Origin of the sequence: Streptomyces sp. NPDC029044, assembly GCF_040637495.1 — a bacterium.
Lineage (GTDB): Bacteria > Actinomycetota > Actinomycetes > Streptomycetales > Streptomycetaceae > Streptomyces.
The window spans coordinates 112,845-169,415 of sequence record NZ_JBEZWN010000010.1 but is presented as its reverse complement, the minus strand read 5'-3'; the positions used below and the strand labels follow the sequence as shown (position 1 = coordinate 169,415).

Sequence of the window (56,571 nt, the reverse complement as noted above, 5' to 3'; positions counted from 1 at the left end):
TGGGGCGGCAAGGCCGGCATCGACGCGACGAAGAAGTGGCCCGAGGAGGGCTACACCCGCGACGGCGGCTGGCCGGACATGGTCGAGTCGGACCCGGAGACGGCGGCGAAGGTGGACCGCCGCTGGAAGGAGTACGGGCTGTGACCTCCGCTTCCGCCGCCATCCCCCAGCCGGGACGCACCAAGGCGTTCCTGCGGCTGGTGATGATCGAGCACTCGGTCTTCGCGCTGCCCTTCGCCTACATCGCCGCGCTCACCGCGATGTTCCAGTGGGACAAGAACATCCACTGGGGCAAGCTGCTGCTCGTCACCGTCTGCATGGTGGGGCTGCGCACGTTCGCGATGGCGGTCAACCGGATCATCGACCGGGAGATCGACGCCCGCAATCCGCGCACGGCGCAGCGTGAGCTGGTGACGGGCGCCATGTCGGTGAAGCACGCCTGGACGGGCGCGCTGATCGCCCTCGCCGTCTTCCTCGGCGCGGCCGCCCTGCTCAACCCGCTGTGCCTGGCGCTGGCCCCCATCGCGGTGATCCCGATGGTGGTCTACCCGTACGGCAAGCGGTTCACGAACTTCCCGCAGGCCATCCTCGGACTCGCCCAGGCCATGGGCCCGGTCGGCGGCTGGCTGGCGATCACCGGCTCCTGGTCCTGGGACGCGGTGATCCTCGGTCTCGCCGTCGGGATCTGGATCGGCGGCTTCGACCTGATCTACGCGTGCCAGGACGTGGAGACCGACCGCGAGATCGGCGTCATGTCCGTCCCGGCGCGGTTCGGCATCCCGTCGGCGATCTGGGGCGCCCGTGTCTGCCACGCCCTCACCACGGCCCTGTTCGTCTGGTACGGCCTCGCCACCGACGCCGGCGCCTTCTTCTGGCTGGGCCTGCTGATCGTCGCCGGCGCCTTCCTCTACGAGCACTCGATCGTGCGCCCCCACGACCTCTCCCGGGTGAACCGCGCCTTCTTCAGCGTCAACGGCTTCATCGGCATCGCGCTGTTCGGGTGCGCGCTGCTGGATCTGCTGGTGCGGGGGCTGACCGTCTGATCAGCGGTCGCGGCTCACTTCGTGAAGGAGCCCGCGCCGAAGACGATGAACCCGTCCTCGGCGCGGCAGGCGGGGTCGATGCCGGAGGCGCGCGCCCTCTCGTCGTCGGCCTTCCAGTAGCTGCCGCCGGCGTGGACGGTGTCGCCTTCCAGGACGGTTCCGAAGCCAGGCACCCGCACGCCCCGTTTGCCGCCGTTCAGGACCGGCTCGGCGCCCTTGGGCCAGACCGGCGTGGCGGTGAACGCCTCTTCCGCACGTTTGCCGCTCACCACGAGACACTTGCTGTCCGCCTTGTAGGCGAGGCGCCCGCTCACGGCCATCCCCGGAGACACCGCCAGATCGTGAACGATGATCTTCGGGTCGGAATCGACGAAAGACAGCTTTTCGTCACTGGGGATGGAAACCCGCTCTGTGCTTTCGGTGGCTGATTTCACCGGTTCCGCACTCCCGCCGGAGCTGCCGCAGGCCGAAATGGCCAGCACGCCCACGGAAAGGAAGAGAACGGCCTTCATCGACTTCATCAGGGCAACCTTTTCACGCACATGATCGGGACGGGTTATGACTCCCCGTCCCGATCATCTCATTCGTCAACTACCGCGTCCACACGTCGTATCCGCGGTTCTGGAAGAGGTATGCCGGAGTGAACAGGCACCGCTGCGTACCGCCGTCATTGACGAGTCCGGTGTGAATGCCGTAGGCGGTTCCGCCGTAGTACCAGGGGCCGCCGCTGTCGCCGGGCTTGCAGGCGCTTCCCTTCATGACGACCATGTGCTTGAGATTTCCGACCGTCACATTGCGGTACTTGACGGTGCTGCACGTCTTCCCCGACGTTCTGCCGAACTTGCAGATCGAGGTGCCCACGGCCGGCATGGCGCCGCGCGAGTCCGCATACCGGGCGCTGTTGGTCTTCTGGTAGAAGGTCCGGGTGCTGGCCTTGTTGCCCTTGGTGGTGTAGCCGAGATCGCCGTTTCCGCCCTGGTGGCTCCAGACCGTCTTGACGCCGGTGGAGCCGCCGTGGGTGCTGTGGTTGGAGTACGTCTGGGAGGCGCCCTCCGTGCAGTGCCCGGCCGTGCCGAGCCGCTTGGTGTTGCTGGATATCGCCTTCAGGTTGAACCCGGCCGTACAGCCGACGGACAGATAGCCGCCTCCCCGGATGTATCCGTCCTGCTTCTCGTAGGAGGCGTTGTCCACCACCTTCACCGTGACCCGGATCCCGTCGGTGTCGACGGTGGAGGCGACGCGCTCACGCAGCGCGGCCGAACGCGCGGCACTCTTCGGGGCCGCCGGGTCCAGTTGGACCTGGACCGTGACCTCGCCCGCCCTGACGTCGTAGTAGCTGATCGCCTGGTCGACGTCCCGCTGGGTGAGGGCGTCCGTGTGGGCGCTCTCCTGGGCCGCTGCGAGTTCGGCCTCGGAGAAGCCCCGGTTGCTGACCACCTCGGCGGCGGCCGGCAGCCCGTCGGCGAGCTTCAACGCCTCGGCGGGAGCCTCACCCTTGAAGGCGAACCATGCGCCCTCCGCGGTCTTCTCCGCGCCGGCGAACTCACCCGGGTAGGACGTCTCCAGCTTTTCGGCGATCTCGGTGAACTGATCCTGCCATCCGTGCTGGTCGATGGCGGCCGCGAGCGGAATTTCGCCCTCCGCCGCCATGGCCTGGATGTCCTCCAGCTCTCCCGCGGTCAGGTCGTCCACCATGACGTCCGGCGTGTCCACCGGTCCGTCGGGCTGGCTTTCCGGCGCGGGTTCCGTGGCGGACGCGGCCTTGGCGAGATAGGAATCCAAAGCCTTGTCCAGGGATATCCCCTGCTCTTCCGCGGTCTGCTTGATTCCGTCGAGGACGGGCCGGTCAACGCCCGTACCGCTCTCGGAGTTCAAGAAGACCGACTGCTCCGGCGCGCTCCCGGATTCCGCCGCCATGGCCTGCGGAACGAGGACGAGCGAACCCGTCAGCGCCGAAACCGCGGCGACGACAGCGAGACGACGCCGGTTTTCCCCCATGTTCTGACGCAACTACTTCCCCCTGGTTCAGTTGTCACGTGATCGCAACGAAGCAATTTTTGCCACTTTGCGATTACTTGACGTGAACCTATCACGAACATCCGTCCGATTAGGGGATTTTTTTCGGACATGCAATTTCGGTCACGGCATCGGTCTGACGGACCCCGGAGTCTCAACCGGGCGGCGGAACACGTACGCCGCCGCCACCCCCGCCAGCAGGCCCAGCAGGTGGCCCTGCCAGCTGACGCCCGTCTGCGTCGGGGCCAGGCCCGCCAGGATCGAGCCGCCCCAGACCGCGGCGACCAGGACGCCCGCCAGGACGCCCCAGGGACGGCGCTCGACGAAGCCGCTGACCAGAAGGAAGCCGAAGAGGCCGAAGATCACGCCGGAGGCGCCCGCGGTGTTGGTGCGGTCCGGGGCTATGAGCCAGACGCCCAGGCCGTCGACGACGATGATCAGCGCGCAGACGAGCAGGAACCGGCGCAGGCCGGCGAGCGCGGCGAGGAAGCCCAGGAGCAGCAGCGGCACGGTGTTCGCCGCCAGATGGGCGAAGCCGAAGTGGATGAAGGACGAGGGGACGACATCGACCAGCTCGGACGGATCACGCGGGCTGACGCCGAAGCCGTCCAGCGCGTGGCCCGTCGCCACGTCGACCACTTCCAGCAGCCACAGCAGCGCGACCCAGGCGAGCATCAGCTTGCCCGCGGCCAGCGCACGGTCGCTGTTCGACCACCCGGCGCGCGTATCCGACATGGCGACCCCCAGTGCTCGCTCGTCCCCTCCGTGCAACGGCCCGCACCCCTTGGCCGGTTCCCACCCTGCGGCGCCGGATAGGCTCGGTGTTGTGAACCCAGTCAAGCCAGGCGAGATGCCGCGTACGCCTTGGATCGTAGGGGTGTCCGGGGCTTCCGGCACCCCGTATGCCGCTGCCGTGCTGCGGGCTCTTCTGGACGCCGGCGAGAGCGTCGATCTCGTGGTGTCCCGGGCGTCCCGGCTGACCCTGCTGGACGAGACCGGGATCTCCTTCCGGGACGCCCACTGGCAGGCCGACCTGCGGGAATGGCTGTCCCGGGGCGCCGACGGCAAGCCGGACACCTTCGCCGTCGACATCGGCGCCGTACGGCACTGGAGCGCCGGCGACCTGGCCGCCGGGCCCTCCTCGGGGTCGTACCCCACCAAGGGCATGCTCATCGTGCCCGCCTCGACGGCGAGCGTGGCCGGGGTCGCGCTCGGCCTGTCGAAGGACCTGCTCCAGCGGGCGGCGAGCGTCACCCTCAAGGAGGGGCGCAAGCTGATCGTGGCCGTGCGCGAGACCCCGCTGAACGGCCAGACCCTGCGCCACCTGGTCACCCTCGACGACGCGGGTGCGACGGTCGTGCCCGCCTCACCCGCCTTCTACGCGGGCGCGACACACATCCAGGACCTGGTGGACTTCGTCGCCGGACGCGTACTCGACGCTGCGGGCGTGCCGCACCGGCTCTACCGCCGTTGGCAAGGTGAACTCGGCGGCGGAGCGCACCGCGACGGCTGAGCAGCACCCGAACCTCATCGGACTCAACGACAACTTCAGCGGAAGGCTTCGATCGCAATGGACGCGGTGGACAGGCAGCTCATCCAGGCCCTGAGGGAGAACGGCCGGGCCTCCTACGCGGAGCTGGGACGCCTCGTCGGACTGTCGGGACCCAGTGTCACCGACCGCATCAACCGGCTGGAGGCCGCCGGGGTCATCACCGGCTACCGGGCCACCGTCGACGCCGCCTCGCTCGGCCTCGGCGTCACCGCCCTGATCGGCATCTCACTGTCCGACGCCACCGACCACGAGGACGTGGCGCAGCGGCTGAAGGACCTCTCGGAGATCGAGGACTGCTGGTTCATCGCGGGCGACGACTCGTACATGCTCAAGGTGCGGGCGGCGGACGTCGACGGTCTGGAGAAGATGATCCGGCGGCTCAGCGGGATCGAGGGCGTCTCCCGCACGCGGACGACGATCGTGCTCTCCACGAAGTGGGAGAACCGGGTCGGGGAGCTGCCCGAAGAGGAGTAGAGCGGTAGCCGTACGGTTGGGACGTCGTCGTAGAAAGGTGTGGGCATGGATCTCGGGCTCAAGCGCGAGCTGGAGGAGAAGGTCAGGGCGGGTGTCCGCCTGACCCGTGAGGACGGCATCGCGCTGTACGAGTCGGACGACCTGGCCTGGCTCGGCGGCCTCGCGCACGAGGTGCGCACCCGCAAGAACGGCGACGTCGTGCACTTCAACGTCAACCGGCACCTCAACATGACGAACGTGTGCACGGCCTCCTGCGCGTACTGCTCCTTCCAGCGCAAGCCGGGGGAGAAGGACGCGTACACGATGCGCATCGAGGAGGCCGTGAAGCTCGCGAAGGCGATGGAGTCGGAGAACCTCACCGAGCTGCACATCGTCAACGGGCTGCACCCGAACCTGCCGTGGCGGTACTACCCGCGGTCGCTGCGGGAGCTGAAGGCGGCGCTGCCGGACGTGTCGCTGAAGGCGTTCACGGCCACGGAGATCCACCACTTCGAGACCATCTCGGGGATGAGCGCCTCGGAGATCCTCGACGAGCTGATCGACGCCGGCCTGGAGTCCCTCACCGGTGGTGGCGCCGAGATCTTCGACTGGGAGGTCCGGCAGCACATCGTGGACCACCGCACCCACTGGGAGGACTGGTCCCGGATCCACCGGCTCGCGCACGAGAAGGGCCTGAAGACCCCGTGCACGATGCTGTACGGGCACATCGAGGAGCCGCGGCACCGCGTGGACCACGTGCTGCGGCTGCGTGAGCTCCAGGACGAGACCGGTGGCTTCCAGGTCTTCATCCCGCTGCGGTACCAGCACGACTTCGTCGACATGCAGGACGGCAAGGTGCGCAATCGCCTCCAGGCGCGGACGCAGATGGCGACGGGGGCGGAGGCGCTGAAGACCTTCGCGGTGTCGCGGCTGCTGTTCGACAACGTGCCGCACGTGAAGGTGTTCTGGGTGATGCACGGGGTGCAGACGGCTCAGCTCGCGCTTCAGCACGGTGCGGACGACATGGACGGGTCGGTCGTCGAGTACAAGATCACGCATGACGCGGACAACTACGGGACGCCGAACAAGCTGACGCGTGAGGATCTGCTCGATCTGATCCGGGATGCCGGGTTCCGGCCGGTGGAGCGGAACACCAGGTACGAGATCATCCGTGAGTACGAGGGTCCTGACCCGGAGCGTCGCGAATCGCCGCAGCCCATGCGGGTGTGATTGCGGCTTTCGGTGCGTGGGGGCTGGTCGCGCAGTTCCCCGCGCCCCTGGGTGGGGTACTCGCAGGGCATGGTCAGGACCTCGGCACCTGAGGATGCCTATACCGCTGAGCCCTTTCTTCCCGGTCGCGGCGGGCTCACCGCCCTGCGGCGGGCCGCCGCGGACTGTCGGGGATGTCCCCTGCACCGGGACGCCACCCAGACGGTGTTCGGGGCCGGTGACACGGACGCCCGGGTCATGCTCCTGGGGGAGCAGCCCGGGGACCAGGAGGACCGGCAGGGGAAGCCGTTCGTCGGGCCCGCCGGGAAGCTGCTGGACCGGGCCCTGGAGGAGGCCGGCATCGACCCCTCCGAGGCCTATGTCACCAACGCCGTGAAGCACTTCAAGTTCACGCAGGCCGAGCCCCGCAAGCGGCGGATCCACAAGGCTCCCAGCCTGCGGGAGATGACCGCGTGCGGGCCCTGGCTGGCCGCGGAGCTCGCGGTCGTGGAGCCGGAGCTGATCGTCGTGCTGGGGGCCACCGCCGGGAAGGCGCTGCTGGGGTCCTCGTTCCGGGTCACGCAGGTGCGCGGGACGGTGCTGGAGGAGGAGATCCACGGACGGCCGGAGCGGCTGGTGCCGACCGTGCATCCCTCCTCGGTGCTGCGGTCGGACGACCGGGAGGCGGCGTACCGGGGACTGGTGTCGGACCTGAAAGTGGCGGCCGACGCCCTGGCGTAATAGCTACCATTCCGACATGCCCCTTACCCTCACGCTCGAACCCGCCGTCACCCCCGAGCTGCGTGACGGTCTGCTCGATCTGTGGACCGATGTCTCCAACGCCGGAGGGGCCGTCGGGTACGTGCCACCGGTGACGCGGGAGGAGATCCGCCCCGCGCTGGTGCAGCACTTCGCCGCGATGGCGGACGGCCGGGTCAAGCTCCTCGTCGGGCACGACGAGGAGGGGCGGGTCGCGGCCACCGCCTTCCTGACCTTCAACACACACCACCTGATGACGCACTGGCTGTGGCTGTACACGGTGATGGTGCACCCGAGGCACCAGGGCAAGGGCTGGGGCCGGGAGCTGCTGCGCGCCGCCGCGGACACGGCCCGTGTGATGGACGGGATCGAGGCGATCCGGCTGACCTGCCGCGGCGGACTCGGCCTTGAGCGGTTCTACGAGGCCTGCGGCTACAAGGAGGTCGGGCGGATCCCCGGGGCGATCCGGGTGGCACCGGGGGACGACCGCGAGGACGTCATCATGCTGCTGCCCCTCGTCTGACCGTTACTAAAGACTGAGCGGGAGTGAGTCCTGTTGCCAGGGCTCATGCTCAGCCGGACATCCCGAACGGTGTTGGGTGTCCTGGTTGCCCGCTTTCGCTTCGCGTCCGGCGTGCACGGATCGTGTCCGTGGTCCGGGAATGCGGGGGCGGGGTTCCTCACGCCCCGGGATCCCAGACCTGGCCTGGACGGTCCGATGCCCCTGCTCATCGCTCCGGTGAGCAGGGGGCGGTGCCGTCCGTCGCCTGATCGGGTGCCCCAGGGCGCGCCTGCCGATCGCCACGGCGGCCGCGTCGTGGCGGGTGGGTTTGCGGTGTGGGCTGGTGAGGGGTTTGTGCCAGTGCTGGGCGCCCCAGCGGCTGGTGTAGGCGGGGTCGACGGCGACGATGGTGATGCCGAGTTCGGCCGCCATCGACACCAGCCGGGCCCGCAGCCGGGCGGTGGGCATGCCGGAGATCAGCTTGCGGAAGCCTTTGCGGCGGCCGTGCTTCTCGCGGGTCTTCTCCGCGGTGAAGGCGAGGTCTTCGACCGCGATCGCAAGGCCATGCCGCCTGGCGAAGTGCAGCAGGCGGATCAGGGCGTGGCGGAGTTGGGCGTCGCGATGGGCGGCGGTGCCGGACAGGTCGTAGTCGAAGCGGAGGGGCTGGCCGACGGGGTTGCCGTGTGGGTCCAGGCGCCAGGCGGCCAGGTGGTCGGCGTTGGTGTCGACGCCGACCAGCCCGCGGGTGCGGGCCGTGGCCAGGGGCACGGTCTTGACCGGGGAATTCGTCCAGGACGCGGTCAGGTACCAGCGCCCGCGGATGGTGTCTTCGTGGATGCGGTAGGCGACGGCCCGGTTGGCCTGGATGCGGTCGGCCCACTGCGCACCGCGATGCGCGAACGCCACCGTCGAGGCGAGCACATACCGGCCGTGCGGGGCGTTCGCCAGATACGCCAACGGCGCGGGAAGCTTGATCGAAACCTCGCCGTCTGGCGTGACGCGGATCGTCTCGTTGCCGAACCGCTTCCCCGACTCGCCATCAGCCGTAAGGAACCGGCGCCCGGCCCGCCACCGCGCACGCCACTGCTCCTCGCTCAGCTGCGCGGTCTCCAGGTGATGGCGAGTGTTCAGCAGCCGCTTCCCGCCCCGCACCACACCCACGCGCCCGGCCTCCCAGTCCGACCGCGCCGCGTCGAGCCTGTCGGTCAGCACGTGCAGGCGGCGCGTTTTGGCAAACCACTCCCGCCTGCTGCGGTAGCCGCCCGGAGCCCGTCCGCGGCCCGCCTGGCCGACCGGCAGGGACAGCCGGTGCGCGATCGTGCGCACCCCCGCATCCAGGCTCTGGATGTGTGCGAGCTGACCACGTCGGGCCAGCGCCCACTGATCATGGGAGGCCTTCGTGATGCTGCCCGCCCAACGGGAGGACGACTCCACCGTCAGGGCCCGCTTGCGCTCGGCCCACAGCTCGGCGTCGTGCTCCAAGCCGGCCACGCAACGCGCCTTCAGATCCCGCGAGGCCACCGTGCCCAGATGGTCACCCACCAGGCGCAGCACGCGTTCGTCCTCGGCACTCAGGTGCTTGAGCCGGTCACGGACCGCGATCCCGGAAGGGCCGGGCACCACGAACGGCGCTCCGATCTTGCGCAGGCCGCTCAAACCCCTCACCCCCGTCCCGCGCCGGTTGACCCATCCCTCAGCGCGTTCAACGACCCCCATCCGAGAAGGTCACGCATTCGACAGGGGAACTGTCGTTCACGCGCAGGAGGTCGCACCGTCCGCAGCCCGGACACTCACTCATGCGCACCTGAACACGCCTATGCACAGTCAGCCGCCAGCAGTTCACAACCCCCGTGCAAGATCGGCCCCTCGGCGTGCTTCACTGGACGGTGCCCCTTTGGGTGCGTTCCGACCGTTCGAACCGGAAGAGTGGATTGAGATGCTCCGCTACACGCTGATGCGCCTCGGAATCTTCGTGGGCTGCCTCGTGGTCGTCTGGGGCGCCGTCTACTCCGGGATCGCCCCGCGCGGGCTCGGCAGCAGCAACGGCTTGTGGATCGTGGCCCTCGCCCTGATCGTCTCCGCGCCGATCAGTCTGGTCGTGCTGCGCAAGGAGCGGGACCGGGCGTCGGTCCAGGTCGCGCAGCGGGTCGACCGGATGAAGGCCAACCTGGACGCGAACCGCAGCCAGGAGGACGTGGCCGACGACACCGCCAGGGCCCAGGGGCAGACCTCGTAAGGTCCCTCACACGCGTTCCGGCGCCCCGTTTCCGTACATGCTCGGAAACGGGGCGCTTTGCGTTGTATGGGTGTGTGTGCGTCGTCACCTGTCAAAGCCAGGCTTTGGGGTGCCTAAAGTTCAGGTGTTAAGGTCGTTGTATGAAGTCAGCAGTCGCGCCCCACTCGCCTCTGAGCGCTCCGCTCGTGGCGCGGCTGCACGTGGATCTCTGTCGGTGCGCGTCCGCTTTCTGTCGTCCCTGACGTAACGCAACCCCCGTCGTCTCCCACGTCAGTTCCCCCTCGCGTCCCCCAACGGAGTCAGTCCGTGTCCTCACGTCTGAAATTCTTCAAGGTGCCCTTCTGGGCCCAGATACTCGCCGGTCTCGTCCTGGGTGTGTTCCTCGGCTGGCTCGCCCGCAACCAGGATCTTTCCTGGCTGGTCACGACCCTGGAGAAGGTCGGCGACACCTTCATCGGCCTGCTGAAGCTGGCCGTCGCCCCGCTCGTCTTCTTCGCGATCCTGGTCTCGATCACCAACCTGCGGAAGGTCAACAACGCGGCCCGCCTGGCCTCGCGCACCCTCCTCTGGTTCATGATCACGTCGCTGATCGCGGTGAGCATCGGCCTGATCATCGGCCTGGTCACCAACCCGGGCGCCGGTACCGGCCTCACGCCCAAGGACGGCGCGAAGCCCGAGACCACCGGTTCCTGGATCGACTTCCTGACCGGCATCGTCCCGACCGACGTCATCACGCCGTTCACCGAGCTGAACGTGCTCCAGATCGTCTTCATGGCCGCCGTCGCCGGTATCGCCGCACTCCAGCTCGGCGAGAAGGCCCAGCCGATCCTCACCCTGAGCGAGTCCGTCCTCAGCCTGCTCCAGAAGGCGCTGTGGTGGGTCATCCGGCTCGCCCCGCTCGGCACGATCGGCCTCATCGGCCACGCCATCGCCACCTACGGCTGGGACCTGATCGGCAAGTACGCGACGTTCACCGCCGACATCTACATCGGCTGCCTCATCGTGATGTTCGGCGTCTACCCGACGCTGCTCGCGACCGTCGCCAAGACCAACCCGGTCCAGTTCTTCAAGGGCGCCTGGCCCGCGATCCAGCTGGCGTTCGTCTCCCGCTCCTCCGTGGGCACCATGCCGCTGACGCAGAAGGTCACCGAGCGGCTCGGCGTGCCGAAGGAGTACGCCTCCTTCGCGGTGCCGTTCGGCGCGACGACCAAGATGGACGGCTGCGCCGCGGTCTACCCGGCCATCGCCGCGATCTTCGTCGCGCAGATCTTCGACATCCAGCTGGGCGTCGGCGACTACCTGCTGATCGCGTTCGTCTCGGTGGTCGGCTCCGCCGCCACGGCCGGCCTCACCGGCGCGACGGTCATGCTGACCCTCACCCTGTCCACCCTCGGCCTGCCGATGGAGGGCGTGGGCCTGCTCCTCGCGATCGACCCGATCCTGGACATGATCCGCACCGCGACCAATGTCGCCGGGCAGGCGCTGATCCCGGTGCTGGTCTCCGCCCGCGAGAACCTGCTCGACCGCGACGCCTATGCCACGGCCGACGGTTCCTCCCTGGACGAGCCGCTCGACGAGCCCCGCGACAAGGCCGAGCCGGTCCCCGCGACCGCCTGACGGCCGGCCGGTGTCACGAGCTGAACGGGCCCCCTGGGCGGTCCTTCCCCGGTTCACCGGGCGAGGGCCCTCCAGGGGGCCCGTACGCTAAGCGGTATGGGTGCCGTGAAGACCAAGCGGATGCCGCGCGCGGTCCGTGAACAGCAGATGCTGGACGCCGCCGTGCAGATCTTCGGCCAACGCGGCTACATGGCCGCGTCGATGGACGAGATCGCCGAACTGGCCGGTGTGTCCAAGCCGTTGGTGTACCTGTACCTCAACTCGAAGGAAGACCTCTTCACCGCCTGCATCCGCCGGGAGGCGGGGGCCCTCGTCGAGGCGGTGCGGGCCGGGGTCCGCCGCGACCTGCCCGCCGACCGGCAACTCTGGGAAGGCCTCGGCGCCTTCTTCGCGCACACCGGCGAGAACCCGGACGCGTGGTCGGTCCTGCACCTCCAGGCCCGGACCCACGGCGAGCCGTTCGCCGCCGAGGTCACCGCGATGCGCGAGGAGATCGTCGCGTTCGTGACCCAGCTGATCCTCGCCGGTGCCCGCGAGGCCCACCGCGACCCCGATCTGCCGGAGCGCGAGGTCGCCGGGCTCGCCGAGGCCCTGGTCGGCGCCGCCGAGTCGCTCGCCGCCTGGGCCAACGCCACCCCGGGCGTCACCGCCCGCCAGGCCGCGGCCACCCTGATGAACTTCGCCTGGGCCGGGCTGGGCGACCTCATGGCGGGACGGCTCTGGGCGCCCCCGGAGGAGCCGGCGGGCCCTCACGTCGGATAGACGTCCCCCGTCACGTGGATCCGGTCCTGCGGGCCGCGCAGTTCGAACCGGCCGTCCTGCGCGGCGTACGTCACCGTGCCGGGCAGCAGGACCGGTGCCCGGAACTCCGCGCGCAGATGGCAGTGCTGGGGGACGCCGTGCGCGGCGAGGCAGCGGGCCACGGTCCACATGCCGTGCGCGATGGCCCGGGGGAAGCCGAACACGCGGGCCGTGAGCGGGTGCAGATGGATCGGGTTGCGGTCCCCGGAGGCGGCCCCGTAGCGGCGCCCGACATCCGCGGCGAGCCGCCACTCGTCCACCGGCGGCAGCGGTGTGCGCGCCTCCGGCTCGCGGGGCACCGCGGTCGGCCGGTCCGTGCGGTGCCGGGCCAGGTACGTGCTCCCCGACTCCCAGACGACGGCACCGCCGCGGCGCACCTCGGTGACGACCGTGGCCTCCGTGCCGCGCCGGTGCGGGACCAACCCCTCGACGTGCACGGAGAGTTCGTAGCTGCCGCCGGGCGACATCCGCTCGTGCCGGGTGACGGTGATCGACGTGTGGACGAGGCCGAGCAGCGGCAGCGGGAAGTCCCGGTCGCTCATCAGCCGCATGGCCAGCGGGAATCCGAGCACCTGCGGATACGTCACCGGCAGCGCGTCCTCCCCGACGGGGAACCCGCAGACCCGCTCGTACGCCGCGAGCCGCGCGAGGTCGACGCGCAGGTCCGGCAGGACGAGCCGGGTGCGGCGGAACTCCGCGTCGGAACGGGGGCGTTTGAAGGGCGAGAGCAGAGCGCCGCGGGCCAGGAGCGGGGCGAGGGCGGGGGGCCCGGTGAGGACGAGGGCGTCGGGGCCGGTCATCACGCCCCCAGCAGGCTCTGGCCGCAGACGCGGACGACCTGGCCGTTGACCGCGCCCGAGGCCGGGTGGGCCAGCCAGGCGATGGTCTCGGCGACATCGACCGGGAGGCCGCCCTGGGCGAGGGAGTTCATCCGGCGGCCCGCCTCGCGGATGAACAGCGGGACGGCGGCCGTCATCTTCGTCTCGATGAAGCCGGGCGCGACCGCGTTGACCGTCACGCCGTGCTCTGCCAGCGCGCGCGGCGCGAGGGAGCGGACCAGGCCGGCGACGCCCGCCTTGCTCGCCCCGTAGTTGGTCTGACCGGCGTTGCCCGCGAGCCCCGCGATCGAGGCGGTGGCGACGATCCGGCCGCCACGCCGCAGCGTCCCGTCCTTGAGCAGGGCGTCGGTGGTGCGCAGCACGCTCGCCAGGTTCACTTCGAGGACGGAGATCCAGCGTTCGGACGGCATGTTCACCAGGCGCCGGTCGCGGGTGATGCCCGCGTTGTGGATCAGCAGGTCCAGGCCGTCGGGCAGGGCCTCGGCGATCCGCGCGCCCGCGTCGGCGGCCGTCATGTCGAGCAGCAGCGCGGTGCCGCCGAGCCGCTCGGCGACCCGCCGGGCGTCCTGCCCGGCCTGGGGCACGTCGAGGACGACGACCCGGGCACCGTCCCGCGCAAGGGTCTCGGCGACCGCCTCACCGATGCCCCGGGCCGCGCCGGTGACGAGGGCGGTGCGGCCGGCCAGGGGGCGGTCCCCGTCGGCCGGAGTCGTCTCCTGCGGGGCTCCCACCTCGATCACCTGCCCGGTGACGTAGGCCGACTTGGGCGACAGCAGGAAACGGAGCGTGGACTGCGCGGCGGCCGCGTCCGTGAGCCGGACCAGGTTCACCGTCCTGCCCCGGCCGATCTCCTTGCCGAGGGAGCGGGTGAACCCCTCCAGGGCCTGCTGGGCCGCGGCCTGGTGGTGGTCGGCCGGGTCGAGGGGTGCTCCGAGCACCACCACGCGCCCGCTCGGAGTGACCGACCGTACGGTGGGATGCAGGGCGGCATGCACCTCGGCCAGGGCCTCCACGTCCCGCACCCCGGTCGCGTCCAGGACGACGGCCGCCGCCCGACCGGAGCCGGCCGGGCCGATCCCGGTACGGGCCAGGACCGGTGCCAGGGCGAGGGCGGACCGGCCCGCGGTCAGGTGCAGCAGGCCGCCGTCCAGGGCGGGCCGCTCGGGGGACCAGCGGGTCAGCGCCGCCGGCTGGGGCAGGCCGAGCCGGCGGGTGAGGAAGCGGCCGGGCGCGGTACCGGTAAAGCGCAGATAGCGGTCGGCCATGGTGACTCCCAGCTCGGATGACTGCTCACACTTGCTTACTCTGGAGTAAGGTTACCGGAGGTAAGGCTACGTCACAGACGAGGAGCGGGTCGAGATGAGCCCCCAGAAGATGTCGGTGCGGCGCGTGGCGGTCGTCGGCGGAGCGCGCATCCCCTTCGCCCGCTCCGACGGCCCCTACGCCACCGCCTCCAACCAGCAGATGCTCACCGCCGCCCTCGACGGCCTGGTCGAGCGGTACGGACTCCAGGGGCCGGGCGCGGTCGGCGAGTTCGTCGCCGGGGCCGTGCTCAAACACGCCCGCGACTTCAACCTCGCCCGCGAGACCGTCCTCGGCTCCGGACTCCACCCGAGCACCCCCGCCTACGACATCCAGCAGGCCTGCGGCACCGGCCTCCAGGCCGTCATCGCCGCCGCCAACAAGATCGCCCTCGGCCAGACGGACTCCGCCGTCGCGGGCGGCGCCGACACCGCCAGCGACGCGCCCCTCGGCGTCAACGACTCCCTGCGCCGCATCCTCCTGGAGGTCCGCCGGGCCAAGTCGCCCGGCGCCCGCCTCAAGGCCCTGGCGAAGGTGCGCCCGGGCCACCTCGTCCCCGACATCCCGCGCAACGCCGAGCCGCGCACCGGCCTGTCCATGGGGGAACACGCCGCCGTCACCGCCCGCGCCCAGGGCATCCCCCGCGCGGCGCAGGACGAACTCGCCGCCACCAGTCACCAGCGGCTGGCGGCGGCGTACGAACGCGGCTTCTTCCAGGACCTGGTGGTCCCCTTCCGGGGCCTGGCCCGCGACCAGAACCTGCGCCCCGGCTCGACCGTGGAGAAACTCGCCTCCCTGAAACCGGTCTTCGGGCTCGGCCACCCCGACCCGACCATGACGGCCGGGAACTCCACCCCGCTGACGGACGGCGCGGCCACCGTCCTGCTGGCGAGCGAGGAGTGGGCCCGCGCACGCGGTCTGGAGCCGCTGGCGTACCTCACCGCCTACGAGACGGCCGCCGTCGACTTCGTGGGCGGCGACGTGGTCGGCGGCGAGGACGGACTGCTCATGGCACCCGCGTACGCCGTCCCGCGCATGCTGGAGCGGGCCGGCCTCGGCCTGGACGACTTCGACCTCGTCGAGATCCACGAGGCGTTCGCCTCCCAGGTGCTCGCGACGCTCGCCGCCTGGGAGAAGCGGGGCCTCGGCACGGTGGACCGCGCCCGGCTGAACGTCGCCGGCTCCTCCCTCGCGACCGGCCACCCCTTCGCCGCCACCGGGGCCCGGATCGTCGCCACCCTGGCCAAGCTCCTCGCCGCACGGGACGCCCCCGCCCGCGGCCTGATCTCCGTCTGCGCGGCGGGCGGGCAGGGGGTGACCGCGATCCTGGAGCGGGCCTGACCGCCACGGGCCGCAGAACCTGAAAGGCCCTCACGTAACCCCCGAGATTGCACAGGCCTGGCTCCGGACCATCCCCGAATTCGCACAAACCCGCCACGTGAGCGCCGTACGATCCCGTTCCTACCGTCAGTAACCCCTTTCAGGGGGTTCAGCCGGTTGAGCGCCTCGGCGTGCGAGGCACGTACGTCATGCAGCAAGCAGTCCTTCGCTGCACGCCCCAGGAGCCGCCCGTGTCCACTGCGTATCCCTCCTCCGCCTACGGCGACGCGTACGGAGGACCGGTCCTGGTCGAGCCCGAGGTGCGGCGGATGGACGGGGCGGTACGGGAGGCCTCCGTACCGCCGCTGGCCCCGCCGTGGACGCACGGGTCGCTCGCCGACCTGCCCTTCGACAACGCGACCGCGCATCCGGACGCCGTGGTGCTCAGCCGCAAGGACGCCGACGGGCGCTGGACCGACGTCACGGCGACGCAGTTCGCCGAACAGGTGAGGGCCGTGGCCAAGGGCCTGGTCGCCGAGGGCCTGATGCCGGGCGACCGGGTCGCCGTGATGGCCCGCACGATCTACGAGTGGACGGTCCTGGACTTCGCCGCCTGGGCGGCCGGACTCGTCACCGTCCCCGTCTACCCGACCTCCTCGGTCTTCCAGGCCCGCTGGATCCTCCAGGACTCCGGCGCCGTCGCCCTGGTCACCGAGACCGCCGCACAGGCCGCCGCGCTCGGCCCCGAGCGCGAACGCCTGCCCGACCTCAAGCACCTGTGGATCGTCGAGAAGGGCCACGTGGACCGGCTCGCGGAAGCCGGGGCGCACCTGCCCGACCAGGAGGTCGAGGTGCGGCGCGGCATGCTCGGCCCGGGCACCCTCGCCACCCTCGTCTACACCTCGGGCACCACCGGCCGCCCCAAGGGCTGCGCGCTCACCCACGGCAACTTCTTCGCCGAGGTCGACAACGCCATCGAGCTGCTCTACCCCGTCTTCCGGGCGAGGACCAGCGAAGAGGCCTCGGTCCTGCTGTTCCTGCCGATGTCCCACGTCTTCGGCCGCATGGTGGCCATCGCCTGCATCCGGGCCCGTGTCCGGCTGGGCCACGCCCCCAGCATCAAGGCCGACCGGCTGCTCCCGGACCTGGCCAGCTTCCGGCCGACCTGCCTGATCGCCATCCCGTACATGCTGGAGAAGGTCTTCAACTCGGCCCGGGCCAAGGCCGAGGCGGGCGGCCGGGTCTCCTCGTTCGACCGCGCGGCGGCGGTGGCACAGCGCTACGGAGAGGCCCTGGAGGCCCAGCAGACGGGCACCGGACCCGGCCCCTCCCGCGCCCTCAAGACCGCCCGGGCCTTCTACGACCCCCTGGTCTACCGCCGCATCCGCAACGCCATGGGCGGCAGGGTCCGCTACGCCATCTGCGGCGGCTCGCCGCTCGGCAGCCGCCTGGCCGCGTTCTTCGCCGGTGCCGGCATCGAGATCTTCGAGGGCTACGGCCTGACCGAGACGACCGGCGCGAGCACCGTCACCCCGCCCCTGAAACCCCGGCTGGGCACCGTCGGCTGGCCGCTGCCCGGCACCCGCGTCCGTATCGCCGCCGACGGCGAGATCCTCGTCGGCGGCGACCACGTGCTGCGCGGCTACTGGGACCCGCAGGCCGGCGGCGTCGTCCCCGCCGCCCCCGACGGCTGGCTCGCCACCGGCGACCTCGGCGAACTGGACGACGAGGGCTACCTGACGATCACCGGCCGCAAGAAGGAGATGCTCATCACCGCGGGCGGCAAGTCCGTCGCCCCGGCCCCGCTGGAGAACTGGCTGCGCTCCCACCCGCTGATCTCCCAGTGCCTCGTCCTGGGCGACGGCCGCCCCTTCGTCTCGGCGCTGATCACCCTCGACCCGGACGGCATCACCCACTGGCGCCAGATGAACGGCAAACACCCCGTCCCCGCCACGCTCCTGGTCGACGACGAGGAACTGCGCGCGGTCCTCCAGCGCGCCGTCGACGAGGCCAACAAGTTGGTCTCCCGCCCGGAGTCCATCCGCCGCTTCGTCATCCTCCCCGAGGACTTCACCGAGGAGGCGGGCCATCTGACCCCGTCGATGAAGCTCCGCCGGGAGGCCGTGCTGCGCGCGTTCGCGACGGAAGTAGAAGGCCTGTACACGCGGTGAGGCACCTTTGCGATCTCTTCACACGTGCTTATTGACGACGCACGGCGTCTGCCCGTTGGCTTTCGACCACCTCGTCACGATGCTCCCCCCATCGGAAGGCACCACCAGTGATAGCGCGCAACACCCGTCAGGCCGCCGTGCGGCACGTCTCCATGGCCCTGGCGGTCTCCGTATCGGCCCTGTCCCTCGCCGCCTGCGGCGACGGCGGTAGTGACGACACCGCCCCGAAGAAGGGCAACGACATCACGGTGGGCCTGCTGCTGCCCGACCGGGACACGGCACGCTTCGAGAAGTTCGACTACCCGCTGATCAAGCAGGAGGTCGCGTCCCTCACGGAGAACAAGGGCAAGGTCCGCTACGCCAACGCCGAGGCCAGCGTCACCAGACAGAGCAGCCAGTTCCAGAAGATGATCGCCGACAAGGTGGACGTCATCCTCGTCGACGCCCTGAACTCCAAGACCATCGCCACGGACGTGCAGAAGGCCAAGGACGCCGGCATCCCGGTCATCGCCTACGACCGGCTCGCCGAGGGCCCGATCGACGCCTACGTCTCCCACGACAACGAGCTCGTCGGCCAGGTCCAGGGCCGCGCCATCATCGGGGAACTCGGCGACAAGGCCCAGAAGAGCAAGGTCGTCATGATGAACGGCGATCCCGGCGACCCGAACACCGCCCGGTTCAAGGACGGCGCGCTCAGCGAGCTCCGGGGCCAGGTGAACATCGTCAAGGAGTACGACACCAAGGAGTGGAAGCCCGCGATCGCCAAGGAGCACATGAAGGAGGCGATCCGGGCCGTCGGACTGAACGACATCGCCGCCGTCTACTCGGCCAACGACGGCATGGCGGGCGCCGTCATCGAGGCACTTCAGGAGGCCGGAGCCACGAAGATGCCGCCGGTGACCGGGCAGGACGCCAACCTCGACGCGGTGCAGCGGGTCGTCTCCGGCGAGCAGTACATGACCGTGTACAAGTCCTTCCTGCTGGAGGCGACCAACGCCGCCAAGATCGCGGTGGCCAAGGTCCAGGGCCGCTCCATCGAGTTCGCCGCGCTGACCCGGGAGACGGTCGACAGCCCCACACAGAAGAACATCCCGGCGATGCTGGTGCCGGTGGTCGCCCTCACCAAGGACAACATCAAGGAGACGGTGATCACGGACGGCGTGTACACCGTGAAGGACATCTGCACCTCCAAGTACCGGGCGGACTGCGCGGCCATCGGGCTCGACTAGCGGGCGCGCCCGGGGTGGGCCGCGGGGGCGTCGGGGCCGGGAGGGCCGCGCAGGTTTCGGACCCGGGTCGCGGGGTGGGTGCCGCACGGGTCTTGACTTCGCAAGGCCCCCGCGCGACATTCCCCACCCCTTACGCGTTCTCGTCGGGCTGGAGCGGCCATGACCACACGCACGGACACCGCAGGAACCGCCGAAGGCCCGTCCCGAAGACGACTGCTGGCCGGGGCCGCCGGTGCCGGTCTCGCGGTCGCCACGGGCGTTCAACAGGGCGCCCGGGCAGCCGACTTACCCCCGCTCGGCACGTACGACGTCGTCGTCATCGGCTCCGGCGCCGCCGGCATGACCGCGGCGCTGACCGCCGCGCGCCAGGGCCTGAGCTGTGTGGTCGTGGAGAAGGCGCCGACCTTCGGCGGTTCGGCCGCCCGCTCCGGCGCCGGGATCTGGGTCCCCAACAACTCCGTGATCCTCGCGGCCGGCGTCCCGGACACCCCCGCGAAGGCCGCCGCCTACCTCGCCGCCGTCGTCGGCCCGGAGGTTCCCGCCGACCGGCAGCGTGCCTTCCTCGCCCACGGCCCGGCCACGATCTCCTTCGTCATGGCGAACAGCCCGCTGAGGTTCCGCTGGATGGAGGGCTACAGCGACTACTACCCCGAGCTGCCCGGCGGTCTGCCGAACGGCCGCTCCATCGAACCGGACCAGTTCGACGGCAACCTCCTGGGCAGCGAGCTGGCGCACCTCAACCCGCCGTACATGGACGTCCCCGCCGGCATGGTCGTCTTCAGCGCCGACTACAAGTGGGTCGCCCTGGCCGCCGTGAACGCCCGGGGCGCGGCCGTCGCCGCCCAGTGCCTCGCCCGCGGCGCGAAGGCGGCGACCCTCGGCCAGAAGCCCCTGACGATGGGCCAGGCGCTGGCCGCGGGCCTGCGCGCGGGCCTGCGCGCGGCCGGGGTCCCCGTCTGGCTGAACACACCCCTGACGGACCTGCACGTCGAGAACGGCACGGTCACGGGAGCCGTCGTCACCCGCGACGGCGCTCCCGGCCTGGTCCGCGCCCGCAGGGGCGTGATCGTCGGCTCGGGCGGATTCGAGCACAACGCCGCGATGCGGGAACGCTTCCAGCGGCAGCCCATCGGCACGGAGTGGACGGTCGGGGCGAAGGAGAACACCGGCGACGGCATCCGGGCGGGGGAGCGGCTGGGCGCGGCGCTCGACCTGATGGAGGACGCGTGGTGGGGCCCGGCGATCCCGGTCCCCGGCCAGCCGTACTTCTGCCTCGCCGAACGGACCCTGCCCGGCGGGCTGCTGGTCAACGGCTCGGGCCGGCGCTTCGTCAACGAGGCCGCGCCCTACAGCGACGTCGTGCACACCATGTACGACGAGCACGAGGCGATCCCGTGCTGGCTGATCACCGACCAGAACTACCGCAACCGGTACCTGTTCAAGGACGTCCTGCCGACGCTGCCCTTCCCCGACTCCTGGTACGACTCCGGGGCGGCGCACAAGGAGTGGACCCTGGACGCGCTGGCGGCCTCCATCGGCGTCCCCGCGGCGGCCCTGCGCACCAGCGTGAACCGCTTCAACGCCCAGGCACGGCAGGGCGAGGACCCCGACTTCCACCGGGGCGACAGCGCCTACGACCACTACTACACAGACCCGTCCGTCCTCCCCAACTCCTGCCTGGCGCCCCTCTGGCTCCCCCCGTACCACGCCTTCCGCATCGTCCCCGGCGACCTCGGCACCAAGGGCGGCCTCCGCACGGACGCCCGGGCCCGGGTACTGCGCGAGGACGGCTCGGTCATCCCCGGCCTCTACGCGGCGGGAAACGCCAGCGCGGCGGTGATGGGCCACAGCTACGCGGGCGCGGGCTCGACGATCGGCCCGGCGATGACGTTCGGGTACATCGCGGCGCGGGACATCGCGGGGGTGCTGTAGCGGGCCGGGGCCCGGCCCGGGGCGGCCGGTGGGGGGGACCGGTGGCGCCCGGTGGGGGCCGGCCGAGCGTGAGCCGGTCGCGGTGCGCCTGGGGGGCAGCCGCGACCGGCCGCGGGGCCACCCGGGGTGTCGCGCGTGGGGCTGCGGCGATGCCCCGGGCGGTTCAGTCCTCCGGCTTGCGGGCGACGACGCAGGCCTGGGCGACCGGCTCACCCCGTGCCTCGTCGGGCTCTCGTACGGTCGTGGCGCGGACGGTGAAGCCGACGTCGCCCAGCAGGGCGGCGATGCGCTCCGGCCGGCCCCGGCGGAAGGTCAGGGACACATCGTGTCCGAAGGCCTCCTCGTAGCGGCGGGGCTCGTCGCCGCACTGGAACCCCAGGAGCAGATGCCCGCCGGGCCGTAGCACGCGGTGGAAACCGGCCAGGAGCGCGGGCAGGTGCTCCTCGGGGGTGTGGATGATCGAGTACCAGGACACGACACCGTCGAGCGAGGAGTCCGGCAGGTCGAGTTCCAGCATGGAGCCCCGCACGAACCGCAGGCCCGGGTTCTCGCGGCGGGCTATCGCGAGCATCGACTCCGACAGGTCCAGCCCGAACACCGACAGCCCCTGGGACGCCAGGTACGCCGTCACCCGGCCGGGCCCGCACCCCAGGTCGGCGACCTCGCCGCCCTCGCCCACGAGCCCCGCGAAACCGTGGAGCACGCCCCGGTCCAGGGGCGTCCCGGGACGCAGATCACCGAAGGCAGTGGCGTACTCCTCGGCCACGGCGTCGTAGAACACGCGGGTCTCGGTCACGAAGTCGGGGGTGTCGGTCATGGCCGTAGACCTTAGGGGTGTCCGCCACGTCCCGCCTGCCCCACGACCTGGCGCGGCGCTGTCTCAGGGGCGGCCCCGCCGGGCGCCGATGCCCACACCCGCGCCGATCGCCGTGCCGAAACCGAGGCCCAGGGCCAGGCCCAGGGCGAGGTCGTCGAAGACGGTCATGCCGAGCACGATCCCTATGGCCGTGCCGAGGGACAGGCCGACCGACAGGCCTGTTGCCATGGCCTTGTCGGCGGGCGTGCCGCCGGCCTCCCCGCTGTTCTCCTGATCTTTCCGCATCCGCCCATCGTCCCACGGCCGGAATTCGCCGGGAATTCACCGGCCGACCCGGGCCCGGAAAGGGCAGGAGCCCCGTCGCCTTACGGCGCGGGGCTCCTTGGGTACTACAAATCAGACCGGCGTGACGTTCTCAGCCTGCGGGCCCTTCGGACCCTGCGTGACGTCGAAAGACACCTGCTGGTTCTCCTCGAGGGACCGGAATCCGGTCGCGTTGATCGCGGAGTAGTGGACGAAGACGTCGGGGCCGCCGCCCTCCTGGGCGATGAAACCAAAGCCCTTTTCGGCGTTGAACCACTTAACGGTTCCGGTAGCCATAAGCCCTCCTTGGGCCCAAAAGGGTTGCCCTGCTCCAGAACCAGCAAGTGTGAAGATGAATTCCGCACAAGTGCATATGTCTGTGAATGACGAGAGCCCGCGGTCACATGCTCCGCAGGCTCTGTACTGCAAGGGAAACCAAACTGCAACTTGCGACGAGCCTAGCACGCAGCCCCCGGAATGCAATAGGGGTCAAGATCACGTCACCCGAATGTTTGAACAACCCCCGGCCGACTGGCGGAGGGGGGGCGCCCACAAGAGGCCACACCCCGGTGGCGGGGTCGCGCGCCGGTCCGTACGCCGTGAGGGCTAGCCTCACGATGTGGACAATCCTCGCACCCGGCCGCGCGTCGGCCACATCCAGTTCCTGAACTGCCTGCCCCTGTACTGGGGGCTCGCGAGAACAGGCACGCTCCTCGACTTCGAGCTCTCCAAGGACACCCCGGAGAAGCTCAGCGAGAAGCTGGTGCAGGGCGATCTCGACATCGGTCCGATCACCCTCGTCGAGTTCCTCCGGCACGCCGACGACCTGGTCGCCTTCCCCGACATCGCCGTCGGCTGCGACGGCCCGGTCATGTCGTGCGTGATCGTCTCGCAGGTCCCCCTGGACCGGCTGGACGGCGCCCGCGTCGCCCTCGGGTCGACCTCCCGCACCTCCGTGCGCCTCGCCCAGCTGCTCCTCGCCGAGCGCTACGGGGTCCAGCCGGACTACTACACCTGCCCGCCCGACCTCAGCCTGATGATGCAGGAGGCCGACGCCGCCGTCCTCATCGGCGACGCGGCGCTGCGCGCGAACATGCTCGACGGGCCGCGCTTCGGCCTGGCCGTGCACGACCTGGGCGCGCTGTGGAAGGAGTGGACGGGCCTGCCGTTCGTCTTCGCGGTCTGGGCGGCCCGCCGCGACTACCTGGAGCGCGAGCCGGTGATCACCCGCCGGGTGCACGAGGCCTTCCTGGACTCCCGCAACCTCTCCCTGGAGGAGGTCGGCAAGGTCGCCGAGCAGGCCGCCCGCTGGGAGGCCTTCGACGAGGAGACCCTCGCCCGCTACTTCACGACCCTCGACTTCCGCTTCGGGGACCCGCAGCTCGCGGCGGTCGCGGAGTTCGCCCGGCGGGTCGGCCCGACGACCGGCTTCCCGGCGGACGTGAAGGTGGACCTGCTCCAGCCGTGAGCCGGGCGGTGCTCCCGCACTACCCTGCTGGGAGTGCAGGCGCATCGGGACCGGAGCCGTCCCCGCCTGCCCACGGGGGAGGGGTGACGCCCATGCGGCCGCTCGACGTCGACGAACCCACCGTCGTGGGGCCCTACCGGCTGCTCGGCCGGCTGGGCTCCGGCGGCATGGGCCGGGTCTACCTGGGCCGCAGCGCCGGTGGCCGTACGGTCGCCGTGAAGATCGTGCATCCGCACTTCGCCCTGGACGAGGAGTTCCGGGCGCTCCCCCAAGCTTTCGGCTTCGCTCGAGCAGGGGGGACCCCCATCGGCGTGAGGTCGAGGCCGCACGCCGGGTGGGCGGCGCCTGGACGGCGCCGGTCCTGGACGCGGACCCGGGGGCGCGGTTGCCGTGGGTGGCCACCGCGTACGCCGCCGGCCCTTCCCTGTCGGCCGCGGTCGCCGACGGCGGGCCCCTGCCGGCCCACACCGTACGGGCCCTGGGCGCGGGACTCGCCGAGGCGCTGGCGGCGGTGCACGAGCTGGGGCTGGTGCACCGGGACGTGAAACCGTCGAACGTCCTGCTGACCCTGGACGGCCCGCTGCTGATCGACTTCGGCATCGCCCGTGCCACGGACGGCACGGCGTCCCTCACCTCCACCGGCGTGTCCATCGGCTCGCCCGGCTACATGTCGCCCGAGCAGATCCTGGGCAAGGGTGTCACGGGCGCCGCCGACGTCTTCTCGCTGGGCGCGGTACTCGCGTACGCGGCGACTGGCCGGCCGCCCTTCCCCGGGGACTCCTCCGCCGCCCTGCTCTACAAGGTCGTCCACGAGGAGCCGGAACTCGGGCTGCTGGACGGGGAGTTGCGGGGCCTGACGGCGCAGTGCCTGGCGAAGGACCCGGACACCCGGCCCGCCCCCTCGGCACTGGCCCGCAGACTGGCCCCCGAGGGCGCGACCCGGCTCGTGTCGGGCGGCTGGCTGCCGGGGGCCCTGGTGGAGCAGGTGAGCCGGAGTGCCGTGCAGCTGCTGAACCTGGAGGTGACGGGAGCCGGGGACGACCCGTCGGGGCCGGTCGGGTTCAGCAGCCCGTCGGTGGGGGAGGTGCCGGCAGGAGCCGGGGGCGAGGGGTCGGGGGCGTTCGGCCCACCGCCGGTGATGCCGTCGCCGGTATCGGGGGCGCGAGCACTCACCGCCGTACCCGCACCCCGGGACGGCGACCACGCGCACGGCGATCACGCGCACGGCGATCACGCGCACGGCGATCACGCGCACGGGGACCCCGCACAGGACACGGCCCCGCCCTCCGGCCGCCGCCCCGGCAAGGTCACCGTCTCCGTCGCGGCGACGTCCACGCCGGAGGGCGAGGGCGGCGGGCGGGTGCGCAGGCTCAGCTGCTCCGTGGCACTGGCGGTCGCGGGGGCGGTGGCGGCCGTGACGATCGGGTCGGTGTTCGTGTTCGACCTGCTGCCGGAGCGCGGCGGCCAGGACGACGCGGACTCGTCCACCGGCTCCGACTCGCCCCCGGCGGCGACCGCGAGCTCCGCTCCCGCCACCGATGCGGTACCCGCCGCGTACGTCGGCACCTGGGAGGGCCAGGGCGTCGCCCTGGACGGCAGACTGCCCCTCGGCACGTTCTCCATCACGGTCGAACAGACCGCGGTCGGCAAGGAGTTGGGCAAACTCCGCCAGACCGACCCGCTCGGCGGTGTCTGTGTCGACGTACTCACCCTGAAGCAGGTGACGAAGTCGGAGCTCGTCGCGACGTCGGTCGGCGCGAAGACCAACCACAGCGGCTGCAACCCGGCGAAGACGACAGTCCACCTCAAGCCGGTGGGCGACGACCTCCAGTACCGCTCGGAGAGCACGGAGTCGGGCCGGCCACAGGCCCGGATGTCGAAGGTTCGGCCGGGGCCGGCCGACGGCTGACCTTGACGAGCACGGTGATCAGCAGCGCCGCCGCCGCGAGGGTGGCGGCCAAACCGACGGCCCACAACCACGGATAGTGCACGTGCACCCAGCAGGGCCCGCCCTGGCTGTAGCAGTCGGCATCCCAGTCGCGCCGCCGCTTGGGGCGTACGGTCGTGCTGATCACCCCGGCGACCAGGTAACCCGCGGCCAGCCCCGGCAGGGACGCGGCCGCCCAGGCCAGCGAACGCGGCGTGCTCTTCTTCCAGTTCATCCGGTACAGCGGCGCCACCCAGGCGAGGAAGACCAACGGCACCAGGGCGCCGACGGTGCCGGCGAAGGCGTACGCACCGCCGGGCCAGGCCGGAGCGAAGTCACCCCAGAGCTCATGACCCCAGTACATGTCGAACAGGACCAGCGGCATGAGCAGGGCGACGAAGCCGGGGAGAATCAGGCAGCCCCAAGCACAGCCGTAGTCACCCTTCTTGGCCCCTTCGGCGTTCGGCCGTCCCGGCCGGTGCTCGTACCGCAGGGCGGCTCCCGCCGCCTTCCTCCGCTTCGGCCTCGCCGAGCCCCCGCTCACCGTCTCACCCCGGGACGACCACCGTGCGCAGCTCCCCGTCGCCGAGGTGGAGCATGCCCTTGCCGGGGGCCACCTGGCCGCCGACCAAGCCGCGGTTGAGGCGGACGCCGATGAGGTCGCCGCTGGAGGTCTCCTGGGGGGAGAGCAGGATGCCGCGGCGGGCCTTCTTCGCGTCGACCTGCCAGCCCGAGAAGCCGCTGCACACGTCCTCCTCGTCACCGGCGATGACGAGCGCGAGCCCCCGCTCGGCGCCGCGCGAGACCAGCTTCTTCATCTGGCTCTCGGCGTCGCAGTCCTCCAGGATCTCGCCATCGTCGATCAGGACCGCGATCGGCTCCTCCAGGGACGCCTGGTCGATGAGCTCCTCGAACTCGTCCTCGTCGATGTCGTCACCGGTGAAGACCTTCAGCACGCCGTCCGTGCCGTCGAGCCCGCGGAGCGGGGACTGGCGCGGGGCCGCGATGACCAGGCGGGTGCCCTGGGACAGGAAGGAGTGGGCGAAGTTCAGCAGGACCGTCGAGCGACCCGACTTGGCCGGGCCCGCGATGACGAACGCCGGTACGCCCTCCGCCAGATCGGGGCCGAAGCCGACGATCTCGTCGCCGCCGATGCCCACCAGACCGAACAGGCGCGAGCGGGACGCGTCCGGGTCGCGCAGCTCCCACGCCTCCGGGAAGGAGATGCGGCTGGGCAGGCTGTCCACACGGAACGGCCGGCGCGCGCGGGGGACGGCGGCGTCGCGGGCCGCGGCCGCCTCGCCGATCGCCGCGAGCGCCGCGGCCTGACCCTGACCGGTCGTGTCCTGCGCGAGCAGCGCGAACTGCGTCTCCGTACCGAACTCGTTGCGGAACGCGCGCCCCGGCGGAATCTCCTCCGGCACCTTCCGCGCCGGGATGCCCAGCGCCGAGAAGTCGCTGCGGTCGGCGAGCCGCAGACCGTACTTGTCCTCGGTGAGCGTCGCGATCCGGCCCACCAGGAGGGTGCGGTCACCCGTGAGGACCAGGTGGATCCCGACGCTCGCGCCCTCGCGCATCATCGTCTGCAACTCGTCGGTCAGCGAACCGTGGTCGACCTCACCGAGCGTGGGCACCCAGCCCTCCCAGCGGTCCAGCAGCACCACGATGTGCGGCAGCCGCTCGTCCTCGGCGACCGACGCCCGCTGCTCGCCGATGTCCGCGAAGCCCTTGTCCGCGAGCACGTCCTGGCGGCGGCTCATCTCGCCCTTGAGCCGGTTGACCAGCCGCACGACCCGCTCGGTCTGGTTACGGCTCACGACCGCGCCGCAGTGCGGCAGCCGCGTCAGCGCGTTGAGCGCGCCGTTGCCGCAGTCGATGCCGTAGAGGTGCACGTCGGCGATGGAATGCGTACGGGCGATGGAACCGGCGAGGGTGCGCAGCACCTGGGAGCGGCCGCTGCGCGGGGCGCCGCCGATCATCAGGTGGCCGAACGAGGAGAAGTCCACGGCGACCGGGCGGCGCGACTGGCTCGCGGGCAGGTCCTCGACGCCGTACGGCGCCGGCGGCAGCTTGCCCGGGCCGCCGGCGAACACCGGCAGCTCGATCTCGTCCAGCAGCAGCGTCTCGTCCAGGGCGGGCAGCCACGGGCTGTGCTGCGGCGGGATGCCGAGGGAGCTGTTGGCGTCGCGGATGGTGTCGACGAGGACCTTCAGGTCGGTGATCTCCTCGTCCTCACGGGACTCGGCCTTCGGCTTGACCAGCGCCGCCCGGCCCAGATCCTCCCAGGTCAGCGGGCCCACCCACGGCATCAGCACGGCAGGGTCGGCGGCGCCCGGCCGACGGCCACCGACACGGCCGGACTGGAACGGCACCAGGGAGGCGTGCCCGAGCCGGGCGTACGCGCGACCCGGGGTGTTCTTGGAGATGTGCCCCGCCTCGGGCGAGTCGATGACGTCCGACGACTCGCCGCCGTCCGTCACCCGCAGCGCGATACGGAGGTTGGTGTTGGCGCGGATCTCGGGCGACACGACACCGGACGGCCGCTGCGTCGCCAGCAGCAGGTGGATGCCGAGGGAACGACCGCGCTGGGCGATGTTCACGAGACCCGTGACGAAGTCGGGCAGGTCACGCACCATGGAGGCGAACTCGTCGATGACGATGAGCAGTCGGGGCACCGGCTGGTGCGAGGGGTCCCGGCGCACCAGGTCCTGGTAGTCCTCGATGTCCTTGGCGTCGGCGGCGGCCAGGATGTGCTCGCGCCGGTGCAGCTCCGCACCGAGCGACTCCAGCGCGCGCTCCACCAGGTGGGCGTCGAGGTCGGTCACCATGCCGACCGTGTGCGGCAGGTGCACACAGTCCTTGAACGCCGCGCCACCCTTGTAGTCGACCAGCACGAACGTCATGTTCTCGGGCGTGTTCGCCACCGCGAGGGCCGCCACGATGGTCTGGAGCAGCTCCGACTTACCCGAACCGGTCGTACCGGCGATCAGACCGTGCGGCCCGTCCTTGCGGATGTCGATGCCGAACGGCCCGTCGTACGACTCACCGATGACGGCCAGCGTCGACTGCCCGCCCATCCGCCAGCGGGCGACGATCGCGTCACTGGTCGGCGGTTCCAACTGGAGCACGTCCAGCAGCCGGCTCGAACCCGGCAGCGCCGAGTCCTCGGTCTCGCCGCTGATGTCCCGCAGCGGCGACAGCGACCTGGCCAGCCGCAGACACCAGGCGGCGGAGACGAAGTCGGGCCGTACGTCCTTCAGGCGTTCCGCCCCTGCCTCCTCGACGCGCAGCCTCAACTGCTCGGTTCGGTGTGTCTGTTCGGGCTGCTGGGCATTGCTGTGCCAGGCCTGGAAGGACGGAAACCCGCCGACCGCCTGCTGGGACTGCTGTTGCTCCTGCTGGGCGGCCGGCTGGTACTCCTCGGCCTTGGGTTCGGCCACGACGTACGCCTGGCACTCACCGGGCAGGAACCGCTCCTCGGCGTCCAGGCATAGGGCGAACATCGACACGGACGGCCCCTCGCGCAGCAGCCGCACGACGCCGGGCAGGGACCTGAGACGCCGCGACCCGTCCCACACCACGACGATGTCGGGGTCGCCGAAGCTCGAATTGCCCTGGGACTTGTTCTCCTCGGCGGCCTTCTTGCGCGCGTCGAGGATCTGCGTCAGTTCGCCGATGCGGGCGCCGACGGTCTCGGCGTCGGTCCCGATGAGCGCGTTGACGTCCTGCCCGCCGGACGGCCGCGCGTGCGGCAGCCAGCGCACCCAGTCCCAGGACTCCTGCGCGGCGTTGTCGCTCAGCACGTAGAACTGCACGTCCATCGGGCTGTGCAGGGCCGCGCTCTGCGCGACCGCCCAGCGTCCCAGGGAGCGGGCGGAGTCCCCGGGCCCGGCCATGCCGACGACGCCGAGGGTGCGCAGGTGCAGCGCGACCGGCGCGTCCTCGATCTTCCAGGTCACCTGACGGCGGTGGTCGTCCTGCTCGGGGTCGTCGAGCACCACCTCGGAGGGCAACTGCCCGGTCCCGAAACGGATCAGGAGGTGGTCGCGGTCGGTCCGCCGCCGCTCCCACAGACGGGTACGCGGCCCGGTCCCGAGGGCGAGCACGGTCGCCGGGTCGGGGATGGCCTGCCGCCGGTCGTTCCGCTCGGCGACGAGCGCGTCTTGGGCGTCCTTCTCGATCCGCTCCTTCTGCTCCTCGTACTCCTTGACCTGCTTGGCGTGCGACTTACGCCCGTGCTTCTTGTCGTTGTAGTAGTTGGCGAAGAGCAGGATCGGACTCAGGGCCGCCATGATCAGGTAGTACCAGCGCTGGAAGATCATCACCGATACGACGGCGCCGACGAGCGGCGTCAGCGCCATCAGCCAGGGCAGCGGTCTGGCCTCGTACTCACGCGGCGACGAGGGCAGCCGGAAGTTGGTCTGCCGCTCGGGCGGACGCAGCCGCGGGGGCCGGTTGTAGTCGAGGCCCACGCCGTCGTCGGACCACTTGAGGGCGGCGTTCGGGGGCGTGTAACGGATCAGTTCGAGAAGGGTGTTGCCGACGCCGATCTGAGCGCCGAGGGGCCATTCGACGGGGCCGTCCTTCTTCTCTTGCTTCTCCGGGCTCTTCTTCCTGCCGCGCTTCTTGCCGCTGGGCTCGTCCTTCTCCTTGTCCTTGTCCTCGCCCTCCGTCAGGGAGGCGCCGTCGAGGGTGACGTGTTCCTCGTCCATGTGCACGGCAACCTTGCAGGTGCCGTCGGTGGCGACGGAGAGGGTGAGGGCCCGGGCGTCGACCTCGGGATCGTCGATCCGCACGTACGACGCCGCCCCGCTGCCGATGTCGTACCGCCCCACGCCGAGCCGGTGCACGAACCCGGCGGCGGGCCCGCCGACGACCCGCAGCTCGACGAGGCCGGTGGGCTCACCCGGCAGACACCCGGACGGATCCTGAAGACTGACGACGGCACCTTCGCGCAGGGGCGACCCCACGACAGTGGCGCCGGGATCGACGGCGTACCCGTCCACGTACACGAGGGGCGCGTTGTTGGCCGGCGCGTGCCGGTGCTGCCCGAGCGGGATGACCTGCGCCCCGCTGTGCCCCACCTGCTTGGCCAGCTCCTGCGCGATGTCCCCCACGGTGGACTCAGGATCGGCATCGAGCACGACGTCGGCGGTGCCACCGCCGTACGGGTCGACGACGGTCAGAGTCAGGCGCACGACTTGTCCTCCCCGTGCCACTGGGCCGGTGTGGCCGCTGTGGTGTCTGTCGCTGGTTGCCGCTGTGCTGATCGCTTGCTGTTCTGCTCGCTTCGCTCACGCGGTCCCAGTGGTACAGGGACGATATCCGCTCGGAGTGACGGCGGGGCAAGGGGAGGCGCCATGACGTTCCCGATGGCAACGTCGTACACGGTTTCATTTCCGGTCGTTCACAAGGCGGGTATGGGCACCGGAGGCCACACCCGTAAGCTGCTGACGCAAGAGCGGACGATCACACCGGTTGCCGGCTGTGACTGCAACTCGGCTTCCATGCCGGTGAGTCCGCAAACAGGGAAGCCACGGGGGTTGGCCCTGCGGCGTTGCGAGAGGGAGCGGCTTCATGGCCAAGGACCTTGATGTCACATATCAGGACATGCGGGATGCAGCCAAGCATGTCGTGAAGGAGAAGGAAAAGCTCCAGGAGAAGCTCGAGGGCCTGAAGAAGTACATCAACAACCTTGTCCAGGGCGGCTACGTCACCAAGAGCTCGTCGAAGGCGTTCGACGAGAACTTCGACGAGTTCGTGCGCGGCATGAAGGACACGCTGGACGGTCTGGACGGCATGGGTGACTACCTGACCATGGCCGCGGACAAGTTCGAGCAGATCGATGACGAGCTGGCCAAGCAGGCTCGGAGCAAGTAGGGCCGAGGGCCGGCCGGGTGCCGTCAGCCGACGCTGCCGGCACCCGGCTCCCGGGCGGCGCCGGCCGTCAGTCGGGAAGAGGCTGTCGCAGCAGGTACATGTGCAGGTCGCTGCGGAGCTCCTCCGTCTCGACGCGCAGCCAGGACCCGTCGCGGAAGCGTATGAGCAGCATCCTCGTCTCGAACTCGCCGGAGAACGGGTCGACGAGGGTTGCCTCTGAGGCGGGAATGCGGGCGACGACCTCCATGTGTTTCTCCCGCCCCACGCTGACGCGCTGCGGCGGAGCCGCCAGGACGATCTCGTCCTGAGTCGCCAGGAGCAAGCGCTGGTGGTGGGTGGAGTGGCTGTACCAACGCAGCAGGAACTGCCCGGCGTTGCCGTGCCAGTTTCCGTCGAAGACCTTGTCGAGGCCTTGTTGGTCGATGGTGGCGTCCCGGCGGCGCTTCTCGTCCGCCTCCTTGGCCCGCAGCCGCTTCTTTTCGTCGTTCGCGTCAAGGGATCGCATGACCGCTTGCTCAATTTTGGCCAGTAGCTCGAAGAACATGATGACGGGGATGAAAGGCGCCCCGAGCGCCGCACCGGCCATGCCCAGCGGACGCATCCTGGCGGGGCGCAGCCGAGGGCTGCCCGCAGCCCGGAGCACATCCGGCGGCGGAGCGGGGATCTTGTCGATCGTGCACCACTCGCCTGCCTCGGCGTCGATGCCAAGGCGGTCCGCCACCACGCGTTGCTTGCCCCTGCGTGTCACGTGAAGACTCTCCTTGCCAGCGGAAAACGGGATCGGTATGTCGCGAGCGTATCTCGTACGAGGTGCCATGAGGAGTGAGAGAGTCCGGCGATCGTGCCGACCTTCGTGAACTCATCAAGAACAGACATCAGCTCGTAGAGAGGTATCACTCATGGGGGATCACATAAAGGCGGATCTTGCCGCCATCAAGCAGTGTTCACGCGATCTGACCAAAATTCACGGCGAGTTCGAACGGCATGGCAACCCTGCGGACGACTACGGGCCGGCTGTAGGCCATGGTGGCCTCAAAGATGCTTTCTCGGAATTCGGGGACACCTGGAAGAAGACCCGGAAAAAGCTGATGAAGGAACTGGAGCAACTGGCCGAGTTCACCCGCACCGCCGCCAAGGCGTACGACGAGGTCGACCAGAAGTTGGCGCAGGCCATCCGAGATGCCAAGGCGCAGAGCAAGGGGAAGAAGTGAGCAGGACGGACGCCGACTGGCCGCCTCTGTGGCATGACGACCCGACGCCGGGCGACCCGGAGGAAGTCGCCGAACTGGGGCGTAAGTTGCGCAAGATGGCCGACATGATCGATGAACAGTCCCGGGTCATCAAGGCGCTCGCTTCGGTGGAGGGCTGGGACAGCGAGGCCGGAAAGGGTTTCCACGAGATCGCCGGTGGTACCGCGGACAAGCTGAAGAAGTCCTTCGAGCGCTACGACGAAGCGGCCAAAGCGGTCGGGGAGGACGTGCGCGAAGGAGGCTCGGACGAGTTCGCCAGTGAAATGCGCCGCGCGCAGCGGAAGGCGGACAAGGCACTCGCCGATTACCGTGAGGCCAAGGCTGACCACGACCTGGCTGACGACGAGGTGAAGAAGTTCACCGAGAAGTACCCGACGGCAAACATCCCCGCCGCGGAGAAGGAAGAGTACGAGCGCTGGGTCAAAAAGCGCGACGAGGCCTTGCATGCCATCGGCGCGGCCCGTAAGGCGGTGAAGGACGCCAGGGACATCTACGACGACGCGGGGGACAAGGCAGCTCGTCATATCAGGAACGTCGTGCATCATGATGCGGTCCGGGACCCGGGAGGCTTCATGAACTTCCTCGCGGACTGGGCGGATATGCTGGCGAACATCTCCGCTGTCCTTTCCGTACTTGCGGTGATCTGCGCCTTCGTCCCACCGCTTCAGTTCCTGGTTCCTATATTTGCGACCCTTGCTGTGGTGACCAGTGCGGCAGCGCTCGCCGGCCACGCCTATGACATGACCGCGCGCGGGGGGAAGGTCGACTGGATGAAGCTGGGGGCCGATGCGCTGGGAGTGTTGCCAGGGTTGGGGGCGCTGAAGGGACTCCGGGCCCTCAAGGGCCTCAAGGGGCTTTCGAAGGTGAAGGCATTCGGGAAGCTGAGGATGTATACGACGGCGCTCGACGGTGTCGGCCACAACTTCCTGAACGGCGTCGCCGTCAAGGTGGTGAACAAGGTGCTCGGGAGGACAGCGCGCGCAGATCTGATCGACGGCAAGAAGATCACCGGCGTCATCAAGGGGGCAGGCCTGGCGAGCGCATTGCACAGGATGTTCAGTGGTGAAAACGGTGAGAAGACCGGCTACCAGGAGCCGCCCAACACCGCCACGCCCTCACCCACGCCGTCTCCGTCACCTCGTCCAGCTCCGAGCGTCTCACCCACTGCGTTCAACGCGGCCTTGGCTGCCTAGAACCCGGCAAACCATTCAAGGAGCGCAGACGCCATGAGCGACGAAAACCACGACCTCGGACCCTGGGAATTCATCGGCCGCCGAGGTGGCGACACGGTCACCTTGGTCGGTGGCTCGGTGATCGCCGGCGTGCCCGAGGCGAATCGGGCAGCCGAGGAAGCGCGACGGGAGCTACGGTTCGACTTCCTGGACGACCGGGCGGTGCTCGAACTGCTGCGTCGCCGGCATGACGACGAAGAGGACATGTTCAAGGCGGGCTTCGTGCACGGAGTGCCCCTGGCGCTTGTGGGCTTCGGTGCCGTGCTCTACTGGGCCGCCGTGGCCACGTACTGGGAGACCGCTGCCTCACGCAACGCCTATCTGGCAGTGGCCGGAACCGTCGTGGCGATTCAGACCTTCTTCTTTGTGCGCAGCGCGATGTCCCACTGGGGCGACCCGGTCCGGCAGAACCTGCGTGCTCGAGCGGCCAGGTACCGAAGGATCGCCCACATCGCTCGACGCGGAGGGGCGGACATCCCCGCCCACTATCCGCATTACGGGCCCTACCCATTCGCGGCTACGTTCCGCCCCGAAGTGGACGACCGCGAACCGTTCGAGAGCAAGGGCGCAGATGACCACGGCCGCGGTTGACGAAACCCAGCGCAGCCTCATGGAGAGCGGTGGCATAGAGGTCCGTTGGATCATGCCGGAGGGTTTCCTCGAGCTGCCCTTCGAGGCGGATGATTTGGACGCGCTGGCCGACCAACTGGTCGAGTTGGCCAAACAGGCGCTGCCAGGTGCCGACGAGGAAGTTCAAGTGCAGTACGCCGCCATGTGCGCGGCGCACTACGACGAGTTCATCGAGGCGGGTGTGCAGTACGCCGGCTTCGTCACCACGGAGGTCGACGGCGTCCGCTGCACGGCGACGGTGAACGTCAGCCTCCTCGACCTCGACGAGCGAGCCGGTGCCAATCCGGTGGGCTTCCTCGCGACCACGATGCGGCATCTGGAGCTCGGACAGATCGGCGAAGTGGAGCTGCCCTGCGGCCCGGCTGTGACCTGTGTCGGCAGCCGCTCTTCCAGCATCGACGGCAGTCTGACGCCGTCGGGCCGGGACGAGCCGGTCTGGACGCCCTTCATACAGGTCCAGATACCGCTGAACAACGGGACCGTGCTCCTGCTGGAAATGGGCACGCCGACGGTCGAAGGGTGGGACGTCTTCTCCGCCATGTTCGCCGGCGTGGTGAAGAGCGTCCGCTTCTTCGACATCGACGGAGCTCCGCTGGTGATGCCGGGGTGAACTCACCACTGGTGGGCGCGCCCAGGGACTACAGACTGCTGGTTCCTCGCGAATGGTTCCGTGTCGACCTCATGCGAGATCGCTGGCGCGCTCAGCTCAAGACGTTCGTCGACACCCAGTCGGAGGGTCGGAACGTCTCCGCTGAACTCAAACGCCACGTCTGGACCACACTGCGCAACACCGCTGAGGCCGGCCGGACTCGCGGGGCCATGGAGTTCTTCCTCCTGACGACCTCACGGGACGGCGGCCTCCCAGCCTCGCTCCTGGTGTCCCTGGTGCCGCTGGGTGATACTCCTGCCGACCCGGAGAAGTACGCGGCGTGGCTGGAGCTGCGCGAGCCGGACGGCCCGGGAAGGCGACAGGTGTCGGTGGTGGAGCTGGCGGCGGGGGCGGCCGTCCGCGTCCTTGATGCCACGACGCTGAGCGTTCATGTCCTCATGCCTGGCGGGGCGGGCTACTTGACGCTCTCCTTCTCGGCTCCGCTCACCGGGATGTCGGGGCCGATGGAGCGCTTGTGTGACGCCATTTCTGGGTCGCTGCGGTGGGTGCAGTGAGACGCGCAGGTAGCTTGCGAGGTGGTCTGGGGATTGTCGGGGTGATCCTCGGGCTGGTCGTCGGTATGGGTGTGCTCCTACTGGTGATGGGCATGGGGAAGCGGTTCGCGCGTGAGGTCGTACCGGCGTTGGTGGACTTGCCCGGGGGCGCCTGGGCGATCGGTGGTGGCCTCGGCGTTGTCACCGTGCTCGGGGTGAGCGGCTGGCTTCGGTGTGCGTCCGGGGTCTCTGCCGGGAGCCGCCTGGCGTGGGCGCTGAGCGCCTTGGGTACGGCGACCTGTTGCGGGGTGGCATTCGGGCCGTTCTTCCTTTTGATCAGCGGGCTTCCCGGCAGGAACTGCCGGTCTGAGAGCTGTGCCTACATTCCCGGGACAGGAAGCGCGTTGCTGACCTATGCCCTCAGTGCCGGACTGATGGGCTGGATCGCCCACCGCTGGACCAGCGCTCGGGCCGCGGAGCGGGCGACGTTGGAGCGGGAACGGGTGCGGAGGCTTCGGAAGAAGGGGAAGGGGAGGAGCCGGGCGGCGCGTCGGCGATGACAAGGCTGCGGAGTCTGCAGGATCCCGGTCCGGATGCGGAATGCTCTGCCTACTTGCCCTTGAGTTCGTGGTCGTCGCCTATGCCGCGAATTAGACGGGTCTGATCACGCAGAGAGCTCGCAACACCTTCTATGCGCTTGACTTCGGGATGCATTCCTTCTGAGACTCCTGGGGTCCGACCCCGCAAGGGGTGCCAGTCGTAGGGTCGGACCTTGGGAGGGCCAGTGTCTCTTCTTCTTTTCCTTCTTGCGCAGTTGTAGAAGTTCGTCGATTACTTAGAAATCCTGATCGCCCACCATGCTTAGCCTTCCGGCCCGGTCCAACTTTACTGGACCTTGGCTTTCAGCGGTTGACGGCTTGGATCTCCTGGACAGTTACGTTCTGCTCAGTTCCGAACGTCCCATTGGGGAGGTCCCCGCCAGCGCCGCCCGTCCCAGTCCAGGACACTTCCCACGTGATGGTCGCTCGCAGTTTGAACGAGCCGTCTCCGGAAGAGCGCAGGTACCTGATTCCGCAAGGCGGGGTCTCGTCAGCTTTTCCCTTTGCGTATGGTGCACCGATTGAACCGTCGTCGTTGAAGGTGCACTCGCCCAAGGAGGGGTAGACCTCGGCGTCCGATGTCCCTGGCTCCAGCTTGAGCGCTATGGGCTTTGCGGTAGTTGTGGCTTGGAGGTTCACACCGCCGACGTCGAGTGACGCAGTGACTGAGACGTCCTGGAATTTGGCCCGGTCGAGCCAGGCCCAAGTGGGGAGGTTGACCTTGGTGGTGTTCGCAGGGGCGAGGGTTACCTCGGTGTCGGGCACTTTGATCCGGCTGTAGGCGAGATCGGCGAGAATCTTCGGGGTTACGGCGTTCTCCACCGTAGGGGTTTCGCCATTCTCGACCCAGAATGTCTTCGTGTCGCAAGCAAAGGCTGCCGGGTCTCCCGATTCCTCTCGGCTCTTGTCCCGAACCGCGTCCCACCACAGACCTTTGCCGGCTTCGGACTTGTTGAAGTCCTCGTATGGCTCCCCGTTGATGTAGTAGTCCTTGGACAAGGCGTATGCCTCTCCCACGCCACTGGCGTGCGGGATGTCCCATTGCTTCTGAAATTCTTTCGAGAATTCGGCGGGAGTCCACTTCGGCTCGTACCAGCAAGCCGGTGGAGTCCAGTCGCCGACGGGCGTGAACTGCCCGGTTTCCTTCGCTCCCGTGCCACCGGTAGATCCACGGAAGACGATGCGCGACTCGAGAGTCTGGCCACTGTCCGTCTCGTTACTCCCCGAGACGTCGAACTGAGATCCGCCGGGATCCTTGGCGAAAGCTGTGCCGGACGTCAGAAGTGTGCAGGCGATCACGAGCGTACCCACTGCAGCAGCGGAACTGACCTTGGTCACTGAACGCATCCCTTGCTCCCCCGCACGGACGTCCCGCTGGTCGTCTGCCACACTCCCTGTGGGGTCTTCTCCAAGCGGGTGTTGTACAGCACGTAGGAATCGTCCGAGGCCGGGGACCTGTCGACCCTTCCTGACTTTCGGTCCTTGTTGTACGCCTTGGTCTCATCGGCGCAGAAGGAAACTCCTGCCGACGTGTCGTTGAACAAGTCGATCTTAGGGTTGTAGTACCGAGTGGTGCCCGTGTACGTCAGCCCGGCGTTCACCCACTTCTGAACCCACTTCACTGACGTCGTGAGGGCTTCCCCCTGGTAGTAGAACGTGAGGCCTGGGGTGTCCGTCTTGCCCTTGAGGATGGCGTCGTTGATCGCGGTCTGTGCTCGGGCGGCGTCCGCGAGTACCGCATCCTTCTTGGCGTTGCCCGTCTCCCAGTTCTCGAAGGCGTCTTCCACGCCGCCGGTCAGCTTGATGTCGGGCCGCTCTGCGGAGTCCGAGGCGCTCGGGCTCGAAGTCGCTCCCTGGGATCCGGTGTCGGAGCCCGCGATTCTGTCCTCGTCCTTCGAGCCGGCGTCACTGCTGCCGCACGCGCTGAGCAGTAGGACTATGGACGCAGCTAGCGCGACAGCAACGGGCAAAGAGCGGCGCTTCACAGTGAACTCCCCGTGAGACATGAAATCAGTTGAGTGCACTGAAGCTATCGGGGAAGTTGCTGGTTTCGCCAGAGCGAACTTGCCTACGAACGGCGTAAATTGGATCATTTGAGACATGGTGATGTGAGGCCGTGCACTGCTCTTGCTCACGCGTGCGGCGTCCGTGGACGCAGGATCACTGTCTCGGACCGCAACTTCTCCACGACTTCGTTTCGCGGTCGCCTCGCGCTGCATGGGGCTGGCTCATGGGAAGACCCTCCCCCTACGGACTACCGACGGGGACACCCATAGGCCTGTGAGACGGACGGCTCATGTCAGGCATCAGGTTTAGACATCACATATTCACGGTCAGCAGCCCGGAAACGATCAGACAGGGTATTCCTGGCGGAGCATAGCCCTTAGATGACGTCTCATCCCGTACGCATCACTGAGGAGGCCACCTTTGTGGACGGCGGTCACCTGATCGCAGTGTGGGACACGATGGAGTTTCTCGACAAGAACAACGATGTTATGGGGCTCGGGGGTGGCCTGCCCACCTTCAGAACAGGCCGCTTCCAATAGGCCCTCCGTCTCCTCTCGCGTCACGAAGGCACATTCCTCGCTGATGAGGGAGACCACGCGCCCCACTGGTGCAGCGGCGAACCCTCTGGTGGAGACGGTTCTCTTGGTCGCAAGCCCGTCTCCCATGGGCTTCATCTGTCTGCCCGCCCGCCTGGCAAGTTAGGTTGGAAAGGGCTCAGAGTCATGAAGAATTCCAGGTGTTGGCTTCCTCATCAGGGCTAATACGGATGGTACTTGCGAATTCGTCGATGTCATCGAGAGCCCGGAGGATCCGGCCGGCGTCGGGATCGGCCAAGATAATCAGGACGTCAGCGGCTTCCGTGCCCTGCTCATAGCGCCAGGCGTAACGGAGGCCGGCGTGCACCTCGTTGCTGTCCTCGTCCTGGTAATAGCGCAACACTCGCAAGCCAGCTCCGAGATGCGGGGAGTTGAAATTCTCAACGATGGGAGGCTCGACGGTGTAGCTTGCATCGGCGTGGGTCAGCTCCCGCAGTGTCGCGTTTCGGTCTTGGCCCTCTTCGATCTCCACCAGGTCGACATACGCAGGGAGTGGTATCTCCCTCGGGTGCGGGAGATGGAGGAAGACTTCGAAGTCTGGAAAGGCGGCAGGGGCCCTGATGGCGTACATCAATAGGATGTTGGACAGCAGGTCGACTTCGCCAAAATCCGGCTTCTCCGCCGCGAAATCAGACCAGATTCCCTCGGCGTAGAAGCGTGCCCACGCCTCAGGCGTTTGAGCCTCCTCTACGCCCTCAAGACCAGGTTCCGGCCACATGAGTGGGATGCGAATCCAAGGGGATAGATCCATGGCGTGCTTGACGTTCAGCCAGCTCATTCGTGACTCCATTTGAACGTGCCGACCACTGCGTCGAACAACTCGACCAGCACGCCGGTGAACTCACTCTCGATATCGCCGTCACCCGGTGTGGAAAAGTTGATACTGATCCAGCGCCCCGGATCATCCACTACGGGAATTACGTAATCGACCCGCCGCGTCGGTAGGGCAGTCTGCTGTACGGCTTGGGGGGTGGATTTCAGCATCTCCTCATCGGGGATGGAACGGTACGCACGACGGAGGGCTGGTGCCCCTGCTACGTCAACTGACGTTGCCGTTCCGTCAGGGACACCTTCGTTGACCAATTGGTCGATCACTACTTGCGAAGGAACCGCATGGTCGCGGCTGATAGGCATCTCTGCAACGATGAAGGAGGCCATGAGGAAAATTCCTCCGCGAGGGAGTACTGGAAGGTAGAGGTCAAGACCGCCGTTTCTGCGCGCTGCACGGGCCTGCTTCTCCAACTGGCGACGCATGTCCAGTCGGAAGCGCATCGCGTCGTCCCGAGGGATTCCCTCCGGTACTTCCCCCATGTGTGAGAAGAGGACATTTTGCAGTGCTTCCTTCGTACCCTCCCGCAAAGGGATGCGGACCCAGCCGGGTGGCAGGACGAGCTCGTAGCCTCGGGGAGCGGTCAACTCGGAGTGGGGCGCCTGTTGCTCCATCTCGGACGTGCTCATGACCGGGCCTGCCTTTTGAGCTGTCGGTCGGCGACCAGGATCGTCAGGGAGGAGAGCACCGAAAACACCGCGAGCCAGCTGTAGCCAATTGCTGCGAATACGTTCGGGATCAGGAACAGACTGGAGACGATCTTGATGGCTTGGGAAAAGTTGGCGCCCATCCGCGGGTCACGGATCAGCTCTCGGTTCGTGATGAACAGCAGCAGCATCAGGACAGGTGCAGTCATCATCGGCCACGCTGCGTAGCCCTTGGTGAGCCAGGCCATACCTCCGTACTTGCTGCCGAGGTCCTGGAATGCGAAACAGAGGATCGGCGCCAGAGTGAAGGCAGCCAGGAATTTCATGGCCCGAGACTCTTCTGGGCTTTTCGCCGGAACTGTTGCCACTATCTTCAACTCCAGTAAACTCGGCTTTGGATTTCGATTGGTTTGGATATTGGCGGTCTAACCTTACGCAACGCCTTTCACCAGCGACTCCCGACTTCACGTGTCAGAACATCCTTGAGGTCGCCGTAGGCGTCCCCACCAAATTTTTCCCCGGCTTTATCGCCGAGATCTACCAAAGTGGCCGCTCCGTAGTTCAAGCGGAAGTTCCTTGCGGCCTTGTCCATTGCTTCAGCTGCCTTTGCCACATTGGGATTCCCGCCGAATTCTGCGCGCATGCTCTTAGCGAACTTGCTGGCGCTTGCGACCTCCCCCTCGCCACTAAGTAGGCGCTCAACTCGGGTGGTGCCGGGCCGTGTCTCCTTCGCCCCGATTTGTCGTAGGGCATCCTTCGCGCGTACTGCTTTAGCGCCGCGAGCCGAGTCGGTGCCGTACCGCATGATGTTCTTGTCAAGCAGCTTGCGCAGATTCGAGTACCTCTGAAACCTTCCCGCCCTGCTGGCGGTCTTGAGTGTGGTCGCTGCGGCCTTTACGCCCTTCATCGCGATGCTGCCGAATCCAAGCGTTGCTAGCGCGAAGACGTCCATTGCGACGTCCGTCCAGTTTCCGTCACCGGAGAGTGCCAGCATCGTGTGACCAACACCGACGAGGGCCGTGAGGCTCAGGGTGGCCACCGTGATGAGAGTCGCCACCCAACCTACGGGCGTGAAGAGGAGGGCGATAACTCCAATAATGGTTGCCGCCCAACTCAGGATTTCCACAACGGTCTTGATCGTTTTCGCATTCTCATGCACCCAGTCCTTGAAGTCCTCCCATTTGCTATCTTTGATGATATCCGAGATGTCAGTGCCGATGTTCTTGGCGTATTGCTGAGCGCGAGAGTCGCGGTCGGAGATGACCTGATTCAGTTGCTTGTGGTATGGCGCCAGGTGGCTGTTGGGGTCGGCATCTTTCGATGACTTAGCCGCGTCTTTGCCATTTGTCTTCGCTTCGGCTTCCTTCTTCTTCACCTCCCCAGCGTGTTCCTCATCGGCCTGCTTCGCAGCCCGCAGGGTGTCGTCCGCCTGTTTCTGGAATCCTTCCAGTTCATTGGCCCAATTGCCGAGGTCGCCGACAACGCGTTCGTATCGGGCTGCCGTCTCGCGAAAGCGTTTCTCGAGGTCACCGGATTTCTCGCGGATCTCGTCGGCATATGCACCCTGTAGTGCGTCGCCGTCGGCTGCCTTCCGTAGAATGGCAGCCTGATCGCGGAGAGTCGATGCGAGGTCTTTCATCCTGCGAACCTCATCACGGATATCCTCCGGATCGCCGGGGATCGGATCTTTCTCTGCGAGTGGATGCCATTCGATCGGTCGGCGCCTGCCCTTGCCCGTACCCACCGGTCAATTTCCCCCGTTCTGGCTGCGCTTCTTTTCGGTCGCGTTCTTGAGATCGAGGTCCAGCTTCTCGAAGCTCGTGAGTGCGGTGTCTACTTGCTTACCCAAGTCCTCGACGTTCTCTAGGAGCTCGCGTCGATAATTATCCCAGTTGCTGACAAACTCATCCATCTTGCCGGCGATGCTCTCGTGACCCCAGATGTCATGGATGTCGCTGCGGTGTTTGTCAATCCCTTTGAGGGCTTTCTTGATATCCTTGAGGTTTACCTTCGAAGACTCCAGAAGTTTGTAGTCGACTACCAGACGGTCGTGCTCTCCCATGGGCTCCTCCGATTGCACATCACGCGGTCAGCACGCTCCATTTTTGAGTTCACCCACCGCCTCGAAAATAGGGTGGGATAGCCCAGATCGGCCCGGGCGGAACGTCTTACGGTTCGGCCGCGACGTCCCCACCGGAGCAGCCACGGTCGCGGCGATGCCCTCCCGGAGAATCAGTAGCCGTTGCGGACCGCCGGACGGAATCCTTCGTTTGGTTCACCGACACTTCTCCGCCTTCGTCTCGACGAAGACCTTGGACGCTTGCCACAGATCCGCCTCTGTGGGGAACTTGGTCATGACGATTTTGAAGTGGTCGTAGTCCGCAATGCTGGGCTTGGTCCTGAGGACCTTGTTGGTCTTGATTTCCCTGCCGTAGAACTTGCCTGAGTCTGCGCAGAACGCCACCTCTACGGACTCGCCGTTCGGAGCGGAGCGCGTGGTCGCGTCGTAGTTGCGCAGCGTTCCGGTGGCGGTCCAGCGACCCTTGATCCACTCGTTGATCTGTACCTGCGCGTAGTGGAGCCCATCACCGGTGGCGTAGGCCGTCACGGCCGCATCCTTGGCCGTTCGCTTGTCCACACCCCGATAGATCGCGCGAAGGTAGTTCGCCGCATCCGCCATCGCAGCCGCTTCGTTCTTGTCCTTCGGCTTGTCCCAGTCGAAGACCAGGTTCATGTCGCTGGGCAGGGACACGTCCACGCCGTCCGGCTTGTCACCTGATGGTGCTCCCGAGGCGGATGCCGATTCCTTCGGTGTCTTCGGTTCCTTGCTGGCGCCGGCGATCTTGTCGTTGTGGCCGGACTCGTCGTCCCCGCTACTGCAGGCCGTCAACAGCAATGCCGCCGTCACCGTCAGCGCGGCAGCCACGGGCAATGAGCGGCGCGTCACAGTGACTCCCTGTGAGAGACAGAAGTTCAGTAGGCGCACTGACGCTACCGGTGAGGTTTCCGGTTTCACCAGCGCGAACTTCCAGGAGAAGGGGGGATCCGTAGCGTATGGGGCTGGCCAGGGTGCATTACGCCGTGGCCTGTTCACTGGCACTTCACCGCCCTGCCCTCGACGAACGCCTTGGACGCCTGCCACAGGCCGTCCCCGGTGGGGAGCTTGACCATGATGATCTTGAAGTAGTCGAAGTCCGTGATGTTGGGGGTGCCCTTCAGGACCTTTCCGGTCTTGATCTCCTTGGAGTAGAACCTGCTCGAATCCACACAGAACGCAACCTCCACGGAGTTGCCGTTGGGTGCGGACCGAGTGGTGGCCTGGTAATGGCGCCGTGTGCCGTACGCCGTCCAGCCTCCGTCCAGCCGGGCGTTGATCTGCGTCTTTGCGTAGCTCGTTCCGTCGCCTGTCGAGTACGCGACGAGGGAGGCGTCCTTGGTCGTGCGCTTGTCGACGCCTCGATAAATGGCCCGGACGTAGTTCGCCGCGTCATCCATCGCCGCGGCCTCGTGCTTGTCCTTCGGCTTGTCCCAGTCGAAGACGAGGTTCATGTCCTTGGTGAGGGACAGGTCCACGCCGTCTGGCTTGTCCCCTGCCGGTGCTCCCGAGGCGGGGGCCGACTCCTTCGGCGTCTCCGCCTCCTGACCGGCGCCGGCGATCTTGTCGTTGTCGCCGGATTTGTCATCCCCGCTACCGCAGGCCGTCAACAGCAGTGCTGCCGTTGCCGTCAACGCGGCAGCAACGGGCAATGAGCGGCGCTTCACAGTGACTCCCCGTGAGAGACAGAAGTTCAGTATGCGCGCTGACGGTACCGGTGAGGTTTTCGGTTTCACCAGCGCGAACTTCCCAGAGAACACGGGCATTGCAGGATGTACAGGTCGTTCCGATGCGAGTCGACGTGCGTCAGTACAGAGCCCCCCGCGGCAGCTCGATCTGCCTCAGCTGGACCCACCGCCCGAGTCGCTCTACATCGCGCGCCGCCATCACGAACAACACGAACGGCGCCGGGACTCCGACCACCGCCACCGCCCACGTCGGCAGCCCCCAACCCAGTTGGGACACACACAGGCAGCACGCCAGCATGGCCGTAGACGTGCGGGCGAAGGACTTTGCGTCGCCGGTCATCCTGCGCCTGCTGTCCGCCGAATTCGCGAGCAGCGCACCGGCACGCATGCCCAGGGCCGCTCCCGCCAGGAGGCCCCACAGTGCCCCACCCGGCAGGAACATGGCCGGGAAGCCGTTGCGGGGGAGGGTGAAGTTGTAGCCGAACGTCAGGCCCGTGACGAGGCCGGTCAGCGTGCAGCAGAGGATCGTGACCACGGTGATGTGATCCCGGAGGCCAGGCGTGGTGGTGTCCCGATCATCTCGGAACACAGCTCCCGAGCCGACGGCGAAGAGCGGCGTGCCGATCACCAGCAGGATTGCCGCGCCGAACAGACCTCCGTTCTTGCCGGGAGCATCGTGGTCCGGAAAGAAGCCCTGTACCTGCCAGGCGAGCGCCCCCATCAGCGCGACGTAGAGCCAGTACCCGGCGATCAGCGTCCAGCCCATGCCGATCCGCTGCCGGCGTACCAGGGCCAGTGGTGTGTGGAGCAGGCCGGCCACGGGGAGGGCGATCAGGGCCCAGACGAAGATGAAGGCTTCGGAGGCGGGGTCCTCGGCTGGGGTCCTCCCGAAGGGTTCCGGGGACGACGACGTCAACAGGAGAGCCAGGACCAGGGACGCTCCTCCCGCTGCCACGCCCGCCACGATGCGTGCCGCTCCGGTCCGCCGGGTCGGCTGCTCGTTCGCCGCTTCGCCCGCCCCCGCCGTCCGGGTCATCCCTGCCTTCCTCTCCCGTAAGGCCTCTGGGAAGCCATACGGATCTGCGTGATGCGCGGTAGAGCCTGCCGTCGGACCTGCGAAGCTCCCTGTTCCACCCCTACCGCCGGCCCTCCGAAACTACACTCGCGCCCCATGCGTAACTCCCGCAGCATCAGCGTGAATACGGCAGTTGTGGTCAGCAGCGTGTTCCTCGGCGGTGCGTGGAGACGGCGGCCTGCCGGGGGAGTCGGGCGATGGCCCGAGCCCGGAGGCGGTGACGCCCCCTGACCCCCGCCGCGTCCAAAGCCAAAGCCAAGGGCAACACCAAAGCAAACACCCGGGCCCGCGCCCGTCACAAACAATCCCGCGACCCCCGAGCCCACTGGCTCCTGCTCGCCCTCACCCTGCCCCTCCTCCTCGCGCTGCTGATCTTCGAAGGCTGGACCCGGCACGAGGTCGACGCCGCCAAGGCGCGGTCGCCCTGTACGGCACCGGTGCCCGACGCCGTCGCCCGCGGCGGGCCCGTGATCGGGATCAACCGGGACGGGGTACGGACCGGGGCGATGCCCGCCCGGACCGTCGCGCTCACCTTCGACGGGGGTCCCGACCCCCTCTGGACACCCCGGCTCCTCGACCTGCTGCGGCAGCACAACGCGCGGGCGACCTTCTTCGTGCACGGCGCCCAGGCCGCCCGGCATCCGGAGCTCGTACGGCGGATCCGCGCCGAGGGGCACGAGATCGGGTCCAACACGTACACCGGGGCCGTCCTCGGGGAGTCCTCCGCGCCCCGTTTCCGGGCCGAGCTGGAGCTGACCCAGAGCGCCCTCGCCGGGGCCACCGGACAGCGGACGAACCTGCTGCGGATGCCCCGCACCACCAGCCCCGACACCCTCTGCGGACGCGAGTGGCAGGCGGCGCGGCGGGCCGCCGGGTACGGGTACGTGCTGGTCGCCGCCGACAAGGGGTCGCGCCGGCCGGCCCAGGGGATCGTCCGGCAGCTCAGCCAGACGGAGAGTGCCTATCAGGAGGCGCGCAGGCTTCTGAAGAACCGGGCCGTCGAGCGGTTCACCACCGTGTCCGACGGGCTCGGGCTCGTGCCGTACGCCTCCCCGTCCCTCCTGGAGCGATGGCTCGGGCGGGGGCTGATCCGGGTCACCGGCCTCGGGCAGGTCTTCTCCACCGCCATGATCTGGATCCTCGGCGTCGCCGGCGGACTCGGCGTGCTGCGGCTGTTGCTGCTCGCCCTCTACGCACGCGCCCATGTGCGGCGGCTGGAACGGTTCCGGACCGGTGCGCCCTGGATGCGGGAGACGTCGGAGCCCGTGACCGTGCTGGTCCCGGCGTACAACGAGGAGGCCGGGATCGGGGCGACCCTGCGGTCGCTGCTCGACTCCACCCACCACCAGCTCCAGGTCGTCGTCATCGACGACGGGTCCACCGACCGCACCGCCGACATCGCCGCGAACATGGGTGACGCGCGGGTGGAGGTCGTACGGCAGGCCAACGCGGGTAAGGCCGCCGCTCTCAACCGCGGCCTCGCGCACGCCCGTTATGACATCGTCGTGATGGTCGACGCGGACACCGTCTTCGAGCCCGACGCCGTCGAGCGGATCGTGCAGCCGCTCGCGCACCCGGCCGTCGGTGCCGTCAGCGGCAACACCAAGGTCGGCAACCGGCGCAGCCTGCTGGCCAGGTGGCAGCACCTGGAGTACGTCTTCGGATTCAACCTCGACCGGCGCATGTTCGAGGTGCTGGAGTGCATGCCGACCGTGCCGGGTGCCATCGGGGCGTTCCGGCGGGACGCCGTGATCGGGGTCGGCGGGGTCAGCGAGGACACCCTCGCCGAGGACACCGACCTGACGATGGCCCTGTGGCGGGCCGGCTGGCGGGTGCTGTACGAGGAGTCCGCCGTCGCCTGGACCGAAGTACCCACCAGTCTGCGGCAGTTGTGGCGGCAGCGGTACCGGTGGTGCTACGGCACGCTCCAGGCGATGTGGAAGCATCGCGGAGCCGTGTTCGGCACCGGACCGGCCGGACGGTTCGGGCGGCGCGGGCTGACCTATCTCGCCCTGTTCCAGGTCGCGTTGCCGCTGCTGGCGCCCGTCATCGATGTCTACGCCCTCTACGGCGTGCTGTTCCGCGACCCGTGGGAGTCCGCCGCGGTCTGGTTCGCGTTCCTGGGAGTGCAGATCGTGTGCTCCGGCTACGCGCTGAGACTCGACGGCGAGCCGGTGCGGGCCCTGTGGTCGATGCCGTTCCAGATCGTCGTCTACCGGCAGTTGATGTATCTCGTCGTCATCCAGTCGCTGGTGGCGCTGCTGCTCGGCAGCCGGCTGCGGTGGCAGCGGATGAAGCGGTCCGGGACGGCCGCTGAACAGATCGGCGGGCCCGTTCCGTATAGGAGTGTGCCGATGCGCTGACCCGAGAGCCCCCCACAGCACCTTCGAGGCGTCGATGAGCGACTGGACCGACCGTCCGGGACACCCTCCGCCGGGGTGGAGCCCGCGGCCCGAACCGGCCGCGCCCTTCCTCGCGCCGCCGACCCGAGGAGCACCCCCGCCCTCGCCCCGTAGAGCACCCCCGCCCTCCACCCGCACCGCCCCGCTGCCCGGCATGCCCTCGCCCGCCGCCCCCGGCCGCTACGCCGGCGGCCCGGACCCCCGCGGCGGACGCGGCAGCAGGAACCCGCGGCGCCGTGCGGGCAGGGGACGGAGGTACCTGCGTACGGCCGCCGTCCTGGCGTCCGTGCTGGTGCTCGGTGGCGCCGGGACGTACGTCTGGGCCGACACCCGGCTCAATCAGGAGGTCGACCTCGGCGGGCTCGGCGCCCGGGTGCAGGCCGGTGAGGGTACGACCTACCTGGTCGTCGGCTCCGACAGCCGCGAGGGACTGTCGGAGCAGGACAGGAAGGACCTCAACACCGGCTCGGCCGAGGGCCGCCGCACCGACTCGGTGATCCTGCTGCACACCGGCGCGAACGGCACGACCATGGTGAGCCTGCCGCGCGACTCGTGGGTGACCCTCCCGCCCTTCGTCGACCCCGGCACCGGCCGCAGCTACCGGGCCGCGCCGGACAAGCTGAACGCCGCGTTCTCGCTGGGCGGCCCCGACCTGCTGGTGCGGACCGTGGAACGCAACACCGGGGTACGCGTGGACCACTACGCGGAGATCGGCTTCGCCGGGTTCGTGGGGGTGGTGGACGCCGTCGGCGGCGTCGACCTGTGCCTGGGCCGGCCCGTGCGGGACAAGGACTCCGGAGCGAACCTGCCCGCCGGCTGCCAGACCCTCGACGGCGCCGAGGCGCTGGCCTTCGTACGGCAGCGCAAGCAGGAGGCCCGGGGGGACCTGGGCCGCACCCGCAACCAGCAGAGGTTCCTCGCCGCCCTCGCCCGGAAGGCCGCGACCCCGGCCACCCTCGCCGACCCGTCGAAGTCGTTCCCGACGCTCGACGCGGGGCTCGACACGCTCATCGTCGACGAGGGCACGGAACTGCCGGATCTCATGCGGCTGTTCGAGGCCCTGCGGAAGGCCTCGGGCGCCGGAGGCCGGCAGCTCAACGTGCCCGTCGCCGACCCGGATCTGCGCACCCCCAAGGGCAGCGCGGTGAAGTGGGACGACCGGCGGGCCCGCGCCCTGTTCGACGCGCTGCGCGAGGACCGGCCGCCGGGCGGCTGATCGGCGAGAGGTGGCCGGGCCGCCCGGGCGAGCGTGCGACGCCGGCCCCGGGACCCGGGCCTGACCCTGCGTTCCAAGCTCACTTCGCGAGCTTGGCCTCCTGCGCCTTCACCACCTCCGCGGGAATCCTGGCGTCGCTGGGCCTCCTGCTGTCGGCGATGGCGAAGCCGTTCACCGAGAAGTAGACGGCGAGCACGTCTCCGTCGCGGACGACCTGGGTGCGCACCGTGTGGGTGATGCCCCGGAACGGCGTCGTCGCGCGGAAGGCGACGGCACCGGGCGCCGTGCCCTTCTCGGCGGTGACCGAGTCGTAGACCGTGCTGTTCTTGCCCGCCTTGGCGGTGAACCCGCCGCCGCACTCCGATACGGCCTTTGCCAGCCCTGCCAGCAAGGAGCCGGCCTCGGCCGCCGGTTCGTACGAGGCGAGCGTGATGTACGTGCTCTCCTTGCCGTAGCCCGCCCCGGCACTGCGCGTGAGGTCGGCCCGGGGCTCACCGAGCGGGAGTTGATTCATCGCGAGGGCCAGTGGGGCGCAGCCGGGCTTGTCGGCCGTGACCTGGTCGGAGGACGTGGCGAAGGCGTACTCGGCGTCCAACTTGTCCACGTTGTATCCGGGCAGGTCGTCCTTCGTCACGACGGCCTTCGCCAGCCGCTGTTCCGGAGTGATCTGCTTGGCCTTCGGCGTCGTCGTCGCCGTCGCATCGGAGGGCGTGTCCTCACCGCCCGAGCAGGCGGTCAGCGCGGAGGCCAGGGCCAGGACGGAGACGACGGCCAGGGTGGCGCGCTTCAATGGGGGGCTCCTCGGTCGCGGATCGAGCGGAGATCATGGGGTGACGGCTGCGGGGGGGGGCGGGGCCCGGTGCGGAGGTTCCTCAGTGGACTCCTGCGGTCCGGCTCACCCTGTCGACGAGCCGGCCGATGCCGTCGGGTACGGCGGTCAGCGGGCTGTCGGCGATGTCGTAGTAGGGGACGCGGGCGTGGCCGAGAGCGGGGTCGGGCAGCTTGAGCAAGCGGTCCGGGATGCCGCCCGGTTCGGCGACGGCCGTGTCGTGGCAGGGTGCGCAGACGGGCAGCAGGCGGCGGCGGTTGCCGTCGGCGGTGACGCGGACATGGTGGCGGTGTTCGGCGGGGCCGTGCAGCGGGTTGACGCCGCAGCACAGCTTCGACACCCGTCCGGTGAGGGCGGCCCGGCTCGCGCGGGCGAGCACGATGACGGCGACCAGGGTCGCGGGATCCGTCACCGATCGCAGGGCGCGGCCACGCCCGCCGCCAGGCCGCCCGTCCGCAGGGCCTGAGTCGCCGCCGACCAGGAGCAGGCCGGCGGCGAGGCGCTCCCGGGCCCGGTCGCGATCCTCCTGGCCAGTGAACTCCGCTGTGGCTGCCGTGAGTTCGGCGTACGCGGTGCGCCGGAGGTAGGACGTCGACGGTTTGGTCGGGGCGGTGAACGGCATGCGGTCGAACGGCTCGGGCACGGGCGAGTACCGGCCCAGCAGGTTCCGGACGATCCAGGCCGCCCCGGCCGCGCAGCCCGTCAGCAGGAGCGCCCCGAAGGCGCCGATGAACAGGCCGGGCCAGAAGTCGGTGGCGTACAGGGGTGGGAGGGTGCTCTCCTCGCCGGCCCTCGGGGCGGCGGCCGGGGCGGGCTCGAACTGCGGCCGGTCGGTGCGCGGACTTTCGTCGAGGAAGGTCATCACCCCGTCGAGACGCTTGCCGAGGAGGTGGTCGTCGGCCTCGTCCGCCCTGCTGTCCCCCAGGGCGAGGGAGTCCGGCAGCTCGGAGGACAGGTGGTAGAGGTCCAGCCGCAGCCCGTAGTTGAGGACGTCGATCGTGCCGTCGTTCGGATCGGCGACGACGTACACGCCGTCCTCGCGCACCTTGGCATGCACCGCCGCGGCGAACAGGAACGTGTCACCGGCCGATTCGCTGTCCGGAATCTGAGGTACCAGGGCGACGAACACGGGACCGCCGCCCTCATCGCGCCGGAAGTCCCGGATCCGCTCGCGCAACCGGGCCAGTTGACGGGCGTCGGGGACGCCGGGGCTCTCCGGGTCGGCGTAGACGGGGTCCTGCTTCAGGCCCGCCGCAACGCGCTCCACGCGGGCGGACAGGTCGGCGGGGGTGGGCGGTGGAGCCGCGCTCGACTTGGTCTGGTCGAAGACGACGGGGGCGATGAGGGCGATCGCGGCGGCGGAAAGGAGGGCTGCGGCGGGTGCGATCCAGGGCGCGGCGCCCTTCTTGGTACGCCCGCGCCTCGCGTAGACCGCGAGCAGCAGAATCGACAGCGGTACGCCGGTGAGCAGGATCCCCGTGAGGAACGACTGGTTGCGGCGGTCGGACGGGCCGATGTACATCCCGTCGGGCTCGTCGTCCCGGTGTGCCTCGCGAGCGGCCTCGGCACGGGCGACGGCCTTCTCCCCGCCCTGCGCGATGACGTCGACGAAGCGCTCGAAGCTCGCCAACGGACCGGCGTCGTAGGGTAGTTCGTACTGCGCGACGGTGACTGCGGCGTCAGCGGGGGCGCGTACGCCCCAGGCCGCGGCCTGCGCGATGTCCGTCCCCTCGATCAGGACGTACAGCCCGTCACGCCCGAGCCGGTCATGCACCGCCCCGAGCAACCGCTCCCCGTCCGTGCCGCTCAGCATGGGCAGGACCAGGACGTAGGTCGGCACACCGGTCTTCTTGGCGAGCCTCGCGAAGTCGGGGGCGGTGGAACGGGGTATCGCGCGGGGGAGTTGGTCGGTGACGTGGACCGGATTCTCACGGAGACGGTCGGCGAGGTAGGCGGCCTGGGTGACGGGAACCCGGCCCGCGGCGCGAGCTGTGGACGTCGCCCGGGTGGGGGCGTCCGCTGCGTCGGCGGGTGTGGCGGTCGCGAAGAGAGCTGGCAGTGCGCACAGCGCGAGGAGCACCTTGAGAACAGGGGGCCGGCCACTGGTCGTTGTCCGTATCCGTGCTGCCCAGGCGCGCTGCGTCCTGACTGCTGTCACCGGTAAGTCCCCCGCGGTCCGATCACTGTCCGCGCGGCACTCTACTCGGGGCTTCGCGAGTGCTACAGGTCGGTCGGGAAGCGGGAAGAGGCGCCACCGCCCTGTAGCGGGGCCACGCAGCGGGGCCACGCAGCGGGCCCCCTGCGCACCTGCCTGCCAGGGCCGGTCCGGAGGTCACGGGCTTCACCCTCATGAGCACATGACCGCGCCACGCCTCCACCCCACTTCGTGAGTGAATCGTGCAGGCATCATGGCCGACGGGTGACGAAACGGCCCGTCCGCGACCGCTGTTGGACACGGTGCGGATTCGCTGACGCACAGGGGGTGTGGTCGTTCGGGGCTGGTCCCGGGGCGGGCGGGGCGATGTGACGTTGCAGATGGATAACAGGCCGCAACCTGCTGCCCGTGGGGCCGGACGTGCCTTGAGGGGCTTATGTGCGGCTGATACGGTGCGATGGCTTGACACTCACCCCCAGTGCTGGCTATTCGCCCAGGTCGGGCGGGTGCGTCCGGCCCGTTCCGTGCGTCTCCGTGCGGGGCGACGCGGGTGAAGTGTCCGAATTTGAAGGCACATGACAGACATCTTCTTGGGTGTACGGGGAGCGGTTGCGTGAAGATCCAAGAGCGTACGGGGGCGGGCGCAGGTCGTTCTGCCGCTCCGGCTCAGCCGTCGGTCGGCGACCGGCTTCCCACCCCGCCTCGCGAGCGCAAACCGGCACTGGCCGCGCTCGCGGTGCTGCTGATCCTGGTGGGTGCGCTGGGTGCGACCATGCTCGTGCTCCAGGCCGGTGACCGGATCGAGGTCGTCAAGGTGACGAAGGAGATCCAGGCCGGAGAGGTCGTCACCAAGGACAACGCGACGTCCGTGATGGTCGCCGCCGACGACAGCATCAACTACGTCAAGTGGTCCCAGCTGGACACCCTCAAGACCCTCAAGGCCAAGTCCACGATCTACGCCGACACGGTCGTGATGGGCCAGATGTTCGCCAAGAAGGCGAGCCTGCCCGCCGGTAAGGCCTCCGTGGGACTCGCCCTCAAGGAGGGCACGTACCCCGCGGACATCAAGGCCGGCGACATCGTCTCCGCCTACCGCGTCGGCTCCGCCGGCTCCGGTTCGAGCAACTCCGAGGGCAACAGCGGTTCGAGCGGCACCTCTGCCGGCGGCGCCCTCGTCGACAACGCGCGCGTGAACTCCGTCGCGGCGGACGACGACGCCACCGTGAGCACGGGCAACCTGTCGCTCACCCTCCTCGTCGACCAGGCCGACGCGGCCGCGCTCGCCTCCGCGGCGGCCGCGAACGAAGTCGCCATCGTGCACGTCCCCGGCAACTAGAAGGCGGCACCCACCCCATGGCGCTCATCGCTCTCGCCGCCGACAAGGGTTCCCCCGGCGTCACCACCGCGGCCGTCGCCCTCGCGGCGGTCTGGCCGCGGCGTGTCCTGCTCGCCGAGGCGGACCCGGCGGGCGGTGACCTCGTCTACCGCAGTGCCGCCGCGCACGGCGGACCGCTCAACCCCAACACCGGCATGCTCTCCATCGCCGCCACCGCGCGCCGCGGCCTCGTGCCCGACCAGCTCTGGGACCACGTCCAGCCGCTGAGCGGCGGCCTCGAGGTCCTCGTCGGGCTCGGCATCGCCGAACAGGCCGCCGGACTCGCGGGGTTGTGGCCGACGCTCGGGCACGCCTTCAACTCCCTGGCCGACTCCCCGCACGCCGCCGCCGACGTCATCGCCGACTGCGGACGCATCAGCGGCGACACCCCGGCCGTCGCACTGTTCCCGCACGCCGCCCTCGTGCTGCTCATCTCGCGCACCGAGCCGGAAGCCCTCGCCCGTGTCCGTGACCGGGCCGCCGCCCTCGCCGGCAAGTTGCACGGCGGATCGCGCGGCGCCGCGAGCCTCGGCACCCCGATGATCGGCGTCGTCCTGATCGCCGACACCGGCACGGCCGGCAAGCTCGCCTCGCAGGTCAACGACATGCTCGTGCACGCCCAGACCGGAGCCCGCGTGGTCGGCACCATCGCCGACGACCCGGCCGGCGCCGACCAGCTGGCCGGCCGCAAGCGCGGCCGTCTCGACAAGTCGCTGCTGATCCGCTCGGCCCGCAAGGTCGCCGCCGACCTCTACCAGCAGTACGGCGCCGCCTGGGCCGCCTCCGCCCAGGCCAACCAGGTACCGCAGGCCCACCACACCCCGCACGCCCCGGGCCAGACGCATGGCCACGCGGGGGCCGGCGCATGACCGCTGTCGACCACCAGTTGGTCAAGCGGTTCCGCCAGGACGCCGGCGACCGCATCGCCGAGCAGCGCCGGCAGGACCAGGCCGCGGGCGTCACTCCGATGTCCACGGAGGACGAACGGCAGTACGCCCGGGCCGTCATAGCCCAGATCCTGGAGGAGTACGCCCGCGCCGAGATCAACGCGGGCCGTACGCCGCTGGACGCCGAGACCGAGGAGCAGTACGCGGCCGCCGTGCACGCCGCGCTGTTCGGCGTCGGCCGGCTCCAGCCGCTGCTGGACAACCCCGAAGTCGAGAACATCGACATCAACGGCTGCGACCAGGTGTTCATCGGCTACGCCGACGGCCGAGAGGTGCAGGGCGACCCGGTCGCCGAGACCGACGAGGAGCTCATCGAGCTGATCCAGGTGCTCGGCGCGTACTCCGGTCTGTCCTCGCGTCCGTTCGACTCGGCCAACCCGCAGCTCGACCTGCGTCTGCCCGACGGTTCGCGACTGTCGGCCGTCATGGACGTCACCCGGCGGCCCGCCCTGTCCATCCGCCGGGCGCGCATGGGCAAGGTGTTCATCTCCGACCTCGTCGGCAACGGCACCCTGTCGCCCGAGGTCGCCCACTTCCTGGCCTGCGCGGTCCGCGCCCGCAAGAACATCATGATCGCGGGCGCCACCAACGCCGGCAAGACCACGCTGCTGCGTGCCCTCGCCAACGAGATTCCGCCGCACGAGCGCCTCATCACCGTCGAACGGGCTCTGGAACTCGGCCTCGACACCTTCCCCGACCTGCACCCCAACGTCGTCGCCTTCGAGGAGCGCCTGCCCAACTCCGAGGGTCAGGGCACCATTTCGATGGCGGAACTGGTGCGGCGCTCGCTGCGTATGAACCCCTCCCGCGTCATCGTCGGTGAGGTCCTCGGCGACGAGATCGTCACCATGCTGAACGCGATGTCGCAGGGCAACGACGGCTCGCTGTCCACGATCCACGCCAACAGCTCGCACGAGGTGTTCAACCGCATCTCCACCTACGCGCTACAGGCGACCGAGCGGCTGCCCATCGAGGCCAGCCAGATGCTGATCGCGGGCGCGGTCAACTTCGTCGTCTTCATCCAGCGGCGCAACAACTTCGGCAACGGCGGCCGTCTCCAGCGCATGGTGACCTCCGTCCGCGAGGTCAACGGCGTCGACGGACGGGTGCTGTCCAGCGAGGTGTTCGCGGAGACCCCCGACGGCCGGATCGTGCCGCACGCCCCCATAGCCTGCCTGGAGGAACTGATGGCACACGGCTACCAGCCGTCCGGGACCTGGGGGTGAGCCGGGCATGACCACGAATCTCGCGGCAATCGGCTCGCTCGGCTCCATGGGCGGCCTGTTCTCCACCACCGTCCTGTACTCGATAGGGAGCGGCGTCGCCGTCGGCGGCGGCCTCGCCCTCCTCCTCATCGCGGTCCGCGGGCTGCCCGCCAAGCCCGACCACGAGAAGCAGAAGGCCGCCGAACGGGCGAGCGAACTGCTCCGCTTCGCCGGGCAGCGCGGCTCGCTCGCCGCCATCGTCGGCCTGGTCGTCCTCGTCCTCACCCGCTGGGCCGTCGCGGGCATCGCGGCCGGCGTCCTCGTCTTCTTCTGGGACCGCCTGTTCGGTGGCGCCGGTGAGGAACGGGCCGCCATGCGCCGCGTGGAGGCCCTGGCCTCGTGGACGGAGTCCCTGCGCGACACCATCGCCGGAGCCGTGGGCCTGGAGCAGGCCATCCCGGCCTCCGCCCGCGCCGCGGCCCCCGTCCTGCGCCCCCACCTCGACGCCCTCGTCGACCGGCTGCGCGCCCGCACCCCGCTGCCCGAGGCACTCCAGCAGCTCGCCGACGAGATCGACGACGCCTCCGCCGACATCATCGTCGCGGCCCTCATCCTCAACGCCCGGCTGCGCGGCCCGGGTCTGCGCCAAGTCCTCGGCGCCCTGGCCAAGTCGGCCCGCGAGGAGGTCGACATGCGCCAGCGGGTCATGGCCCAGCGCGCCTCGACCCGCAGGTCGGTGCAGATCGTCGTCGCGGTCTCCATCGCCTTCGTCCTCGGCCTGTCGATCTTCAACCGCGACTTCGTGGAGCCGTACGGAACGGCCGTCGGGCAGCTCGTCCTGGCCTGTGTCTGCGGCCTGTTCGCGCTCGGCTTCTGGTGGCTGCGCAAGCTGTCCACCATCGAGACGCCCGAGCGCTTCCTCGTCCGCGACGAGGCCTCCGTCCAGTTCGTCCGCCCGAGGACGCCGTCCGGAGCGCAGTCCCAGCAGCGGCTGCCGCAGGAAGAGGGGGCACGTTGATGGACCTCCCGATGCCGCTCGTCGTCGGCGCCGTCATCGGCCTGGGCATCTACGCCCTCGTCCGCGCCCTCATGCCCAGCAAGCGCAGCGCGATCTCGCAGGTCGCGCGGATCGACGCGATGCGGGCCCGCGGCTCGGCCTACGAGTCGGCCCGCGTCGAGCGGGAGAAGGGCCGCCTGGGCGCGGTGCGGGCCGAAGTGGGCCTGCGCGTCTCGGAGTTCTACCTCCAGCAGGGCTGGGAACAGCGCTCGCTGCGC

General features: G+C 69.1%; 54 protein-coding genes and 1 pseudogene (2 of these 55 running past the window's edge). 31 read left to right on the top strand and 24 right to left on the bottom strand.

All coding sequences use genetic code 11. The features are described 5' to 3' along the window. On the top strand, positions 1-144 hold the 3' end of the coding sequence (locus tag AB0E85_RS12320) for a menaquinone biosynthesis decarboxylase (RefSeq protein ID WP_361925307.1). Its footprint begins 1,308 nt before the window's first position; the window shows 144 of its 1,452 coding nt (coding positions 1,309-1,452); its start codon lies off the left edge, out of view; it ends in the stop codon at positions 142-144. Beyond that, positions 141-1,043 (top strand): menaquinone biosynthesis prenyltransferase MqnP, encoded by a 903-nt coding sequence (gene mqnP, locus AB0E85_RS12315; protein WP_361925305.1) that lies wholly within the window; start codon positions 141-143, stop codon positions 1,041-1,043. The genes AB0E85_RS12320 and mqnP overlap by 4 nt, the downstream gene beginning before the upstream one ends. A gap of 14 nt (positions 1,044-1,057) precedes the next feature. On the opposite strand, the gene AB0E85_RS12310 is transcribed toward mqnP, so the two are convergent. The 3 genes from AB0E85_RS12310 to AB0E85_RS12300 form a co-directional block, all read right to left on the bottom strand. Continuing rightward, a complete protein-coding gene (locus AB0E85_RS12310; protein ID WP_361925303.1) occupies positions 1,058-1,564 on the bottom strand; it encodes a hypothetical protein in 507 nt (168 codons plus the stop codon). 70 nt (positions 1,565-1,634) lie between these two features. Further along, a complete protein-coding gene (locus AB0E85_RS12305) occupies positions 1,635-3,041 on the bottom strand; it encodes a S1 family peptidase (protein WP_361925301.1) in 1,407 nt (468 codons plus the stop codon). 141 nt (positions 3,042-3,182) lie between these two features. Next, complete coding sequence (locus AB0E85_RS12300) at positions 3,183-3,794, bottom strand: rhomboid family intramembrane serine protease (protein ID WP_361925299.1); 612 nt, start codon at positions 3,792-3,794, stop codon at positions 3,183-3,185. A 115-nt stretch (positions 3,795-3,909) separates the two neighbouring features. On the opposite strand from AB0E85_RS12300, the gene AB0E85_RS12295 reads away from it, so the two are divergent. The 5 genes from AB0E85_RS12295 to AB0E85_RS12275 all read left to right on the top strand — a co-directional run bounded on the left by AB0E85_RS12295 (position 3,910) and on the right by AB0E85_RS12275 (position 7,555). Continuing rightward, positions 3,910-4,572, top strand: a complete 663-nt coding sequence (locus AB0E85_RS12295) for a UbiX family flavin prenyltransferase (protein ID WP_361925297.1) — start codon at positions 3,910-3,912, stop codon at positions 4,570-4,572. 57 nt (positions 4,573-4,629) lie between these two features. Beyond that, on the top strand, positions 4,630-5,085 hold the full coding sequence (locus AB0E85_RS12290; RefSeq protein ID WP_033314055.1) for an Lrp/AsnC family transcriptional regulator: 456 nt from the start codon (positions 4,630-4,632) through the stop codon (positions 5,083-5,085). Between the two features lie 45 nt (positions 5,086-5,130). Continuing rightward, positions 5,131-6,294 (top strand): aminofutalosine synthase MqnE, encoded by a 1,164-nt coding sequence (gene mqnE, locus AB0E85_RS12285; RefSeq protein ID WP_361925294.1) that lies wholly within the window; start codon positions 5,131-5,133, stop codon positions 6,292-6,294. Positions 6,295-6,363: 69 nt separating this feature from the next. Further along, a complete protein-coding gene (locus AB0E85_RS12280; protein WP_361925292.1) occupies positions 6,364-7,014 on the top strand; it encodes a UdgX family uracil-DNA binding protein in 651 nt (216 codons plus the stop codon). A 16-nt stretch (positions 7,015-7,030) separates the two neighbouring features. Then, positions 7,031-7,555, top strand: coding sequence for a GNAT family N-acetyltransferase (locus AB0E85_RS12275; protein WP_361925290.1), 525 nt, complete (start codon positions 7,031-7,033; stop codon positions 7,553-7,555). Positions 7,556-7,561: 6 nt separating this feature from the next. Here AB0E85_RS12275 and AB0E85_RS12270 read toward each other — a convergent pair whose 3' ends face one another. Next, complete coding sequence (locus AB0E85_RS12270) at positions 7,562-9,190, bottom strand: IS200/IS605 family accessory protein TnpB-related protein (protein WP_361925288.1); 1,629 nt, start codon at positions 9,188-9,190, stop codon at positions 7,562-7,564. A 280-nt stretch (positions 9,191-9,470) separates the two neighbouring features. Here AB0E85_RS12270 and AB0E85_RS12265 point away from each other — a divergent pair, with 280 nt between their 5' ends. The 4 genes from AB0E85_RS12265 (at position 9,471) to AB0E85_RS12250 (ending at position 12,149) form a co-directional block, all read left to right on the top strand. After that, complete coding sequence (locus tag AB0E85_RS12265) at positions 9,471-9,770, top strand: DUF4229 domain-containing protein (protein WP_361925286.1); 300 nt, start codon at positions 9,471-9,473, stop codon at positions 9,768-9,770. Between the two features lie 140 nt (positions 9,771-9,910). Next, on the top strand, positions 9,911-10,012 hold the full coding sequence (locus AB0E85_RS12260; protein WP_311774604.1) for a putative leader peptide: 102 nt from the start codon (positions 9,911-9,913) through the stop codon (positions 10,010-10,012). Positions 10,013-10,076: 64 nt separating this feature from the next. Continuing rightward, complete coding sequence (locus tag AB0E85_RS12255) at positions 10,077-11,387, top strand: dicarboxylate/amino acid:cation symporter (protein WP_361925284.1); 1,311 nt, start codon at positions 10,077-10,079, stop codon at positions 11,385-11,387. A gap of 96 nt (positions 11,388-11,483) precedes the next feature. Then, positions 11,484-12,149, top strand: coding sequence for a TetR/AcrR family transcriptional regulator (locus AB0E85_RS12250; RefSeq protein WP_361925282.1), 666 nt, complete (start codon positions 11,484-11,486; stop codon positions 12,147-12,149). On the opposite strand, the gene AB0E85_RS12245 is transcribed toward AB0E85_RS12250, so the two are convergent. Together AB0E85_RS12245 and AB0E85_RS12240 are read right to left on the bottom strand one after the other, a co-directional pair. After that, positions 12,137-12,988 carry a MaoC/PaaZ C-terminal domain-containing protein gene (locus tag AB0E85_RS12245; RefSeq protein ID WP_361925280.1) on the bottom strand — a complete coding sequence of 284 codons (852 nt, stop codon included), beginning with the start codon at positions 12,986-12,988 and terminating at the stop codon, positions 12,137-12,139. The genes AB0E85_RS12250 and AB0E85_RS12245 overlap by 13 nt on opposite strands. Further along, complete coding sequence (locus tag AB0E85_RS12240) at positions 12,988-14,292, bottom strand: 3-oxoacyl-ACP reductase (protein ID WP_361925278.1); 1,305 nt, start codon at positions 14,290-14,292, stop codon at positions 12,988-12,990. Before AB0E85_RS12240 ends, AB0E85_RS12245 begins: the two co-directional genes overlap by 1 nt. 94 nt (positions 14,293-14,386) lie before the next feature. On the opposite strand from AB0E85_RS12240, the gene AB0E85_RS12235 reads away from it, so the two are divergent. The 4 genes from AB0E85_RS12235 to kstD all read left to right on the top strand — a co-directional run bounded on the left by AB0E85_RS12235 (position 14,387) and on the right by kstD (position 20,981). After that, on the top strand, positions 14,387-15,670 hold the full coding sequence (locus AB0E85_RS12235; RefSeq protein ID WP_361925276.1) for an acetyl-CoA C-acetyltransferase: 1,284 nt from the start codon (positions 14,387-14,389) through the stop codon (positions 15,668-15,670). Positions 15,671-15,900: 230 nt separating this feature from the next. Continuing rightward, positions 15,901-17,820, top strand: a complete 1,920-nt coding sequence (locus AB0E85_RS12230; RefSeq protein WP_361925274.1) for a long-chain fatty acid--CoA ligase — start codon at positions 15,901-15,903, stop codon at positions 17,818-17,820. A gap of 107 nt (positions 17,821-17,927) precedes the next feature. Next, positions 17,928-19,049, top strand: a complete 1,122-nt coding sequence (locus tag AB0E85_RS12225; RefSeq protein ID WP_361925272.1) for a substrate-binding domain-containing protein — start codon at positions 17,928-17,930, stop codon at positions 19,047-19,049. Between the two features lie 159 nt (positions 19,050-19,208). Continuing rightward, positions 19,209-20,981 carry a 3-oxosteroid 1-dehydrogenase gene (gene kstD / locus AB0E85_RS12220; protein WP_361925270.1) on the top strand — a complete coding sequence of 591 codons (1,773 nt, stop codon included), beginning with the start codon at positions 19,209-19,211 and terminating at the stop codon, positions 20,979-20,981. Positions 20,982-21,144: 163 nt separating this feature from the next. Here the strand turns inward: kstD and AB0E85_RS12215 are convergent, their stop codons facing one another. From AB0E85_RS12215 to AB0E85_RS12205, 3 genes are all read right to left on the bottom strand, one after another. Further along, positions 21,145-21,798, bottom strand: coding sequence for a class I SAM-dependent methyltransferase (locus tag AB0E85_RS12215; protein WP_361925268.1), 654 nt, complete (start codon positions 21,796-21,798; stop codon positions 21,145-21,147). Positions 21,799-21,861: 63 nt separating this feature from the next. Beyond that, the gene (locus tag AB0E85_RS12210; RefSeq protein WP_361925266.1) at positions 21,862-22,083 is read right to left on the bottom strand and encodes a hypothetical protein; all 222 of its coding nucleotides are present in this window, start codon (positions 22,081-22,083) and stop codon (positions 21,862-21,864) included. Positions 22,084-22,194: 111 nt separating this feature from the next. Beyond that, entirely contained in the window at positions 22,195-22,398 is a 204-nt protein-coding gene (locus tag AB0E85_RS12205) for a cold-shock protein (RefSeq protein WP_004984723.1), read from the bottom strand. Between the two features lie 322 nt (positions 22,399-22,720). Between AB0E85_RS12205 and AB0E85_RS12200 the strand changes: the two genes are divergently transcribed. Both AB0E85_RS12200 and AB0E85_RS12195 read left to right on the top strand, forming a co-directional pair. After that, complete coding sequence (locus AB0E85_RS12200; protein WP_361925264.1) at positions 22,721-23,569, top strand: menaquinone biosynthesis protein; 849 nt, start codon at positions 22,721-22,723, stop codon at positions 23,567-23,569. A gap of 92 nt (positions 23,570-23,661) precedes the next feature. Next, positions 23,662-25,478: pseudogene (locus tag AB0E85_RS12195) on the top strand (serine/threonine-protein kinase). Here AB0E85_RS12195 and AB0E85_RS12190 read toward each other — a convergent pair. Further along, the gene (locus tag AB0E85_RS12190) at positions 25,375-26,040 is read right to left on the bottom strand and encodes a hypothetical protein (protein ID WP_361925262.1); all 666 of its coding nucleotides are present in this window, start codon (positions 26,038-26,040) and stop codon (positions 25,375-25,377) included. The pseudogene AB0E85_RS12195 and the gene AB0E85_RS12190 sit on opposite strands and share 104 nt — an antisense overlap. 4 nt (positions 26,041-26,044) lie before the next feature. Next, positions 26,045-30,694: an FtsK/SpoIIIE domain-containing protein gene (locus AB0E85_RS12185; RefSeq protein WP_361925260.1), complete on the bottom strand. Its 4,650-nt coding sequence runs from the start codon at positions 30,692-30,694 to the stop codon at positions 26,045-26,047. Positions 30,695-31,073: 379 nt separating this feature from the next. Here AB0E85_RS12185 and AB0E85_RS12180 point away from each other — a divergent pair, with 379 nt between their 5' ends. Continuing rightward, the gene (locus AB0E85_RS12180) at positions 31,074-31,376 is read left to right on the top strand and encodes a WXG100 family type VII secretion target (protein WP_030840100.1); all 303 of its coding nucleotides are present in this window, start codon (positions 31,074-31,076) and stop codon (positions 31,374-31,376) included. 67 nt (positions 31,377-31,443) lie between these two features. Here AB0E85_RS12180 and AB0E85_RS12175 read toward each other — a convergent pair whose 3' ends face one another. Beyond that, a complete protein-coding gene (locus AB0E85_RS12175; RefSeq protein WP_361925258.1) occupies positions 31,444-32,124 on the bottom strand; it encodes a hypothetical protein in 681 nt (226 codons plus the stop codon). A 151-nt stretch (positions 32,125-32,275) separates the two neighbouring features. Between AB0E85_RS12175 and AB0E85_RS12170 the strand changes: the two genes are divergently transcribed. From AB0E85_RS12170 to AB0E85_RS12145, 6 genes are all read left to right on the top strand, one after another. Beyond that, positions 32,276-32,587: a type VII secretion target gene (locus tag AB0E85_RS12170; protein WP_361925256.1), complete on the top strand. Its 312-nt coding sequence runs from the start codon at positions 32,276-32,278 to the stop codon at positions 32,585-32,587. Then, positions 32,584-33,819 carry a putative T7SS-secreted protein gene (locus AB0E85_RS12165; RefSeq protein WP_361925254.1) on the top strand — a complete coding sequence of 412 codons (1,236 nt, stop codon included), beginning with the start codon at positions 32,584-32,586 and terminating at the stop codon, positions 33,817-33,819. Before AB0E85_RS12170 ends, AB0E85_RS12165 begins: the two co-directional genes overlap by 4 nt. 33 nt (positions 33,820-33,852) lie before the next feature. Continuing rightward, a complete protein-coding gene (locus AB0E85_RS12160; RefSeq protein WP_361925252.1) occupies positions 33,853-34,449 on the top strand; it encodes a hypothetical protein in 597 nt (198 codons plus the stop codon). Then, positions 34,430-35,098 carry a hypothetical protein gene (locus tag AB0E85_RS12155; RefSeq protein ID WP_361925250.1) on the top strand — a complete coding sequence of 223 codons (669 nt, stop codon included), beginning with the start codon at positions 34,430-34,432 and terminating at the stop codon, positions 35,096-35,098. Before AB0E85_RS12160 ends, AB0E85_RS12155 begins: the two co-directional genes overlap by 20 nt. A gap of 71 nt (positions 35,099-35,169) precedes the next feature. Next, positions 35,170-35,652 carry a hypothetical protein gene (locus AB0E85_RS12150; protein ID WP_361925248.1) on the top strand — a complete coding sequence of 161 codons (483 nt, stop codon included), beginning with the start codon at positions 35,170-35,172 and terminating at the stop codon, positions 35,650-35,652. Positions 35,653-35,693: 41 nt separating this feature from the next. Then, positions 35,694-36,191: a hypothetical protein gene (locus AB0E85_RS12145; protein WP_361925246.1), complete on the top strand. Its 498-nt coding sequence runs from the start codon at positions 35,694-35,696 to the stop codon at positions 36,189-36,191. Between the two features lie 342 nt (positions 36,192-36,533). Here the strand turns inward: AB0E85_RS12145 and AB0E85_RS12140 are convergent, their stop codons facing one another. From AB0E85_RS12140 to AB0E85_RS12095, 10 genes are all read right to left on the bottom strand, one after another. After that, positions 36,534-37,568 (bottom strand): hypothetical protein, encoded by a 1,035-nt coding sequence (locus AB0E85_RS12140; protein WP_361925244.1) that lies wholly within the window; start codon positions 37,566-37,568, stop codon positions 36,534-36,536. Beyond that, entirely contained in the window at positions 37,565-38,236 is a 672-nt protein-coding gene (locus AB0E85_RS12135) for a hypothetical protein (RefSeq protein ID WP_361925242.1), read from the bottom strand. Before AB0E85_RS12135 ends, AB0E85_RS12140 begins: the two co-directional genes overlap by 4 nt. A 721-nt stretch (positions 38,237-38,957) precedes the next feature. After that, the gene (locus tag AB0E85_RS12130) at positions 38,958-39,611 is read right to left on the bottom strand and encodes a hypothetical protein (protein WP_361925240.1); all 654 of its coding nucleotides are present in this window, start codon (positions 39,609-39,611) and stop codon (positions 38,958-38,960) included. Continuing rightward, positions 39,608-39,991, bottom strand: a complete 384-nt coding sequence (locus AB0E85_RS12125) for a hypothetical protein (protein ID WP_361925238.1) — start codon at positions 39,989-39,991, stop codon at positions 39,608-39,610. Before AB0E85_RS12125 ends, AB0E85_RS12130 begins: the two co-directional genes overlap by 4 nt. 296 nt (positions 39,992-40,287) lie before the next feature. After that, on the bottom strand, positions 40,288-40,635 hold the full coding sequence (locus tag AB0E85_RS12120; RefSeq protein WP_361925236.1) for a hypothetical protein: 348 nt from the start codon (positions 40,633-40,635) through the stop codon (positions 40,288-40,290). A gap of 119 nt (positions 40,636-40,754) precedes the next feature. Beyond that, positions 40,755-42,053: a putative T7SS-secreted protein gene (locus AB0E85_RS12115; protein ID WP_361925234.1), complete on the bottom strand. Its 1,299-nt coding sequence runs from the start codon at positions 42,051-42,053 to the stop codon at positions 40,755-40,757. Between the two features lie 3 nt (positions 42,054-42,056). Then, entirely contained in the window at positions 42,057-42,371 is a 315-nt protein-coding gene (locus AB0E85_RS12110; protein ID WP_361925232.1) for a hypothetical protein, read from the bottom strand. Positions 42,372-42,584: 213 nt separating this feature from the next. Then, the gene (locus tag AB0E85_RS12105) at positions 42,585-43,256 is read right to left on the bottom strand and encodes a hypothetical protein (RefSeq protein WP_361925230.1); all 672 of its coding nucleotides are present in this window, start codon (positions 43,254-43,256) and stop codon (positions 42,585-42,587) included. A 143-nt stretch (positions 43,257-43,399) separates the two neighbouring features. Beyond that, complete coding sequence (locus tag AB0E85_RS12100) at positions 43,400-44,071, bottom strand: hypothetical protein (RefSeq protein ID WP_361925228.1); 672 nt, start codon at positions 44,069-44,071, stop codon at positions 43,400-43,402. Between the two features lie 139 nt (positions 44,072-44,210). Further along, positions 44,211-45,128, bottom strand: a complete 918-nt coding sequence (locus AB0E85_RS12095; protein WP_361925226.1) for a hypothetical protein — start codon at positions 45,126-45,128, stop codon at positions 44,211-44,213. Between the two features lie 476 nt (positions 45,129-45,604). On the opposite strand from AB0E85_RS12095, the gene AB0E85_RS12090 reads away from it, so the two are divergent. Beyond that, positions 45,605-47,530: a glycosyltransferase gene (locus AB0E85_RS12090; RefSeq protein WP_361925224.1), complete on the top strand. Its 1,926-nt coding sequence runs from the start codon at positions 45,605-45,607 to the stop codon at positions 47,528-47,530. Positions 47,531-47,723: 193 nt separating this feature from the next. After that, a complete protein-coding gene (locus AB0E85_RS12085; protein WP_361925222.1) occupies positions 47,724-48,785 on the top strand; it encodes an LCP family protein in 1,062 nt (353 codons plus the stop codon). 79 nt (positions 48,786-48,864) lie between these two features. Here AB0E85_RS12085 and AB0E85_RS12080 read toward each other — a convergent pair whose 3' ends face one another. Continuing rightward, the gene (locus AB0E85_RS12080; RefSeq protein WP_361925220.1) at positions 48,865-49,575 is read right to left on the bottom strand and encodes a hypothetical protein; all 711 of its coding nucleotides are present in this window, start codon (positions 49,573-49,575) and stop codon (positions 48,865-48,867) included. Between the two features lie 82 nt (positions 49,576-49,657). Further along, positions 49,658-51,772 (bottom strand): hypothetical protein, encoded by a 2,115-nt coding sequence (locus tag AB0E85_RS12075; protein WP_361925218.1) that lies wholly within the window; start codon positions 51,770-51,772, stop codon positions 49,658-49,660. A gap of 610 nt (positions 51,773-52,382) precedes the next feature. On the opposite strand from AB0E85_RS12075, the gene AB0E85_RS12070 reads away from it, so the two are divergent. The 5 genes in view from AB0E85_RS12070 to AB0E85_RS12050 are tightly spaced (at most 46 nt apart) and all read left to right on the top strand, a layout consistent with a single transcriptional unit that may run on beyond the window. Beyond that, on the top strand, positions 52,383-53,105 hold the full coding sequence (locus AB0E85_RS12070; RefSeq protein WP_361925216.1) for a hypothetical protein: 723 nt from the start codon (positions 52,383-52,385) through the stop codon (positions 53,103-53,105). A 17-nt stretch (positions 53,106-53,122) separates the two neighbouring features. After that, positions 53,123-54,013, top strand: coding sequence for a hypothetical protein (locus AB0E85_RS12065; RefSeq protein ID WP_361925214.1), 891 nt, complete (start codon positions 53,123-53,125; stop codon positions 54,011-54,013). Next, positions 54,010-55,317, top strand: a complete 1,308-nt coding sequence (locus AB0E85_RS12060; protein ID WP_361925212.1) for an ATPase, T2SS/T4P/T4SS family — start codon at positions 54,010-54,012, stop codon at positions 55,315-55,317. Before AB0E85_RS12065 ends, AB0E85_RS12060 begins: the two co-directional genes overlap by 4 nt. Before the next feature lie 46 nt (positions 55,318-55,363). After that, positions 55,364-56,314: a type II secretion system F family protein gene (locus tag AB0E85_RS12055; RefSeq protein WP_361925356.1), complete on the top strand. Its 951-nt coding sequence runs from the start codon at positions 55,364-55,366 to the stop codon at positions 56,312-56,314. Next, positions 56,314-56,571 carry the 5' portion of a type II secretion system F family protein gene (locus AB0E85_RS12050; protein WP_361925210.1) on the top strand. 666 nt of this gene lie beyond the right edge of the window, so the window shows 258 of its 924 coding nt (coding positions 1-258); the start codon lies at positions 56,314-56,316; its stop codon lies beyond the right edge, outside the window. Before AB0E85_RS12055 ends, AB0E85_RS12050 begins: the two co-directional genes overlap by 1 nt.

Excerpts from the sequence above, each read along its gene's own strand:
- AB0E85_RS12290 (WP_033314055.1), top strand. The coding sequence starts at position 4,630 with ATGGACGCGGTGGACAGGCAGCTCATCCAGGCCCTGAGGGAGAACGGC.
- AB0E85_RS12085 (WP_361925222.1), top strand. The coding sequence starts at position 47,724 with ATGCCCTCGCCCGCCGCCCCCGGCCGCTACGCCGGCGGCCCGGACCCC.
- AB0E85_RS12135 (WP_361925242.1), bottom strand. The coding sequence starts at position 38,236 with ATGTCTCACGGGGAGTTCACTGTGAAGCGCCGCTCTTTGCCCGTTGCT.
- AB0E85_RS12235 (WP_361925276.1), top strand. The coding sequence starts at position 14,387 with ATGAGCCCCCAGAAGATGTCGGTGCGGCGCGTGGCGGTCGTCGGCGGA.
- mqnE (WP_361925294.1), top strand. The coding sequence starts at position 5,131 with ATGGATCTCGGGCTCAAGCGCGAGCTGGAGGAGAAGGTCAGGGCGGGT.
- AB0E85_RS12065 (WP_361925214.1), top strand. The coding sequence starts at position 53,123 with ATGGCGCTCATCGCTCTCGCCGCCGACAAGGGTTCCCCCGGCGTCACC.
- AB0E85_RS12150 (WP_361925248.1), top strand. The coding sequence starts at position 35,170 with ATGCGAGATCGCTGGCGCGCTCAGCTCAAGACGTTCGTCGACACCCAG.
- AB0E85_RS12055 (WP_361925356.1), top strand. The coding sequence starts at position 55,364 with ATGGGCGGCCTGTTCTCCACCACCGTCCTGTACTCGATAGGGAGCGGC.
- AB0E85_RS12265 (WP_361925286.1), top strand. The coding sequence starts at position 9,471 with ATGCTCCGCTACACGCTGATGCGCCTCGGAATCTTCGTGGGCTGCCTC.
- AB0E85_RS12260 (WP_311774604.1), top strand. The coding sequence starts at position 9,911 with ATGAAGTCAGCAGTCGCGCCCCACTCGCCTCTGAGCGCTCCGCTCGTG.
- AB0E85_RS12170 (WP_361925256.1), top strand. The coding sequence starts at position 32,276 with ATGGGGGATCACATAAAGGCGGATCTTGCCGCCATCAAGCAGTGTTCA.
- AB0E85_RS12125 (WP_361925238.1), bottom strand. The coding sequence starts at position 39,991 with ATGGCCTCCTTCATCGTTGCAGAGATGCCTATCAGCCGCGACCATGCG.
- AB0E85_RS12300 (WP_361925299.1), bottom strand. The coding sequence starts at position 3,794 with ATGTCGGATACGCGCGCCGGGTGGTCGAACAGCGACCGTGCGCTGGCC.
- AB0E85_RS12250 (WP_361925282.1), top strand. The coding sequence starts at position 11,484 with ATGGGTGCCGTGAAGACCAAGCGGATGCCGCGCGCGGTCCGTGAACAG.
- AB0E85_RS12215 (WP_361925268.1), bottom strand. The coding sequence starts at position 21,798 with ATGACCGACACCCCCGACTTCGTGACCGAGACCCGCGTGTTCTACGAC.
- AB0E85_RS12205 (WP_004984723.1), bottom strand. The coding sequence starts at position 22,398 with ATGGCTACCGGAACCGTTAAGTGGTTCAACGCCGAAAAGGGCTTTGGT.
- AB0E85_RS12160 (WP_361925252.1), top strand. The coding sequence starts at position 33,853 with ATGAGCGACGAAAACCACGACCTCGGACCCTGGGAATTCATCGGCCGC.
- AB0E85_RS12130 (WP_361925240.1), bottom strand. The coding sequence starts at position 39,611 with ATGAGCTGGCTGAACGTCAAGCACGCCATGGATCTATCCCCTTGGATT.
- AB0E85_RS12110 (WP_361925232.1), bottom strand. The coding sequence starts at position 42,371 with ATGGGAGAGCACGACCGTCTGGTAGTCGACTACAAACTTCTGGAGTCT.
- AB0E85_RS12210 (WP_361925266.1), bottom strand. The coding sequence starts at position 22,083 with ATGCGGAAAGATCAGGAGAACAGCGGGGAGGCCGGCGGCACGCCCGCC.
- AB0E85_RS12280 (WP_361925292.1), top strand. The coding sequence starts at position 6,364 with ATGGTCAGGACCTCGGCACCTGAGGATGCCTATACCGCTGAGCCCTTT.
- AB0E85_RS12310 (WP_361925303.1), bottom strand. The coding sequence starts at position 1,564 with ATGAAGTCGATGAAGGCCGTTCTCTTCCTTTCCGTGGGCGTGCTGGCC.
- AB0E85_RS12305 (WP_361925301.1), bottom strand. The coding sequence starts at position 3,041 with ATGGGGGAAAACCGGCGTCGTCTCGCTGTCGTCGCCGCGGTTTCGGCG.
- AB0E85_RS12295 (WP_361925297.1), top strand. The coding sequence starts at position 3,910 with ATGCCGCGTACGCCTTGGATCGTAGGGGTGTCCGGGGCTTCCGGCACC.
- kstD (WP_361925270.1), top strand. The coding sequence starts at position 19,209 with ATGACCACACGCACGGACACCGCAGGAACCGCCGAAGGCCCGTCCCGA.
- AB0E85_RS12060 (WP_361925212.1), top strand. The coding sequence starts at position 54,010 with ATGACCGCTGTCGACCACCAGTTGGTCAAGCGGTTCCGCCAGGACGCC.
- AB0E85_RS12245 (WP_361925280.1), bottom strand. The coding sequence starts at position 12,988 with ATGACCGGCCCCGACGCCCTCGTCCTCACCGGGCCCCCCGCCCTCGCC.
- AB0E85_RS12095 (WP_361925226.1), bottom strand. The coding sequence starts at position 45,128 with ATGACCCGGACGGCGGGGGCGGGCGAAGCGGCGAACGAGCAGCCGACC.
- AB0E85_RS12275 (WP_361925290.1), top strand. The coding sequence starts at position 7,031 with ATGCCCCTTACCCTCACGCTCGAACCCGCCGTCACCCCCGAGCTGCGT.
- AB0E85_RS12180 (WP_030840100.1), top strand. The coding sequence starts at position 31,074 with ATGGCCAAGGACCTTGATGTCACATATCAGGACATGCGGGATGCAGCC.
- AB0E85_RS12240 (WP_361925278.1), bottom strand. The coding sequence starts at position 14,292 with ATGGCCGACCGCTATCTGCGCTTTACCGGTACCGCGCCCGGCCGCTTC.
- AB0E85_RS12120 (WP_361925236.1), bottom strand. The coding sequence starts at position 40,635 with ATGAAATTCCTGGCTGCCTTCACTCTGGCGCCGATCCTCTGTTTCGCA.
- AB0E85_RS12155 (WP_361925250.1), top strand. The coding sequence starts at position 34,430 with ATGACCACGGCCGCGGTTGACGAAACCCAGCGCAGCCTCATGGAGAGC.